The organism is Limosilactobacillus frumenti DSM 13145, from assembly GCF_001436045.1.
Lineage (GTDB): Bacteria > Bacillota > Bacilli > Lactobacillales > Lactobacillaceae > Limosilactobacillus > Limosilactobacillus frumenti.
In genome coordinates, this window is record NZ_AZER01000005.1 from 1 (window position 1) to 57671 (window position 57671).

General features: G+C 41.2%; 55 protein-coding genes, 6 tRNA genes, 2 pseudogenes, 1 riboswitch and 1 other annotated feature (1 of these 65 running past the window's edge). Of the genes and pseudogenes, 51 read left to right on the forward strand and 12 right to left on the reverse strand.

Annotated elements, in window-relative coordinates; all coding sequences use genetic code 11:
- Positions 1–61 precede the first annotated feature (61 nt).
- Together FD27_RS01090 and FD27_RS01095 are read left to right on the forward strand one after the other, a co-directional pair.
- Positions 62–134 (forward strand) — tRNA-Asn (locus FD27_RS01090).
- 151 nt (positions 135–285) lie between these two features.
- Positions 286–358: transfer RNA gene (locus tag FD27_RS01095), tRNA-Thr, on the forward strand.
- A 560-nt stretch (positions 359–918) separates the two neighbouring features.
- On the opposite strand, the gene FD27_RS01100 is transcribed toward FD27_RS01095, so the two are convergent.
- Together FD27_RS01100 and FD27_RS01105 are read right to left on the reverse strand one after the other, a co-directional pair.
- Positions 919–1767, reverse strand: a complete 849-nt coding sequence (locus FD27_RS01100) for an alpha/beta fold hydrolase (RefSeq protein WP_057748236.1) — start codon at positions 1765–1767, stop codon at positions 919–921.
- 130 nt (positions 1768–1897) lie between these two features.
- Positions 1898–2476, reverse strand: coding sequence for a TetR/AcrR family transcriptional regulator (locus tag FD27_RS01105; protein ID WP_057748239.1), 579 nt, complete (start codon positions 2474–2476; stop codon positions 1898–1900).
- A gap of 185 nt (positions 2477–2661) precedes the next feature.
- On the opposite strand from FD27_RS01105, the gene FD27_RS01110 reads away from it, so the two are divergent.
- Together FD27_RS01110 and FD27_RS08760 are read left to right on the forward strand one after the other, a co-directional pair.
- On the forward strand, positions 2662–3522 hold the full coding sequence (locus tag FD27_RS01110; protein WP_057748242.1) for an SIR2 family NAD-dependent protein deacylase: 861 nt from the start codon (positions 2662–2664) through the stop codon (positions 3520–3522).
- Entirely contained in the window at positions 3515–4834 is a 1320-nt protein-coding gene (locus FD27_RS08760; protein ID WP_162258500.1) for a cupin domain-containing protein, read from the forward strand. The genes FD27_RS01110 and FD27_RS08760 overlap by 8 nt, the downstream gene beginning before the upstream one ends.
- 114 nt (positions 4835–4948) lie before the next feature.
- Here FD27_RS08760 and FD27_RS01125 read toward each other — a convergent pair whose 3' ends face one another.
- Complete coding sequence (locus FD27_RS01125; RefSeq protein WP_057748245.1) at positions 4949–6355, reverse strand: MFS transporter; 1407 nt, start codon at positions 6353–6355, stop codon at positions 4949–4951.
- A gap of 167 nt (positions 6356–6522) precedes the next feature.
- Between FD27_RS01125 and FD27_RS01130 the strand changes: the two genes are divergently transcribed.
- The 5 genes from FD27_RS01130 (at position 6523) to FD27_RS01150 (ending at position 10649) form a co-directional block, all read left to right on the forward strand.
- Entirely contained in the window at positions 6523–7881 is a 1359-nt protein-coding gene (locus tag FD27_RS01130) for a dihydrolipoyl dehydrogenase family protein (protein WP_235802987.1), read from the forward strand.
- Between the two features lie 111 nt (positions 7882–7992).
- Positions 7993–8430, forward strand: a complete 438-nt coding sequence (locus FD27_RS01135; RefSeq protein ID WP_057748251.1) for an OsmC family protein — start codon at positions 7993–7995, stop codon at positions 8428–8430.
- Positions 8431–8443: 13 nt separating this feature from the next.
- A complete protein-coding gene (locus FD27_RS01140) occupies positions 8444–8869 on the forward strand; it encodes an OsmC family protein (protein WP_057748254.1) in 426 nt (141 codons plus the stop codon).
- A 110-nt stretch (positions 8870–8979) separates the two neighbouring features.
- Positions 8980–9103, forward strand: a riboswitch (FMN riboswitch).
- Between the two features lie 523 nt (positions 9104–9626).
- Positions 9627–10157 (forward strand): TetR/AcrR family transcriptional regulator, encoded by a 531-nt coding sequence (locus FD27_RS09020; RefSeq protein WP_202812935.1) that lies wholly within the window; start codon positions 9627–9629, stop codon positions 10155–10157.
- Between the two features lie 228 nt (positions 10158–10385).
- Positions 10386–10649 carry a hypothetical protein gene (locus tag FD27_RS01150; RefSeq protein WP_057748261.1) on the forward strand — a complete coding sequence of 88 codons (264 nt, stop codon included), beginning with the start codon at positions 10386–10388 and terminating at the stop codon, positions 10647–10649.
- A 78-nt stretch (positions 10650–10727) separates the two neighbouring features.
- Here FD27_RS01150 and FD27_RS08545 read toward each other — a convergent pair whose 3' ends face one another.
- Positions 10728–10859: a transposase gene (locus FD27_RS08545; protein WP_083482663.1), complete on the reverse strand. Its 132-nt coding sequence runs from the start codon at positions 10857–10859 to the stop codon at positions 10728–10730.
- Positions 10860–11133: 274 nt separating this feature from the next.
- On the opposite strand from FD27_RS08545, the gene FD27_RS08670 reads away from it, so the two are divergent.
- From FD27_RS08670 to FD27_RS01155, 3 genes are all read left to right on the forward strand, one after another.
- A complete protein-coding gene (locus FD27_RS08670; protein WP_157055079.1) occupies positions 11134–11280 on the forward strand; it encodes a hypothetical protein in 147 nt (48 codons plus the stop codon).
- 108 nt (positions 11281–11388) lie between these two features.
- Positions 11389–11541: a hypothetical protein gene (locus FD27_RS08675; RefSeq protein ID WP_157055080.1), complete on the forward strand. Its 153-nt coding sequence runs from the start codon at positions 11389–11391 to the stop codon at positions 11539–11541.
- Between the two features lie 518 nt (positions 11542–12059).
- A complete protein-coding gene (locus FD27_RS01155; RefSeq protein WP_057748264.1) occupies positions 12060–13019 on the forward strand; it encodes a ketopantoate reductase family protein in 960 nt (319 codons plus the stop codon).
- Positions 13020–13173: 154 nt separating this feature from the next.
- Here FD27_RS01155 and FD27_RS01160 read toward each other — a convergent pair whose 3' ends face one another.
- Complete coding sequence (locus FD27_RS01160; protein ID WP_057748267.1) at positions 13174–13662, reverse strand: flavodoxin; 489 nt, start codon at positions 13660–13662, stop codon at positions 13174–13176.
- 157 nt (positions 13663–13819) lie between these two features.
- Here FD27_RS01160 and FD27_RS01165 point away from each other — a divergent pair.
- The 20 genes and pseudogenes from FD27_RS01165 (at position 13820) to FD27_RS01255 (ending at position 33735) form a co-directional block, all read left to right on the forward strand.
- Positions 13820–13892 (forward strand) — tRNA-Asn (locus tag FD27_RS01165).
- A 273-nt stretch (positions 13893–14165) separates the two neighbouring features.
- A complete protein-coding gene (locus FD27_RS01170; RefSeq protein ID WP_057748270.1) occupies positions 14166–15662 on the forward strand; it encodes a peptide MFS transporter in 1497 nt (498 codons plus the stop codon).
- A gap of 196 nt (positions 15663–15858) precedes the next feature.
- Positions 15859–15941: transfer RNA gene (locus FD27_RS01175), tRNA-Tyr, on the forward strand.
- A gap of 11 nt (positions 15942–15952) precedes the next feature.
- Positions 15953–16024: transfer RNA gene (locus tag FD27_RS01180), tRNA-Gln, on the forward strand.
- 63 nt (positions 16025–16087) lie between these two features.
- A complete protein-coding gene (locus tag FD27_RS01185; RefSeq protein ID WP_057748275.1) occupies positions 16088–16732 on the forward strand; it encodes a hypothetical protein in 645 nt (214 codons plus the stop codon).
- A gap of 81 nt (positions 16733–16813) precedes the next feature.
- Positions 16814–18211 carry an MFS transporter gene (locus FD27_RS01190; protein WP_057748278.1) on the forward strand — a complete coding sequence of 466 codons (1398 nt, stop codon included), beginning with the start codon at positions 16814–16816 and terminating at the stop codon, positions 18209–18211.
- A gap of 74 nt (positions 18212–18285) precedes the next feature.
- Positions 18286–19530: a carboxylate--amine ligase gene (locus tag FD27_RS01195; protein WP_057748281.1), complete on the forward strand. Its 1245-nt coding sequence runs from the start codon at positions 18286–18288 to the stop codon at positions 19528–19530.
- 121 nt (positions 19531–19651) lie between these two features.
- Positions 19652–21301 carry an aspartate-alanine antiporter-like transporter gene (locus FD27_RS01200; RefSeq protein WP_057748284.1) on the forward strand — a complete coding sequence of 550 codons (1650 nt, stop codon included), beginning with the start codon at positions 19652–19654 and terminating at the stop codon, positions 21299–21301.
- Positions 21302–21329: 28 nt separating this feature from the next.
- Complete coding sequence (locus FD27_RS01205; RefSeq protein ID WP_057748288.1) at positions 21330–22043, forward strand: aspartate/glutamate racemase family protein; 714 nt, start codon at positions 21330–21332, stop codon at positions 22041–22043.
- A 136-nt stretch (positions 22044–22179) separates the two neighbouring features.
- Entirely contained in the window at positions 22180–22881 is a 702-nt protein-coding gene (locus FD27_RS01210) for a GntR family transcriptional regulator (protein WP_057748291.1), read from the forward strand.
- Between the two features lie 12 nt (positions 22882–22893).
- Positions 22894–24360 (forward strand): nicotinate phosphoribosyltransferase, encoded by a 1467-nt coding sequence (locus FD27_RS01215; protein WP_057748294.1) that lies wholly within the window; start codon positions 22894–22896, stop codon positions 24358–24360.
- A gap of 13 nt (positions 24361–24373) precedes the next feature.
- On the forward strand, positions 24374–25219 hold the full coding sequence (gene nadE / locus FD27_RS01220; protein WP_057748298.1) for an ammonia-dependent NAD(+) synthetase: 846 nt from the start codon (positions 24374–24376) through the stop codon (positions 25217–25219).
- Positions 25220–27397, forward strand: a complete 2178-nt coding sequence (locus tag FD27_RS01225) for a Tex family protein (RefSeq protein WP_057748300.1) — start codon at positions 25220–25222, stop codon at positions 27395–27397.
- A pseudogene (locus FD27_RS08550) lies at positions 27390–27860 on the forward strand (SprT family protein). The gene FD27_RS01225 and the pseudogene FD27_RS08550 overlap by 8 nt, the downstream one beginning before the upstream one ends.
- 28 nt (positions 27861–27888) lie before the next feature.
- A tRNA-Leu gene (locus FD27_RS01230) sits at positions 27889–27975 on the forward strand.
- A gap of 251 nt (positions 27976–28226) precedes the next feature.
- Positions 28227–30074 (forward strand): annotated as a pseudogene (locus FD27_RS01235) (glycoside hydrolase family 2 TIM barrel-domain containing protein); the annotation flags it as partial.
- Entirely contained in the window at positions 30058–31020 is a 963-nt protein-coding gene (locus FD27_RS01240) for a beta-galactosidase small subunit (RefSeq protein ID WP_057748306.1), read from the forward strand. The pseudogene FD27_RS01235 and the gene FD27_RS01240, both read left to right, overlap by 17 nt.
- Before the next feature lie 116 nt (positions 31021–31136).
- On the forward strand, positions 31137–32093 hold the full coding sequence (locus FD27_RS01245; protein WP_057748310.1) for an AEC family transporter: 957 nt from the start codon (positions 31137–31139) through the stop codon (positions 32091–32093).
- Between the two features lie 72 nt (positions 32094–32165).
- Positions 32166–32864, forward strand: coding sequence for a 2,3-bisphosphoglycerate-dependent phosphoglycerate mutase (locus FD27_RS01250; RefSeq protein ID WP_057748313.1), 699 nt, complete (start codon positions 32166–32168; stop codon positions 32862–32864).
- Entirely contained in the window at positions 32851–33735 is an 885-nt protein-coding gene (locus FD27_RS01255; RefSeq protein ID WP_057748317.1) for an alpha/beta hydrolase, read from the forward strand. The genes FD27_RS01250 and FD27_RS01255 overlap by 14 nt, the downstream gene beginning before the upstream one ends.
- A 60-nt stretch (positions 33736–33795) precedes the next feature.
- Here the strand turns inward: FD27_RS01255 and FD27_RS01260 are convergent, their stop codons facing one another.
- Both FD27_RS01260 and FD27_RS01265 read right to left on the reverse strand, forming a co-directional pair.
- Positions 33796–35136, reverse strand: a complete 1341-nt coding sequence (locus FD27_RS01260) for a C1 family peptidase (protein ID WP_057748320.1) — start codon at positions 35134–35136, stop codon at positions 33796–33798.
- A 94-nt stretch (positions 35137–35230) separates the two neighbouring features.
- Positions 35231–36850: a malolactic enzyme gene (locus tag FD27_RS01265; protein ID WP_057748323.1), complete on the reverse strand. Its 1620-nt coding sequence runs from the start codon at positions 36848–36850 to the stop codon at positions 35231–35233.
- Between the two features lie 124 nt (positions 36851–36974).
- Between FD27_RS01265 and FD27_RS01270 the strand changes: the two genes are divergently transcribed.
- A complete protein-coding gene (locus FD27_RS01270; RefSeq protein WP_057748326.1) occupies positions 36975–37862 on the forward strand; it encodes a LysR family transcriptional regulator in 888 nt (295 codons plus the stop codon).
- Between the two features lie 35 nt (positions 37863–37897).
- Here FD27_RS01270 and rpiA read toward each other — a convergent pair whose 3' ends face one another.
- Together rpiA and FD27_RS01280 are read right to left on the reverse strand one after the other, a co-directional pair.
- Entirely contained in the window at positions 37898–38590 is a 693-nt protein-coding gene (gene rpiA, locus FD27_RS01275) for a ribose-5-phosphate isomerase RpiA (protein ID WP_057748329.1), read from the reverse strand.
- 17 nt (positions 38591–38607) lie between these two features.
- The gene (locus FD27_RS01280; protein ID WP_057748405.1) at positions 38608–38901 is read right to left on the reverse strand and encodes a GNAT family N-acetyltransferase; all 294 of its coding nucleotides are present in this window, start codon (positions 38899–38901) and stop codon (positions 38608–38610) included.
- A gap of 97 nt (positions 38902–38998) precedes the next feature.
- Between FD27_RS01280 and FD27_RS01285 the strand changes: the two genes are divergently transcribed.
- From FD27_RS01285 to FD27_RS01300, 4 genes are all read left to right on the forward strand, one after another.
- Entirely contained in the window at positions 38999–39535 is a 537-nt protein-coding gene (locus FD27_RS01285; protein ID WP_057748332.1) for a dCTP deaminase/dUTPase family protein, read from the forward strand.
- A 181-nt stretch (positions 39536–39716) separates the two neighbouring features.
- Complete coding sequence (radA, locus tag FD27_RS01290; RefSeq protein ID WP_057748334.1) at positions 39717–41090, forward strand: DNA repair protein RadA; 1374 nt, start codon at positions 39717–39719, stop codon at positions 41088–41090.
- 7 nt (positions 41091–41097) lie between these two features.
- Positions 41098–42252, forward strand: a complete 1155-nt coding sequence (locus tag FD27_RS01295; RefSeq protein ID WP_057748337.1) for a PIN/TRAM domain-containing protein — start codon at positions 41098–41100, stop codon at positions 42250–42252.
- A 117-nt stretch (positions 42253–42369) separates the two neighbouring features.
- Complete coding sequence (locus tag FD27_RS01300; protein WP_057748339.1) at positions 42370–44031, forward strand: formate--tetrahydrofolate ligase; 1662 nt, start codon at positions 42370–42372, stop codon at positions 44029–44031.
- A gap of 199 nt (positions 44032–44230) precedes the next feature.
- Here FD27_RS01300 and FD27_RS01305 read toward each other — a convergent pair whose 3' ends face one another.
- Complete coding sequence (locus FD27_RS01305) at positions 44231–44578, reverse strand: glycine cleavage system H family protein (protein WP_057748342.1); 348 nt, start codon at positions 44576–44578, stop codon at positions 44231–44233.
- A gap of 13 nt (positions 44579–44591) precedes the next feature.
- Positions 44592–45620 (reverse strand): lipoate--protein ligase, encoded by a 1029-nt coding sequence (locus FD27_RS01310; protein WP_057748345.1) that lies wholly within the window; start codon positions 45618–45620, stop codon positions 44592–44594.
- A 383-nt stretch (positions 45621–46003) separates the two neighbouring features.
- Between FD27_RS01310 and cysS the strand changes: the two genes are divergently transcribed.
- The 9 genes from cysS (at position 46004) to rplA (ending at position 52038) form a co-directional block, all read left to right on the forward strand.
- Positions 46004–47422 carry a cysteine--tRNA ligase gene (cysS, locus tag FD27_RS01320; RefSeq protein WP_057748351.1) on the forward strand — a complete coding sequence of 473 codons (1419 nt, stop codon included), beginning with the start codon at positions 46004–46006 and terminating at the stop codon, positions 47420–47422.
- A gap of 14 nt (positions 47423–47436) precedes the next feature.
- Complete coding sequence (locus tag FD27_RS01325) at positions 47437–47850, forward strand: Mini-ribonuclease 3 (RefSeq protein WP_057748355.1); 414 nt, start codon at positions 47437–47439, stop codon at positions 47848–47850.
- On the forward strand, positions 47840–48592 hold the full coding sequence (gene rlmB, locus FD27_RS01330) for a 23S rRNA (guanosine(2251)-2'-O)-methyltransferase RlmB (RefSeq protein WP_057748359.1): 753 nt from the start codon (positions 47840–47842) through the stop codon (positions 48590–48592). The genes FD27_RS01325 and rlmB overlap by 11 nt, the downstream gene beginning before the upstream one ends.
- A 412-nt stretch (positions 48593–49004) precedes the next feature.
- Positions 49005–49598 (forward strand): sigma-70 family RNA polymerase sigma factor, encoded by a 594-nt coding sequence (locus tag FD27_RS01335; protein WP_057748362.1) that lies wholly within the window; start codon positions 49005–49007, stop codon positions 49596–49598.
- Positions 49599–49686: 88 nt separating this feature from the next.
- Positions 49687–49836, forward strand: coding sequence for a 50S ribosomal protein L33 (rpmG, locus tag FD27_RS01340; protein WP_057748365.1), 150 nt, complete (start codon positions 49687–49689; stop codon positions 49834–49836).
- A 14-nt stretch (positions 49837–49850) separates the two neighbouring features.
- Complete coding sequence (gene secE, locus FD27_RS01345; RefSeq protein WP_057748369.1) at positions 49851–50027, forward strand: preprotein translocase subunit SecE; 177 nt, start codon at positions 49851–49853, stop codon at positions 50025–50027.
- A gap of 114 nt (positions 50028–50141) precedes the next feature.
- Entirely contained in the window at positions 50142–50687 is a 546-nt protein-coding gene (gene nusG / locus FD27_RS01350; protein WP_057748371.1) for a transcription termination/antitermination protein NusG, read from the forward strand.
- A 136-nt stretch (positions 50688–50823) separates the two neighbouring features.
- On the forward strand, positions 50824–51249 hold the full coding sequence (gene rplK, locus FD27_RS01355) for a 50S ribosomal protein L11 (RefSeq protein WP_003717526.1): 426 nt from the start codon (positions 50824–50826) through the stop codon (positions 51247–51249).
- Between the two features lie 96 nt (positions 51250–51345).
- The gene (gene rplA, locus FD27_RS01360; protein WP_057748374.1) at positions 51346–52038 is read left to right on the forward strand and encodes a 50S ribosomal protein L1; all 693 of its coding nucleotides are present in this window, start codon (positions 51346–51348) and stop codon (positions 52036–52038) included.
- Positions 52039–52160: 122 nt separating this feature from the next.
- Here the strand turns inward: rplA and FD27_RS01365 are convergent, their stop codons facing one another.
- Entirely contained in the window at positions 52161–53597 is a 1437-nt protein-coding gene (locus tag FD27_RS01365; protein ID WP_057748377.1) for an amino acid permease, read from the reverse strand.
- Between the two features lie 188 nt (positions 53598–53785).
- Positions 53786–53904: a sequence feature (ribosomal protein L10 leader region), on the forward strand.
- A 31-nt stretch (positions 53905–53935) separates the two neighbouring features.
- On the opposite strand from FD27_RS01365, the gene rplJ reads away from it, so the two are divergent.
- The 5 genes from rplJ to FD27_RS01390 form a co-directional block, all read left to right on the forward strand.
- A complete protein-coding gene (gene rplJ, locus FD27_RS01370; RefSeq protein ID WP_057748380.1) occupies positions 53936–54439 on the forward strand; it encodes a 50S ribosomal protein L10 in 504 nt (167 codons plus the stop codon).
- 62 nt (positions 54440–54501) lie between these two features.
- A complete protein-coding gene (rplL, locus tag FD27_RS01375) occupies positions 54502–54867 on the forward strand; it encodes a 50S ribosomal protein L7/L12 (protein ID WP_057748383.1) in 366 nt (121 codons plus the stop codon).
- 141 nt (positions 54868–55008) lie between these two features.
- Positions 55009–56406, forward strand: coding sequence for a C69 family dipeptidase (locus FD27_RS01380; RefSeq protein ID WP_057748387.1), 1398 nt, complete (start codon positions 55009–55011; stop codon positions 56404–56406).
- 69 nt (positions 56407–56475) lie between these two features.
- Positions 56476–57363 carry a proline iminopeptidase gene (gene pepI, locus FD27_RS01385; RefSeq protein ID WP_057748395.1) on the forward strand — a complete coding sequence of 296 codons (888 nt, stop codon included), beginning with the start codon at positions 56476–56478 and terminating at the stop codon, positions 57361–57363.
- 80 nt (positions 57364–57443) lie between these two features.
- A protein-coding gene (locus FD27_RS01390) for a LysM peptidoglycan-binding domain-containing protein (protein WP_057748397.1) crosses the window boundary here: on the forward strand, positions 57444–57671 show its start. 765 nt of this gene lie beyond the right edge of the window; only the first 228 of its 993 coding nucleotides appear in the window; it begins with the start codon at positions 57444–57446; the stop codon falls past the right edge of the window.

Sequence of the window (57671 nt, forward strand, 5' to 3'; positions counted from 1 at the left end):
AACACGCCGAAAGTAGTTGGGGGATCGCTCCCTGCGAGGATAGGACGTTGCCACGCGTTATTCCGGCATAGCTCAGTTGGTAGAGCACCTGACTGTTAATCAGGTTGTCGTCAGTTCGAGTCTGACTGCCGGAGTTGGTATATAAGCTGTTAGATTATGTCTAGCAGCTTTTTTAATACCATGACTTAACTAAGTGCAATAAATAAAATTTAAAATAAGTGTTTTAACTATTGCATGATCATGATATAATCATTGTTGTTAGTTGTTCTTAAGTAACAATAATTTGCCAACTTAGCTCAGCTGGTAGAGCATCTCCCTCGTAAAGAGAAGGTCGGAGGTTCGACTCCTCTAGTTGGCATTAAGAAGTTTTATAAAATTTATTAATCCTTGATATATCAACGTTTTGCGAAGGTATATCAAGGATTATTTTTGTTTATTTAAGAATGTTATGCACACGGCTGTGCACACAGAAAAATCGTGTGCATGAGCTTACATCTGGAAAAGGCTGTATGCACTGATTTGATGGGCTTTGCGCCTATGACTATTGATACCGAATAGAATTGTAATGTAACTTAGAGTTGGAAGTGCATGATAACGGCATTTTGGTAGCCTTAAAACTCGACCAACTCACTTAAGACTACATGTTTGTTTGCCAAAATGTTTGCCATAAAAACGCAATAATTGAGTTTAATAGCCAGTTAGAACGACCCAAGTGCCGCTATAACTGGCTATTTTACGTTAAAAAAATTATCGACTTCTCGCCTTTTTCTCACGTGAACGCTTGTCGTGTTGTCTTGAACTGCGGTGAATTACTGTAACTCAATAGTATCAAGCGCTTTAGCAATGTTGGCGTGTGAAAAATGAGAAATAAGGGTAAACTTTAACAATTGAAGTCACAAAAGTTAGAACATATTATTCTTAATTATTGCCCCACTTATCTAAAATCAATTTGCCAATTTCTTGCCAATGTGATTCCAGGACAAAATGACCACCATCAAGGAGATGAACTTCTGCGTTTGGATCATCCCTCTTAAAAGCCTCAGCACCTGGATAAATAAAGCTAGGGTCATTTTTACCCCAAGCTGCAACCAGCTCTGGTTTATATTGACGCAAATATGCTTGATACTTTGGATAATTTGCAACATTGTTTTGATAATCAAAAATCAAGTCGGACTGATTTTCAGCATAATCAGGTTTGCCTGTGTAGTAGATGTCCAAAGTGTATCCATCTGGACCAATGGCACCTGGCTTTTCACCACCCAAATATTGACCTTTAATTGTTGCTGGCGCAAAAGCTGCCTTATACTTTTCACGTAATTCTTTGGTTGGATGGGCCCAATATTTTTTGCGTCCTGCCCACTTTTTACCTAAGCCTTCTTGATAAACATTACCGTTTTGACTAACGATGCCTAAGATTTGTTCGGGATGACGTACAGCAAGATTAAAGCCGATTGGTGCACCATAGTCAAAAACGTACATGAAAAACTTGTGAATATTTAATGCAGTCAAAAGATCATCAACATAATTAGTAAGATTCTCAAAGGTGTATTTGAAATCTACATGACTGGGAGAAGCTGATTGTCCAAAGCCAACATAATCTGGTGCGATGACGTGAAAGTCTTTCTCCAACAATGGTATCAGGTTTCGGAACAATGCACTGGACGTTGGGAAACCATGTAAGAGTAAGAATGTTGGCAAAGCTTTATTGCCACTTTCGCGATAAAATACCTTTAATCCATGAATGTTTATCGTATTAAACTTCATCATATGGCACCTTCCTTATATTTTAACTATATTTAAACATATTCGATAAAAACTTTGTAGTGGCTTTTACAAACAACTATATAAAATATGAACTTTGCATATTACCAAAAATAATGGTGGAAAAGTAATTTACCTATTTTAGGGCCTGATAACCATTCAAAGTAAATTTATTTAACAGCTGAACATCATGGTACCATTGGTCATTTTTCCTAAAGTGATTTGCACGGTTAACGGCAAAAGAACCGTGAAGCGTGTATAAGAATAGTGTTTCAGCATCCTCTTGTGATAGGCCCGTTTTTTTCTGAATTGCCGGAACTACTCGATCGCGCTCATGAACCATGATTCGTCCCACAATATATTCGGTTAAATCAGGGTCCAAAAGTAGTTTACGATACTTTGTGCCTGATCCTACTCTTTGGCAAGCTGGAATTAAAGATTCATTTTCCTTAAGGTAATCGACGCTAAAATTGTTAATTTTAAAGTAATCTGATGATGTAGTCATGATGGCATCGTCTAAAACAGCATTCAAAACATCATTCATTGAATCGAAGTGTAGGTAAAATGTTGAGCGGCTGATATCAGCGGTTTGACAAAGCTTTTTAATCGTTATCTTAGAATATGGGTTGTGCTGAATCAGTTCCAAAAAGCCATCCTTAATGACATTAATCGTGTATCTTGTGCGGCGGTCTTGCCGCTTCTGCTTATTTACCAAATATTTCGCTTTCCTTTCTACTAGAGCTCAACTGTTGTTTCTTCACATTTTCGTAAAAGTGTCGATAAATGGACATCTCTGAAAAAATGTTCTTCGTTTGAGCCGCGTTAATCATTATAATCAATAATATCATTTAACTACACTGTGTTCAAAAACAGACACACTATCTAGTAAGGAGGAACAAAATGAACGATCTGGAAACTGTAGTAACGCACATTAATGACGCTGATGCAATTATAATTGGGGCTGGCTCTGGGATGTCTAATGCTGCCGGAATGGATTTTTGGTATGAAGCTAGTCCACTATTCATGAAATACATGAGTGATTTTTATCAGAAGTATCACTTTGAAGGTATTTTTAAAGGATTTTATAACCGTTTTGAATCTCAAGAAGAGCGATGGGCTTATTTATTAAAAATGTTAAAAATGGTTTCAACCATTCCACCTCAAAATAGGGTATATGATTATCTAAAGACAATCATTGACAATAAGCCTTACCATATTATTACAACCAATCAAGATATGTTGTTTAAGAAGTTTTTCCCGAATGAGCATGTTAGTGAAATTCAAGGATCATGGGGTTACTTTCAAAGCAAAAATACGTCAACGGATAAGCATTTGTATCCTACCGCAAGCTTCTTAGATAATTTATTACCACAAATCGATAATAACCGGCTGCCTACTGAACTAATTCCCAAAAGCGAGGTTGACGGGACACCACTGATTCCTTGGGTCCGTGGTCCGGAATTTCTTGAAGATAAGAAATACTATGAAGAGTACGAAAAAGCAAATCAATTTCTAGGCAAGTACCGGTTAAAGAAGATACTTTTCATTGAGATTGGGGTTGGTCGGATGACACCGATGTTTATCCAGGAACCCTTCTGGGAAATGACCAACTACATGCCACAGTCATTCTATATTAATTTCAATCCTCGTGATGCCTTAACAAATCCAGCAATAAAAGATCGTTCACTGTTGATTAATAGTGATACGGCTAAGGCCTTACAAAATATTTCTGAATTAATCAAAGGAGGACAAAATGACTAACGCGATAAAAACAGCTCAACAATGGTTAAGTGATGCTGATGCCATTTTAGTAACTGCTAGTAATGGTTTTTCAATTTCAGAAGGACTAAATTTATTCGCCCATGACAGAAAATTATCAACGGTTTTGGGTGATTTAGTAGAGAAATATAATTTGCCTAATCTATTAGGAGCCCTCAACTACCATTACCCAGATGAGCTTGACAAGTGGCGTGTTTATGCTCGGATTGCGGAATACTACAACTACAATTATTATCCGGGTGAATTAATGGGTAAATTACGTCAAATCATTGGTGATAAGCCCTACTTTATTTGGACATCTAATGTTGATCATCATTTTGCACTAGCTGAATTTAGTAACCTCCTTGAAATTGAAGGAAATTGGCAAACAGGAATCTGTTCTAACCATCCTAAGGACCATTCGTTTGTTGATTTGAAGGAAACTCTTCATCAAATCTATGAAAAAGATCAGGCTGGGACTTTAACCGAGGAGGACTTGCCAACCTGCGCGGAATGTAAAGCACCTCTATCGCTAAATATCCCGGGTTCGGCATTTAATATAGATCAAAAACAGGTTAGTGGCTTTGAGAATTTTTTGACTACTTATCAAGATAGAAAGATTCTGGTCTTAGAGTTAGGAATTGGTCCGCAAAACCAAATGATTAAGGCCCCCAGTATGCAATTAATTGCTGGTAACGAACGTAGCCACTATATTACGATTAATAAGGGACAGTTAAATATTCCTAGTGTGATTGCTGATCGTTCTATTGGTTTCTCATCTACAATAGTTGATGCATTTGATGCTTTAATCACTGGCAAAGGTGAAGTTGAGACGCAGGGACCCGCTAAACCAGAACCACGGTTATCACCGGAGGAAAGCAAAAGGCAGGAGCAAATATTCAAAAATTTTTATCCCTCTTATACCGTCAACAAAGGTTATCGCCCGGGAGAACTAGTAATGTATACAACCATTGATCATGATCATCCATCACATTTACATATGGTGCAATACGGTAAAGCACTAATGTATTCATACGGTGATCCAGTTAATGTACATTGTTTTACCCAAGATGGTCGTTATCGACTAGTTAAATTAGGATTAAATAAGGCTAATGATGAGGTTCATGGCTTTTATGTCGAGCCAAACACCTTTATTGCGATGGAAAGTGTCAAAAGAGTAACCGGATTTTCTCAAGTCAGTGTTACGTTACCATCATCTTCTTCGAATGAGATTTTGATTCCAAAGAAGAAACAATTAAAAAAGATGTTTCCACAGCAACAAGCATTAATTGAACGCCTGTCGGCAGACAATTGATTTTATAAATTATAGCCCCCAGATAGTAAATTTTTGCTATCTGGGGGTTATCTTTTATTTGTAAAATAAAAGGGTAAAATGCCAAGAAAGTACGACATTTTACCTTAAATTAACTTACTTATTTTTGTAATTCTTTATGAAACGAGTAATGGTAATGATCTCGGCTATTACAGCAAATATCAATGCAAAAATGAAGGCGGTGTGTAAGCCAAACATAAATAATTGATTTTGCCCAACTGGGTATGTTGTAATGCTCTTACCCTTTCTCAAACTCATTGAACTATAAAGAATTATTGTAGATAAACTAACTCCTAATTCCATTCCAAAATTACGTGCCAATGAATTCACACTACCAGCAATTCCTAAAAATTTCTTGTCAACTGATGACATGATAACAGAATTATTTGGTGACTGGAAAAGTCCCATTCCGATACCGTAGAAGAAAGATGCAACGATAAATAGCCCTAGTGGTGAATGTAAATTAAAGTTTAGGATTAAAATCTGGGCAATTATCAAAGATGCCAGACCAATAATTGAAATCTTTTCACCGCCAAATTTATCAGCAAGTGTTCCACCGATTGGACCGAAGAAAGCGATTGTTAGTGGAATAATAGCTAATAATATACCGGCAAAGCTAGCATTATAGTTGCGGGCATTTACAAGGTAGTATGGGATTAAAATACTGAAGAAATAACCAACAATAAATGCTAGTAACGCCGAGACAACTCCCATGGTGAAATTAGCATTATTAAAAATCTTAAAATTAAGCATTGGTAACTTAACGTGACATTCGATAATAACAAAGGCTATTAACAGTGCAATTGCAATTACAAGGGTGGTTAGGATAATCGGATTAGCATAACCTTGTGTTTGTCCTTGCATTAAAGCATAGAAGAAAAAGGCAATGAATGCCGCAAAGATAGTTGTACCATACCAGTCAAGTTTTTCATTAGTGTTTTTAAGAGAATCCTTAGGTAGGGAAGTGTTGCCTACAAGAATTGCAACAATTCCAATTGGAACATTAATCCAGAAAATGTATGACCAGCTACCGGTAGTTAAAATTAAACCGCCCAAAGATGGTCCAGCAATTGAACCGAGGGCAAAGAAGGTAGCTAAAATTGCTAGAGCTCGACCTCTTTCTTTAAGAGGAAACATTTCAGTCGTTATACCAAAGTTATTGGACATTGTCATTGCAGCACCTAATGCTTGGATTGCCCTACCAAAAAGTAGAAAGCTAAAATTAATTTTGATCCCAGCAACTAGAGACCCAATTGTAAAAATCAAAGTCCCTATTTTAAAAATTTTTACTTTACCAACAATATCGCCTAACCGCCCAAAGAACATAATTAATGCTGAAATAATCATTAAGTAGATTGAAATGACCCATTCAATTGTACTAGAGGAGACATTCATTTCTCTTGCCATGATTGGCGTTGCAATATTTACAATTGAAGAATCAAGCGATGTCATAAAGGTAAATAGTGCAATTGTAAGTAGTGCAGTGATTCGTTTACTTTTCATTATTTCATTCCTTTCTTACTTTTTAAAAGCTCTTAATAAAGATAGTGCGTATGTTTACAATTGTCAACGGAATAAAAAGGACAAATTCTTAAATTTGTAGTCAATTTTAGAGCACATAATTTGAGAACACGCATAAAAAAGAATAACTTATATAAAGTAAGCGAAATATGAAAGGACATAAGATAATGAAAAAATATGACGTTATTATTATCGGCGGGGGCCCAGCAGCCATTAACTTCAGTAAAGCTGCACAACATAGTAATAAGAAAATTCTGGTTATTGAAGGGGATAAGTTTGGTGGAACGTGCCCTAATTATGGTTGCGAGCCAAAAATTTTCTTTGAAGGAGCAGTAAGAAATGTACTTGGTAGTCAGTTAATGGAATGCCGTGGTATTGAACAAGCCAGCAGAATAAATTGGGGCCAACTTATGAAGACCAAAAAGGCAATGTGGGAAAATGTGCCTGATAGCGAGGAAGAGAGTTTTGTAAAAGCTGGTGTTGATACATTGCAAGGTTATGCAAGCTTTGTTGACAACCACACTTTATTGGTTAATGAAAAAAAGTATTATGCTCCAGTCATTATTATTGCTACAGGTCAGAAACCACGTAAATTGAATTTTCCTGGAAGTGAATTTACTCATAACAGTAATGATGTTTTAGATCTTAATGAATTACCAAGCGAGGTTGCGTTTATTGGAGCAGGAATCGTTTCAATGGAACTAGCAACTATGCTTGCAGCTGCTGGTAGCCATGTAAGTATTATTGAAATTTTACCACGGCCAATGATGGCCTTTAGTGAAAAGCACGTTCAGAATACGGTTGATGATATGAGAGAACGTGGAATTAATTTCTACTTTGACCAAGGTGTAGAAAAGATCACGAAACTAGGTAATGATTACGAAATACTTACTTCGGATGGCAATGTAATTAAGAGTGATTATGTTGTTGATGCCAGTGGTCGAATTGCTAATGTTGATGAACTACATTTAGAAAATACTGATATTAAGTTATCCCCAAGGCATAGTATTATTGTAGATGATCACCTAGAAACAACAGCTAAGGGAGTATACGCTGCAGGAGATGTGATTGATAAAAAAGAACCTGCTTTAGTACCAACCGCTCATTTTGAAGCAATGTATTTAGCTGACCAAATTATGAATGAAAAGCGTAATCCAATTCGTTACCCGATTATTGGTTCTTCAGCTTTTACTTTTCCACAAATAGCTCAGGTTGGGGTAGATGTAGACAAGGCAAGAAAGGACAGCAAGTATCATGTAGTTGATATGGATCAACTATACAGCTCAGATATGGAATACGCTGGAAAAAACGATAAAAGTGCGAAGTTAAGTTTAGTATTTGATACTAATAATCAATTAGTTGGTGCTGCTGAAAGTAGTCAAAATGCTATTGATGATATTAATGGTTACATTCCACTTATTGGATTACACGTTACTCGCAAGCAACTTAATGATAATTATCAGTTAATCTTTCCAGCTGTTAACTTTAAGACTGAGATGTCAATTTAACAAGTTCACTACATATTTGGCTAAATGTGCTTAATTTTTCACTAGTCATTTGCTATTCTTAAAACTAGATATGAAAGGGCTTTCCTAGATTCTGTAAGGGGGATATGTACTATGGATAAATACAAAGTAACCGCGCGTAAGACCGCACTTCGTTTGCAAAGTGATGTTCATGCTAGAGGCTTACACACTATGATTGATGAACCGGTTAAGGCTGGGGGAAATAACACTGGAATGAATCCGATGGAACTTCTCCTTGCTACTTTAGGTGCTTCACTTCAAGAAACTGCGGCTAAATTGGCTCGTCAGCAAAATTTTACTTATGATCACTTAACGGTTAACGTTGAAGGTGATCTCGATAAACGTGGCTTTATGGGAGTGTCTGGTATACGTAGTGGCTTTCAAGAGATTAGAGTCAATTTCATAATCAATAGCAGTGAAGATGTAAAAACTTGTCAACACTTTATCAAGACAGTTGAGCAACAATCACCGATTTACGACACCCTAACAAAGGGAACCACCGTTATTCGTGATCAGGTTGTTAAGGATTAGGAGGTTGTCTAATATGTCACTAACAACATTTTCAGTTACTGTCAATAGTACAGAACAACAGCATCGTTATCAGGCTACGTCGGGTAGTAAATTCTCCATTACATTTGATGCTCCTCGTGCCCATGGTGGGACCAATACTGGCGTTACACCGATTGAAGGGTTATTAGAGGCATTAGGGGCCTGCGAATCAGTGGTAGCCGGTACTTTTCACCGTGCGCACCACTTCGACTTTAGTTCCCTCTATCTTGTCATTACAGGAACCCATAGTGATAACCGACCAGGGATTGATGAGATCCATTTCACCACGCATTTTCGTTCCCCAAGTACTAAAAGTGAAATTACTAAATTCGCTGACTTTATGGATAAGACATGTCCGGTTCATGATAATCTCACTAATGCTGTACCTATTAAAACTGTTGGGATTAAAGTCATCAAATAATATGGCGGCCAAAGCCAAAAGTATCGAATACTTATGGAAAGTTAGTTTTGATAATTGATTTGTTCTTTACAAAAAGTTAGTGAAGATTTATACTTTAAGAAAATCAAATAGGATTTCTTCGGGGCAGGGTGAAATTCCCAACCGACGGTAACAAGGAGTAACTTGGAGTCCGTGACCCGTTGATGTTGTAATCAACGGCTGAACCAGTGTAAGTCTGGATGGGAGAAGAAATAATGAATAGTATCAGTATCATACTATGATTGAGTAGATTTAAAATAGAAGCCCCGGATAGTAAGTAAGCTATCCGGGTTTAGTTTTAAAAACTATTTTACCCTAACTTGAAATGATTTCGTTGAATAGACAAGTATAAGAAATAAAAGAATGACCTGTTATAACGTCATTTTGCAGTCGTTATAGCAGGTCGTTCTTTTATACTTAAATTTCATATGAATTAATTGTCAAGCTGTTGCGTAGTCCGGTACAGCGTCGACTTTGATGAATTGGCAAAATTAGTACAGCAATAGTACGGTGAGCTTTAGATTACTACAAGCTCATTGGTGCGTATCGTGTTCTAATCTAACTATTGATGAACCGCTTGCGTCCATAAAGCTAATTAACTATTAAGGGTACAACGACTAGTTTTTGACATTGCTTGTCATTGTGCTTTTTTGTTGATTATGGTTATTCATATTATAATTATCAATGTTAACAACATTCAAAGAGAGATGGAATCTTAATGACTGATGACCTGCGGGTAATGAGAACAAAAAGAGCAATTGAAATCGCCTTTGCTAGTCTGGTAAACGAAAAGGGATTTGCCAACGTCACTGTTAAGGAGATTGCTGAAAAAGCGATTATTAATCGTCAAACCTTCTATAACTATTACCAGGATAAATATGACCTGACCGAACAATTAAACGATAATTACCTCAGTTTATTTAATAAAATTATCGCTATCCGAACTAAAAATTTAAACGAGGATCAATCACTCCCTTTGTTGAGTGATTTGTATAAGAGAAAAGAGTTTAGTGTATTATGGGAATCTCGCGATACCATTACTGCGCTATTATCAATTCAATATGACCAAAACAGTTTTACCGTCCGTCTTCAAAAATCCTTCGTTGCTCAAATTCAGAAACATTTAACGATTAAATTTACTAACCTTGATACTTCCGTTATTGGTAGCTTTTACATTGACATGATCCGTTTTATTGCCAAAAATAATACGAAACCAACTGACCAGGATTTATCAAAACTACGTCAACTACTGGCTGTTTTCGTTAAGTAATTGAAAATTAGACACTTTATTTGGTTATGTCGAATACATCGACTATTTTACTTAATGTGTATAATAAACGACATTTATTAGATTATTAACGATTGTTTCCCCATCAAGCAATCTAATATAGATGGTGTAGAGAGGTTAGTGGAAGTAGTTATGTTAGTGGAAGTAGTTATTATGTTTCCTGTTACCGTTTTCTATCTCCTCTACAGATTGAATGAAGGAGGGACTACTATGTTTCAAACTTTCTTTTGGATATTAGCCATTTGGTTCATTATTAACGTGATCTGGATGTGGTTCCAGCTTAATAATCAATCGCTGCAAAAGACGTTTGCTTGGGTAAATGTTGTTGCCGTAGTTATTGGTTTTTGGGTCTACTATGGTGTTACCCATGATGCGGGTGGAATTGCCCCATGGTTCTTAACAATGAACTGGGTTAACGTTGTTATTGCTATTATTCAGTTTTACTTTGGTTACCGAAAAAGTAACTCTTTATAATTTTCTACACTTTTTTGGTATCTTCCAACGGATATTGATGAATGTCAACACTCCTCACGTAAATGTGGGAGGTGTTTTTTACGTAAACAAACAATTAATACTTAAAAAGAAGAATTCTTGATTGGGAAACCCATAACAAGAACGCTTTAAAACTTTGATTTTTCGATTAATCCCTTCAAGGGGACCGTTGTAAAAGTTAACTTTATTAATTACCGCTTTGAGATCGTTATTTGCGTAGCGATGGTTATGTCATCTTGGTTTTAGTGGCTTGGTAATTACAAATCATTGACCTCAATCGTTGGCAGTCGCGCTTCATAATTGCCAGTGTAATATCTTGATAAGTTTGATGTACAGATTGCAATGCTGACTTTGGTTAGCGCCTTTTTTCGTTTAAATTATTTTTTTGTGTAGTCATTAATTACTCTCCGATCGTGGGTCCAATCTTGGTACCATAAAGTAAATCTTGAAAAGGGAGTAGATGGTAATGACTACTAAGAATGAAAAGAAGGAATTAGTTGTCGTTCAGCATATTTTTGATCTGGACAACCAGTATGAAACATTGTTTCATGCATCCAAGGATGTCGTTAATCGGTGGTTCGATTCTCGCACAGATATATCGGTTGCCAACTGAGTCAATGAAGCTATTTGATAATATTATATTTGGTGTGGCACACATCTTACTGAATGATAATGGTGGTTGTCAACCACAAATAGAGTTCAACAAGGAGTACAGAACAAGGTGGAAGAAGTTGCACCAACAATCACCTTTATGGGAAACGTTGGCATTGATAAGTTATATATATTAATCTTTGATATATCAACAATTTTACGAAGATATATCGAGGATTCTTTTTTTATTAAGGAATATGATACACAGAAAAAGTGGGCATGAGTTTGCCTCAATAAGAGGTTGTATACGTTCATTACTGCTTAATTTAGCCTAAAAGAACCATTGCTAAAAAGTGCTAAACAGGTTTTCTATTAACCATAAGGAACATGATAATGGCGGTGTAAATTTATGATAATTAGTTACTAGTGAAGAAATTAAAGTTAAACATTTTTAATTTTAGTCTTGCCATTTTCTAATTATCCTGTTATTATAATTCCAACAATTAAATCAGTTAACAAACGCAAGCATCAATGGAGTAAAGTTTTAGCCTTACCACAGAAAGTGTCAGATAATGAGATGGCATTAAGACTAAAACGAGAAAGATTTTTGCTGAAGAAGACGCTTTTCGAGGCGTCATGGTAGCACCCATTATCATGTGCGGCGTATCGTTCTTTGAACTGTACGTAATAAGGAGTCAATTGTGAAATTGGCTTAAATTAAGGTGGTACCACGTTAAACGTCCTTTGCTCGGTCACGAGCAGGGACGTTTTTTTTGTTAGCTAAAAAGGAGAGTGAAGGTTATGAAGTATGGAATGATTGGTGCAGGTGCGATGGGTTATCGGTATGGAGTAATGCTTCAGGAAAACGCAGGTGTACAGGTGGACTTTATTGATACCTGGAAACCTAACGTTGAAAAGGTTCGTGAACAGGGCGGCGTTTCGGTAGCACGTGACCATCATGATCGTCATATTGTGCCTATTAATATTTTCTATCCAGAGGAATATCATGGTCATCCAGATGTGTGGATCATTTTTAAAAAGCAAATGCAACTTGAAGAAGAGTTGAAACGTGATAGTGAAGCCGGACTCTTTCACGATGACCAATACGTCTTTTCTGCAATGAATGGGATGGGGCATTTTGAAAAAATCAATCAGTACTTTGCTAAAGATAAGATTATTTGTGGGACGGCAATGATAGCGACTCGTCTTGACGCACCAGCCAATGTGGACTTTATGGGTCCCGTTAATTCAGAAGTAATGCATATGGCGCGATATAATAACCAGGAGCCAGACGAAGTTACGCAAGGCATTTTCGATGATTTTAAAAAGGCTAAGCTGGGTCCAGTGTTTACTACTAACTGGCAAGGAATGTGTATGTCCAAGGTCGTCTTCAATGCAGTTTGTAATACCTTGTGTACGATGTTTGAAATGCAGATGGGACAATTTATTGAATATCCGGGTGTTCCAGAGATGGCCCGGCAACTTTTTAATGAAGCATTTGATGCGTGTGAACGAGCAGGAATTTATCTAATTGAAACTCGGGAGGAAGAAGTTGCTTCAGTTACCACAATTAGTAAGGCTTATAAGTACCATTATCCATCAATGTATCAAGACTTTTCGAAGGGACGGCCAACGGAAGTTGATTACATAAACGGTTATATTGCCAAAATCGGGCGTGAACATGATTATATTTGTCGTACTCATGAGTTTTTGGTACACGAAGTTCATATGGCAGAGCTAATGCGTAAATACCATAATTAAGTTAATAAATTGTATTAAATTAGGATATTATTTTATCGACATTCTATATTTACAAGCTGGTCATTTAGATGTTAAATTTGGTAAAACTATTATAACGATGTGCTGGATGAACAAAAAAGCTACTCACTTTCGTTGTGAGTAGCTTTTTGACCGTTTAGTTAAAATTTAATGATGAAACCCAATCTTTTAACGCTGATTGAGAGTTAAGAACATTTCCTTGTTTAAGATCAACGTCGTAATGATTTTCTTTGATAGTCCGCGCAATGTTAGATTGAGCGCGATCATATCCGGTACTGCTTGAAGTACCAAATGTTGCCAGGTGTTTGCCATTTAGATTAAGCTTGTCAATCGTATCAGCAATCAAACGTGGTGGAATTCCCCACCAGATTGGGTGGCCGATAACAACATTGTCATATCCACTAATATCTGGTAAATCGTTTTGCACAGGAACTCGCCCATCGTGTTCTTGCTTTTGTTCCACCGTTGCCCGTGTTGATTCGTCATGCCAGTTCAAGTCTTCACTGGTGTATGGTTTAACCGGGTGAATTTCAGCTATATCAGCATTGAGTAACCGTGCTACTTGTTGAGCTGCTCGCTTTGTCGTACCAGTTGCGGAAAAGTAGAGGACGATTGTCTTTGCCATATTACGAAGCCTCCTCATTAACTTACTTTCAATTAGTATTATAGTTGAAAGTTGTTACTTTAGTAAGTAATACTACCTAATGATTGAATGAGAATCGTCCAAATAAATATTGGCAACAGTAATTAGTCATGATATAATTAATTTCGTTGATAATTATTCCGGCATAGCTCAGTTGGTAGAGCACCTGACTGTTAATCAGGTTGTCGTCAGTTCGAGTCTGACTGCCGGAGTTGTTGCTACAAGTCAGCCGTTATGGCTGGCTTTTTTGTTGTGATAGAATACATAAAAATGAAAGAAAATTAATCAATTATTGCCAGATCATTTAATAAATAAAGTCTGACGCCAGGACAAAGCAGCTATAATGGTCCACTGATTTAAAAATAAATTGACGAAGTCCTTTTTCACGCCTATAATGAGGGTATTCTGAAATTTTTATGTGAGATTTACTTATTTCAAAAGCCAATCGTTCATAATAATCTTATTAAGCGGGGGAATAATACCTAATGGATAAAGAAAAGAAATTAGATACAGCCTTCTTCGGACAACCGCGGGGCTTATCGACGCTGTTCTTCACTGAAATGTGGGAACGGTTTAGTTACTACGGGATGCGTGCCATCCTTCTGTTCTACATGTACTATGCGGTAACTAAGGGTGGATTAGGAATGAACCAATCCACGGCCGCTTCAATCATGGCCATTTATGGTTCATTAGTTTACTTGGCAACTGTTGTTGGTGGGTGGCTTTCTGACCGTGTTTGGGGTTCACGGAAGACAGTGTTTATTGGTGGTGTCTTGATTATGTTCGGACACATTGCCTTGTCACTGCCATTCGGTGTGAGTGCCTTATATGTATCGATTGCCTTAATTGTTTGTGGTACCGGTATGTTAAAGCCGAACGTATCAGAAATGGTTGGTGGCCTGTACAGTGAAGAAGATAAGCGACGGGACTCTGGTTTCAGTATGTTTGTCTTCGGTATTAACTTAGGGGCTGCCGTTGCACCATGGGCAGTACCATGGGCTGCCAATGGATTTGGCTTCCACTTGTTTGGAAGTGGGATGAACTTCCACGCCGGGTTCTCACTAGCTGCTATTGGAATGTTCTTCGGATTACTCCAGTACTCGTTAGATGGACGCAAGTACTTATCTAAAGATAGCCTTTATCCTAATGACCCGATTGATAAAGAATCATTACGTCCCGTTATCATTTGGACGATTGTTGGGTTAGCGGTCTTAGTTGTTGTTCTTGGTTTATTAGCAGCAATGGGCCAATTAAACATTACCAACATCATCAACATCATTACTGTAATTGCAATTGCATTGCCAATCTACTACTTCATTATGATGTTGAACTCCAAGAAAGTTACTAAGATTGAAAAGTCACGTGTACTGGCTTACATTCCATTATTCATTGCCGCAGCTATTTTCTGGGCAATTGAAGAATCCGGTTCAGTTGTGCTGGCTTTGTTCGCTGAACAACGGACTGTTTTGCATATTGGTGGTTGGCACTTTGCCGCAGCTAACTTCCAGACCTTGAACCCATTGTTCATCATGATTTTGACACCAGTGTTTGTCGCCCTTTGGGATCACTGGAAGGGTCAGCCAAGTGCACCTGGTAAATTCTCAGCCGGTTTAGTATTTGCTGGTTTATCATATATTTTAATGGCATTGCCAGGTATGTTCTATGGAACTGCTGGTCGTGTTAGTCCATTCTGGCTAGTTGGTTCTTGGTTCATTGTGGAAATCGGTGAAATGCTTGTTTCCCCAATTGGCTTGTCTGTCACTACTAAGTTGGCACCAAAAGCCTTTAAGTCCCAGATGATGAGTATGTGGTTCTTAGCTGACTCCGCTGGTCAAGCGGTCAATGCTCAAATTGTTAAGTACTACTCAACTGCTAATGAAGTACCATACTTCTTGGCTGTTGGTCTGGTAAGTATCGTCTTCGGTGTCATCCTGGTCTTCTTTGTTAAGAAGATCCATGGATTGATGGATGGCGTTGATTAATATCAATCAAAGAGGTTGGAAAAAATTCCAGCCTCTTTTTCATTTAGTGAAAATGAAATCCAAATAATAATTAGGAATAATGAAAAATAATTTTGAGATCAAAATTTTTGCAAATTAATTTAAAAAAGGACTTGCATTTTATTATGAGATTCGATATTATAATAAACGTTGATTGTTAAGAGACATCAACCTTGATGGAGGAGTAGCGAAGTCTGGCTAAACGCGATGGACCGTAAATCCATTCCTTCGGGTTCGGTGGTTCGAATCCACTCTCCTCCACTTTTTATTATTGGGCTATAGCCAAGCGGTAAGGCAACGGTTTTTGGTACCGTCATGCGCTGGTTCGAATCCAGCTAGCCCAACTGTGAAACCGTCAACTGTTGGTTGGCGGTTTTTTGTTACCAAAAATTAGGGGAGCGAACGGTATGCCAAAGCAAGGACACTTTGCCAAATCAACACGATTAAAGCAGTTAAAACAATTTAAGGTAAAAAGACATGTGGTAGGGGAGAATATTAACGATGAACAATTCATCGACTATGTTCTGGTTCGCTTTGCTTTGACGAGCAAACGACAACTCTCTGAGTTAGCAGGAGAAACATTCCAACGGTTTATTATGGAAATATGTGCCGAACTTAACCCGGGAAATAATGATCTTAGTAAAATTGTCTCTGAAAAATTAGCTGACCTGCAAAGCCGTGTCCCGTGGCAGTTTTATCAGCAAGTCTTGGCAGATTGGGAAAAGGTCCAACGTTTTCTTCAGCGTGAGGTACCTGCTGTTCCGTTAAAGGAACGGGTACTGTTAAGTAATCCAATTAGTGAACACACACTGGAGAAGTTGGTTGCTGAATTGCTTGCCCGTCAAACTACGACGGCGATGTTTCTCAATCAAGCAGTTAATGAGCAAATCAAAAAGCAGACAGAGAAACGATTATTAAAAGTGATTATTAACCAAGGACGGGTTGATTGGACAAAAATTGCTGCACTATGGGCACCCTTCAATTTTGAACCGGCAGATAATCTGGATGCTGGAACTAAAAAGTGGCTCCATCAATTAGCAACATTAAACTGAACTTGCAATAATCAACATTGGTTCGAGCTGTGGCAAAGTGAATTGTCAGGGCTCTTTTGCATTTTAAGAAGGTTATCTGACGTGACTAACACGGGAGAAAAGAAAGCAAATATCTATGATGCGATTGTGGCTTTAGCATTATTGACGTTTATTGGTATTATGAACGAAACAGCAATGAACGTTACTTATCCAGAGTTAGCACAAACGTTTCACATTACACTGGATACTACCCAGTGGATTACTAGTGGATACTTATTGATGGTGACAATTGTAATGGGGACCACTGCTTACTTGTTACGTCAGTTTCCTGCTCGGCGATTACATCTAGTGGCAGTGATGATGTTCATTGTAGGAAGCGTGATTTGCGCCACTGCCGTCAACTTTCCAATTCTTTTGACGGGCCGCCTTATTCAGGCCATTGCGACCGGCTTCTCCACCCCAATCCTATTTCACTTAATTTTCACTCAGATTCCCACTAATGAAAAAGGGATGATGACTGGCGTTGCTGGAATGATTATCTCCTTTGCACCAGCGTTAGGACCTACTTATGGTGGCGTAGTTGTGGAGAAGCTATCATGGCGGATGATCTTTTGGATTCTGCTGCCATTTGTATTTGTCAGTCTCTACCTAGGGCAAAAATATATCCATAATCGTCCTTTTGGAAATGATAAGCCATTTTCCTATAGTGCTTTGGCTTGTTTAGCAGCGGCCTTTATCTTGATTATCGGTGGAATTAGCACGATCGGGCGTAGCAGCAACTTCCTAGGTTGCATTTTAGCAGTTATCTTGGCAGTAATTTTTTTTGCAGCATTCTTGTACCTCAACAACCATGGGAAATCACAATTGTTGGATCTTTCGATTTTTCGTCAGGTGCCAATTCGTTTATCGAACTTAACTTACTTTAACCTGCAGTTTATCAATATTGGAATCTCACTAGTAATCCCCGTTTATGCCCAATATGCATTGGGGTGCGGTTCAATGACTGCTGGCTTGATTTTACTCCCCGGATCATTTATTGGGGCTTTTATTGCTCCACTAGGGGGCCGCTGGGCCGACCAACGACGCTTTGCCGAACCAGTAGTTACGGGAGCAAGCATGGTTGCTGTGGCATCGTTATTTTTTATTATCATCCAACGTAACCTAACACCTATACTGATGACACTGTTATTTATTGTGTTGCGCGTTGGCTTTAATTTAGCTTTTTCAACGACAATTTCCAACGCCTCACTAATTGTTTCTTCGCATAATTCTTCAGATGTTAATTCTGTCTTTAATATGGTGCAACAATTTGCCGGATCTGTTGGTACCGGTTTGCTGACGGCAATTATTGCGTTGTACCAAAATCGCGGGAGCGCGTTGGTTAAGCAAACCATTATTGGTGGTCAGATTGATTATTATTTGATCCTGTTTTTAGCTATCATTACTCTAATGGCCGTTATAATTAACTTTCACTGGCAGGCTCACCATAAAAGTGCATAAAAGCGCGGAGATTGATGGTTATTATGGAGCGAGAATGATAAAATTGACCCAGTATTATTAAGGAGTGAATAATAGTGGACAAGCAAAAATTTGTTCCCTTAATTCTTGGTAGTGATTTTAATGCATACGGGATGGCTCGTTCGATGTACGAAAAATACGGGATTAAGTCCCACCTCTACGCTCGCCAACCGTTAGCACCAACCTGCTTTTCTAAGATTGTCGACCTACATTTCTTACCTAATCTGCAGGACGAAGCGGTATTTGCTAAAACGTTAATTACCGCAGCTCAAGAATTTAAGAAAGCTGGTAAAGAGGTTGTTTTGATCTCATGTGGGGATGACTATACTGAGTTAGTCTCGAAGCACCGTAAAGAATTATCTAAATATATGGACTGCCCATATGCAGATTATGATGAGGTTGCTAAATTAACCAACAAGGAACAGTTTTACCAAGTTTGCGAACAATATGGTTTGCCATACCCGAAGACTGATATTTTAAAGCCAGATACTGACTACAAGAATTATCAATCACCATTTGGCTTCCCAATCGCCTTGAAAGCAGCTGATGCAGTGCAGTGGCATAAAGGTAATTTTGCTGGCTATGAGAAAGCTTATATCATTAATGATCAGCAGCGGTTGACGGAAGTCCTGACCACTATTTATGAACATAGTCCATACAAGGGCGACCTGGTCCTTCAAGAGTTTATTCCTGGTGACGATAGTAATATGCGGACAATTAACTGCTATGTAGATCGTAACCATCAAGTTAAAATGATGTGTCTTGGTCACCCATTACTGGAAGACTGCAACCCAGCTAACGTTGGTAATTATGTTGCAATTATGCCAGCATATGATCAACAAATTTATGACAACATTAAGCGTTTCTTGGAAAGCGTTAAATTCACTGGATTTGTTAACTTCGATCTCAAATATGATCGGCGTGATAAACAGTTTAAGGTTTTTGATTTGAATCCTCGCCAGGGAAGGAGTAGCTTCTTTGTTTCGCTGAATGGTTACCAGTTGTCGTCATATCCCGTTGAGGACTATGTCTTTGACACCTTAAAGGATCAACCAACTGTTTATGCTAATAAGGATAAGAGTAAATACCAGTTGTGGCTGGGAGTTTCTCAAAAGACATTCTTGCAGTATGCCAAGGATAATGAAATTAAGCATGAAGCTGAACAGTTGATTGCGCAAAAACGGTTTGGAACAACATTCCACTATGATCGGGATATGAACCTGATGCGGTGGTTACTTGAAAAACGCATCAATAGCAATTACCAAAAGAACTTTGAAAAATACTTTGTGATGAAGAAATAACCAATTAACGGTTGGTAGGGAAGGCCTCTACCAACCGTTTTGTAATGTTTATTGAATTTCTATTCTATCAATGTAATAATGTGGCTTGATTAACTAGTTATTATTAAGAAAGAGATAATTTATGATTCATTCAATTGTTCATTTTATGGTGCATAATCAGGTGTTTACCCTGTTTATTTGCATGGCGATTGGTTTTGCCATCGGTGAATATAAAATTGCTGGTCGATTCAAAATTGGGGCTACCGTGGCAACCTTGGTCGTTACCTTAATTGTTGGTCAAATTGGGTCGTTTCCACGTGATGAAATGTTAGGTACGATCTTTTTTGCAGCCTTCATGTTCTCAATTGGTTACCAAATAGGACCGCAATTGATGGTCTCCCTGAAGCTGTTTGGCTCGCGAATTATCATTGCAGGATTATTTTGGCTCTTATCTGCACTGTTAGTTTCCTGGGCCTTATTTGCAGCATTTCACATTGGCCCTGGAATTGCCACGGGGATTATTGCGGGGTCCCTTACCCAGTCTTCAACGGTTGCTTCTTCTTTAAGTACTATCAATTCTTTGCCGGTTAGTTCAGCCGTTAAGGCTACCTATGAAGCACAATTACCAGTTGCCTATGCTTTGACTTATGTATTTGGAACACTGGGGGTTCTGATTTTCCTTCGTGATATTGCACCGAAAATTCTTGGAATTAATATTCCTAAGCGTGGTCCTCAGATGGCCCGCAAGTACCACTTCCATGCGAAGAATCCTAACCCAACTTGGCGACGAACTTATCGTCTTTTACCTGGATCGCCGTTGGTTGGTAAAACGTTGGGTGGCTTTAATAAATGGTCAGATTACCGTTTAATTGCCTTAGCCGCTTTTCATGACCGTGATATGACCGACCACCTTGAATATCAATTGCAACCAGGAGACTTACTGGTCGTAATTGGTTATGCTGTTCACTTTGATCAGATGCATGCGATTAAAGGCACTAAAGAAGTATTAACGCCAACTAACGCTCCTGCCGAGCGCAAGTTTGTTTTGGGGAAGAATTTCAAGTTTACCCAATTAGCAATTCTTCGGCAGCATGGGGTCTTTATCAATATCCAAGATCCAGATACGGGGAATGAACAGTTATTTAACCAACTGCGTCCTGGTAGTGTCATTTCATTGACTGGTAACACATCACGAACCGCGGCAATTTTAAAGAAGATGGGGCGCTGGCATACTAGCGACTTAGCGATCAACTTTTCACTTTTCTCCTTGGGAATTGCTGGTGCTTCCCTTTTAGGTGTTTTAGGAATAAAATTAAACGGTATTCCTTTGCAATTAGGTAATGGTGTCGCCGCATTGATCATGGGATTGCTATTGAGTACCTGGATTGCTCGTCACCGTGATCATGATTCAATTCCGACCTCGGTTTCGGCTTTCTTCCAGAATGTTGGGCTAACCCTGTTTGTAGGAACAGTTGGTTTGCAATCTGCCCAAGCCTTTACTGGAGCAGTTAAATCTTTGGGGATTGGTGTCCTGATCATTGGGGTGGTAGTCGCTATTGCACCGCACTTGTTAACTCTGCTTTTTGGTCGCTACGTTTTGCACATTGAGCCATTGGCATTGATTGGGGCGCTGACTGGCTCAGGGACTGTAGCAGCTGCGCTAACCGAGATTACCGCTCAGACTGGTTCTGAAGGTGGCGCCTACTTTGCTGCGGCATTGACCCCTGCTTACATTATGGGGAACATTGGCATTACCTTACTAGGGCCAATCTTCGTGGCCTTACTAACATGATTAGAAATAAAACTGAGAGGAAATTATCATGCAACAATTTTTTACAATCCTTGGTGGAATGGGAACTTTAGCAACTGAGTCATATGTCCGTTTGCTTGATCAACGAACTCCAACCCACTCTGATCAGGATTACTTAAATTACGTGGTGGTTAACCATGCTACCATTCCTGATCGCACTAGTTGGATTCTTGACCACAGCAAACCTAATCCGACAATTCCATTGATTGAAGATATCAAACAACAGAGTCAGTTAAATCCAGCATTCTTTGTTTTAATTTGCAATACTGCTCACTATTCATACAATCAACTGCAAGCAGCAACTGACATTCCAATTTTGAATATGTTGCAATCTACGGTGGATGAAATTAAGAAAATTAACCCGACTGCTAAGCGGGTCGGCCTTTTGGCGACTGACGGAACGATTACATCTGGTTTATATGATGCTTATATTACGAAAGCTGGATATGAAGAGGTTAAACCGACGCCCGAGATTCAAGCGATGACAGAAGATCTTATTTACAATGATATTAAGAAGGCCGGTCATTCAGATGGTGCTAAGTATCATGAATTAGTCCGCAAGATGATTGAAGAACAACATTGTGATATTGTCATTTTAGGTTGTACTGAACTTTCATACGCGGAAGAAATGGATCCAGAAACGAAGTATCCAGTGGCCGATTCGCAATCAATTATCGTGGATCGTTCCATTGAGCGGGCATTGCAACTTCGTCAAAAAAAGTAGTGATAAATAATATGGGGGACTAGGGAGATCTTAGGCCCCTTTTTATATTGTGAAAAATTGGTATAGGTGACCCTAAGCATGGTAAAATAATACTCGAATCACTTTTTAGATATTAGTGGTGTAAGGAGGAAGAGATATGAGCTCACCAGTATATATCCAGATCCATAATCAACTTCGTGAGAATATTGAAGATGGTAAATGGAAGGTTGGTGAAAAGATTCCGGCTGAACGAGAGTTGGCTGCCCATTTTGACGTTAGTCGAATGACTCTCCGTCAAGCAATTCAGGCACTGGTTGATGAAGGAATTCTTGAACGGCGTGTCGGTTCAGGTACATTTGTCGCTAATCGTAAAGTTCAAGAGAAAATGTCCGGCGTGACGAGTTTTACAGACTTGATGCGTTCCTTAGGAAAAACACCGTCGAGTAAAACAATTTCTTATCACTTGACGATTCCGTCTCAAACTGAAATTGAAAAATTGAAATTAAGCCATGACGAACAGGTTGTCCGGATGGAACGGGTCCGGTTAGCTAATGATGTTCCAATTTGTTTTGAAATTGCGACTGTCCCCGCTCGGCTAATTGAGAATTTCAGTAAGGAGGAAGTCACTAATTCTTTCTGGCAGACGCTAGAAAAGAAGGCTCACCTGTTTCCAGGTCATGCTGTCCAACATATTTCAGCCACTAATGCAACTGAAAGAATCGCGACTTACCTTAACGTTAAGCGGGGGGATGCACTGCTAAGAATGACGCAGCTTTCCTACTTACAAGATGGTACACCGTTTGAGTATGTTCACACCCAGTATGCTGGCTCACGATTTGAATTTGTATTAGAAAAATAGAGGTATTAAATAATGAAATATAAGTATCCAGACGACAGTTTAGCTCTGCACACCGATGCGTATGAATTGAGCATGATGCAAACGTACTGGAAACAAGGAATTGGTAATCGCCGGGCTGTTTTTGAAGCTTTCTTCCGCAAGATGCCTTTCCAAAATGGCTATGCTGTGTTTGCTGGATTAGACCATATTATCGAATATGTCAAAAACTTGCATTTTACTGATAGTGACATTGAGTACTTAAAGAGTACAAATCAGTTTGATGATGACTTTATTGAATATCTTCGCCAATTTAAATTTTCTGGTTCCATTCGTAGTTTCCAGGAAGGAGACCTCGTCTTCAACCATGAGCCAATCTTCCAAGTTGAAGCACCGATGATGGAAGCGCAACTGATTGAAACGGCGATTTTAAATATTCTTAACTTCCAAATCATGATTGCCACTAAAGCTTCCCGGATTAAATCCATTGTTGGTCAGCAACCGGTAATGGAATTTGGTAGTCGTCGGGCGCAAGAACTGGATGCTGCAATCTGGGGAACTCGGGCAGCATATATCGGCGGATTCGACGCTACTAGTAATGTTCGTGCGGGTAAGTTATTTGGAATTCCAATTTCTGGGACACATGCTCACGCGCTAGTTCAAGCTTATCGCAATGACTATGATGCCTTTAAAGCATATGCGGAAACACACCGCGACTGTGTTTTCCTCGTTGATACCTTTGATACTCTTAAAAGTGGGGTACCGAATGCTATTAAGGTGGCAAAAGAATTTGGCAATAAGATTAATTTCCAGGGAGTCCGGATCGACTCTGGCGATATGGCGTACTTATCAAAAAAAGTTCGTCAAATGTTGGATGATGCTGGATTCAAGGATGCCAAGATTTATGCTTCCAATGGCTTAGATGAAAAGACTATTCAGAACTTGCAGATGCAAGGCGCTAAAATTGATGTATGGGGGATTGGAACTAAGTTGATTACTGCTTATGACCAACCAACATTAGGCGCTGTTTATAAGCTGGTGGCTTTTGAAGATAAGAACGGCAAGATGGTTGATACAATTAAGCTGTCTAATAACGTTGCGAAGATGTCGACCCCCGGTAAAAAGCAGGTTTGGCGGATCAACGATCGTAAAGATGGCAAGAGTGAAGGTGACTATATCACCTTGGATGATGAAAATCCATGCGAAGAATCATCACTCAATATGTTCAATCCCAATTTCCCGCTCCAGCAAAAAGATGTTGATGACTTTAATGCTCGACCAATGTTGAAGGATATTTGGAAAGATGGTCAGTTCGTTTATGATGAACCAACATTAGATGAGAGTCGGCAACGGCGAGCTCGTCATTTAGATTCTTTGTGGGATGAGTATAAGCGTGATCTTAACCCTGAAGTTTATCCGGTTGATTTGTCACAAAAGTGCTATGACAACAAGTTGAATATGATTCATCGGATTCATGAATATGTAAAGACGCTTGATAATTAGGAGGCATTTTATAATGCGTAATCAACAGGCAATTATTATTAACGATCTGCGGGTAAAGCCTTTGATTGATCCTGCTACAGAAGTGCAAGAACGGGTTGATTTCATTAAAGACTTTTTGAAGTCGACCGGGATGCACACCTTAGTTTTAGGTATTTCCGGTGGACAGGATTCTAGCCTTGCTGGTCGTTTAGCGCAATTAGCGGTAGAAGCATTACGAAAGGATACCCACGATGACCACTATCAGTTTATTGCTGTTCGCTTGCCTTACGGTGAACAGGCTGATGAATCTGATGCTATGATGGCTATTAACGATTTTATCCATCCCGACAAGACTGTCCGGGTAAATATCAAGGACGCGACTGATGCGATGGTGCAAGCATTAACTGCTGCTGGGACGGAAATCAGTGATTTTAATAAGGGAAATATTAAAGCACGGCAACGAATGATTGTACAATACGCTATTGCTGGCCAATATGGCGGTGCTGTTGTTGGAACCGACCATGCGGCAGAAGCGGTTACTGGCTTTTACACTAAGTTTGGAGATGGCGGTGCTGATTTAACACCGTTATCAGGGTTGGATAAACGTCAGGGCAAGGCCTTGCTCAAATACTTATCAGCGCCTGCTCACTTGTATGAGAAGGTACCAACAGCCGACTTGGAAGATGACCGACCAATGCAGCCAGATGAAAAGGCGTTGGGAGTTTCCTACCCAGAAATTGATGATTATCTGGAAGGTAAAGAGGTCAGCCGTTCAGCAGCTGAGACGATTGAAAACTGGTATAAACGGACGCAGCATAAACGTCATCAACCGATTAGTCCACGTGACAATTGGTGGCGTTTAACAATCACGGAGGATTAGATGGATCAAAAAGCAATTGAATTAGTTAGTCAGCAAATTCCTGATTTACGACAATCGCAGGTTAAAGCAGCATTGAAGTTAATGGATGAAGGAGACACAATTCCTTTCATTGCCCGATACCGGAAAGAAGCGACCGGGACTCTGGATGAAGTTCAACTTCAGAATATTCATGATCAATACCGGCATGCAACAACCTTGCTGGATCGCCAACAAACGGTTATTAATAAAATTAAAGAAGAGGGCAAGTTAACCGCCACCCTGGAAAAAAAGATCTTAGCTGCTACTGAGTTGCAAGAAGTTGAAGACCTGTATTTGCCATATAAGCAAAAGCGGCAGACTAAGGCCCAAGTTGCGCGTCAGCATGGGTTAGCGCCGTTCGCAAATTGGTTATTATCTTATCCCGATGATGATCCTCAAAAAGCGGCACAGAAATACGTTAACGATGATGTTCCAACAGTTGAAGATGTCCTGAGTGGTGCTCATGAAATTTTGGCTGAAGCCATTAGTGAAATGTCCACTGTGCGGGGTTGGTTACGGAATTATACACGGGATCACGGGCAATTAACTACCACAGTTAAACGTAATGGTGAAGAGAAGGATGAATTGAAGACATATGAGCAGTATTATGACTTTACTAGTCCTGTCAATGAATTAAGTTCATACCAAATTCTGGCAATTAATCGGGGTGAAAAGGAAGGCGTTCTGAACGTTAAAATCACTGCTGATGAATCGACCGTTCTTAATTATTTGCGTTTTCGATTAGTACGTACAAGTAAACAAAATGCTGCTGTTAAGTTGATTGAAGATGCATATACCGATGCTTACAAACGTTTCTTAGGTCCCGCCATTGAACGGGAATTACGACGATCATTAACCGAATCAGCTGACCAGCAAGCAATTAAGGTCTTTGGTGAGAACCTTTATCATTTGTTGATGCAGGCACCAATTAAGGGGAAGGTTGTTTTAGGATTTGATCCTGCTTACCGGACCGGGTGTAAATTAGCAGTGCTTGATGAAAATGGTAAGTTCTTAACGAAGGCAGTTATTTATCCGCATAAGCCCGCGCCCGAAAAGCAACGTGTCGCTGCGGAAGGTCAATTAATTGATCTGATTGAAAAGTATCATGTTGAAATGATCGCTATTGGTAATGGAACGGCCAGCCGAGAGTCAGAACAGTTTGTGGTCAATGCTTTGAAGAAGATTAAGCGGCCCGTATATTATGTCATCGTCAATGAAGCCGGGGCCTCAGTTTATTCTGCGAGCCAGGAAGCACGTGATGAATTTCCAGACTTACACGTTGAACAACGGAGCGCAATTAGCATTGGCCGTCGTTTGCAAGATCCGTTGGCTGAATTGGTCAAAATTGACCCGCAATCAATTGGAGTCGGGCAATACCAACATGACTTGCCAAAGCAGGAACTGGCGGGTGAATTAGATGCTGTTGTTGAGCGTGCCGTCAACCGCGTTGGTGTGAACCTTAACACTGCTAGTTACCAACTATTGACACAAATCTCAGGCCTTAATAAGACCACGGCGAAAAATATTGTTAAATATCGTGATGAGCATGGTAAATATACTAATCGCCAGCAATTAAAGGCGGTACCTCGTCTAGGGCCAAAGGCGTTCCAACAATCTGTTGGTTTCTTGCGGATTGTTAACGGCGATAATCCATTGGATAACACCGATGTGCACCCAGAAAGTTACCCAATTGCCAAGAAAATCATGGACTCAGCACAAATTAGTGTGGATAATCTCGGGTCTGCTGCAGCAGAAAAGCAACTAAAGCAGTTAGATGTTAATGACTTTACAACGGCTAAGGCTGGTGTGGAAACTGTCAAGGACATTGTTGCTTCCTTGCAGAAACCAGGTCGAGATCTGCGTGACTCTATGCCCGCGCCACTGCTGCGTAAGGATGTCATGACTATTGATGACTTGAAGCCGGGGATGAAACTCCAAGGGACGGTGCGGAATGTTGTTGATTTTGGTGCCTTTGTCGATATTGGTGTTAAGCATGATGGCTTAGTGCACGTCTCCAAGATGAGTAAAGAATTCATTAAAGATCCGCGGGCAGCAGTATCTGTCGGCGATATTGTTGATGTATGGATTGAATCTGTTGATATGAAACGTCAACGGATTCAACTAACGATGATTGCACCGCAAGATGAAGCTAATGACTAACAGTGAGCTCCAAAAATTAACTGAGGAGTGATCGCTACGGTACTTTAATCGTCCATTTCAACACCAGATTTTCTTTAATTCGCGGTTACGGACAACTGGCGGTCGGTACCATTTAAACGACCACCATATTGATATCAATCCACTAATGTTAACCGAGTTTGATCAGGATAATTTGCGGCGAGTGGTTCTCCATGAATTATGCCATTATCATTTGCATCTCAGTGGGGCGGATTATCGACACTGTAGTCCAGCATTTCGTAATTTACTTGCCCAAGTTGGTGGATCGCGATACGCGCCACCGACGAGTAAGGCTCGTTGTCGCCAAACGACACTGTGGTTGTATCAATGTACCGGCTGTAAAGTTACTATTTATCGACGTCGTCGCTTTAACGTTAAGCGGTACGTTTGCCGGCAATGTGGACAACATTTCAAATTAATTAAAAAAGTACTTGTCAACGGATAATAGAGTTGCTATACTATTATTTGTTGATGCGGCTGTGGCGGAACTGGCAGACGCGTAAGATTAAGGATCTTATGGTCGATTTATGACCGTGGAGGTTCAAGTCCTCTCAGCCGCACTACTAAAAATACCCAACTGATTTAATCGGTTGGGTATTTTTTTAGATTTAAAATGATCAGAATTTATTAAGTTGAATGATAAATCCCCTTTTATGGTCATGAAAGCGCTATACTAGAATAGTACGTTGACCTAAGGAGGTTTTATTTAATGGAAGCAGATATTAAATGGCTTGATGATCCCGAAACTTTTCGGGTAAATCAATTACCGGCCCACAGTGATCACCATTATTATGGCAATTATCGTGAGTGGCAGACACACGCCAGTCGCTTTGTCCAAAGTCTGAATGGTCAATGGCAATTTAAATTTTCAGCCAATCCTCAAGAACGGCCAGTTGATTTTTATGCTGTTGATTATGATACGAGCGCGTTTGACCGCATTAAAGTACCAAGTGAGATTGAATTAAGTGATTATGCACAAAATAACTACATTAACACATTGATGCCGTGGGAAGGAAAGATTTACCGGCGTCCCGCCTATGCGCTTAGTGCGGATGATGCACAAGAAGGCTCATTTAGTGAGGGCAAGGATAATACGGTTGGTTCGTATGTTCGGCATTTTGACCTTGATCCCGCACTCCGGGGGAAGGATATTCGAATCTGCTTTGAAGGGGTCGAACGGTCCATGTACTTATGGTTGAATGGTCATTTTATTGGATATGCCGAAGATAGCTTTACACCATCTGAATTCGACCTGACTCCTTATATTCAAGATGAGGATAACGTGATTGCCGTCCGGGTATATAAGCATAGTACTGCTTCCTGGATTGAGGACCAAGACATGTTCCGTTTCTCTGGTATTTTCCGGAATGTGGAACTAAAGGCGGCTCCAGTCACTCATATTGAAGACTTAACGATCATGCCGCACGTCAATGATGACTTTCAAACGGGGACCTTTAACTTTGCAGCCCGTTTGAGTGGAGCAGCCGCTGGTTCCGTTCGTATTTTAGTCCATGACGCTGATGGTAACGTAGTGGTAGATGAAACGTTGCCAACAGATGAACACATCGAACTCAATGAAATTGCGGTCGAAAATCTACATCTATGGGATAATCACCACCCATACTTATACCAGCTACTTGTTGAGGTCCGTGATGCTGACGGGCGATTAGTTGAACTAGTACCATATCAATTTGGCTTCCGACGGATCGAGATCAGTGCTAACCACGTTGTATTGCTGAATGGACACCGCTTAATAATCAATGGTGTTAACCGTCACGAATGGGATGCCCGCGGAGGACGGTCCATTACGCTGACAGATATGGAAGATGATATTAAGACCTTCAAGGAAAACAATATTAATGCTGTCCGGACGTGCCACTATCCGGATCAGATTCCGTGGTACTACTTGTGTGACCGCAACGGGATTTACATGATGGCTGAAAATAATCTTGAATCACATGCCACCTGGCAAAAGATGGGCGCCATCGAACCGTCTTATAATGTTCCTGGTTCAGTTCCACAATGGAAGGAAGTCGTTGTTGACCGTGCGCGGACAAACTACGAAACTTTTAAGAACCATCCAGCTATTCTTTTCTGGTCGTTAGGGAATGAATCATTTGCCGGCGATAACCTGGTGGCAATGCAGCAATTTTATAAACAACATGACGCAACACGGTTAGTTCACTACGAAGGTGTTTGTCATACGCATAATTATCAAAAGCAAATTCCGAGTCTTGACCCCGAACAATATTTGTCAAAGGAAGGTTGCAAAGATTACCGTCCAGAGTTGTCAGATGTTGAATCCTGGATGTACTTACCGCCACATCAAGTGGAAGAATACCTGCAGAATAACCCTGACAAGCCATTTATGGAATGTGAATATATGCATGACATGGGTAACTCTGATGGGGGAATGGGTTCATACATCAAATTACTAGATAAGTACCCACAATATTTTGGGGGATTCATTTGGGACTTCATCGACCAAGCCTTGATTGTTCATGATCAAATTTCTGGTCAAGATGTCATGCGCTACGGTGGCGATTTTGATGATCGTCATTCTGACTATGAATTTTCCGGTGATGGACTAATGTTTGCAGATCGGACGCCAAAACCAGCAATGCAGGAGGTTAAGTACTACTATGGCTTACACAAATAAATTAAAAGTGATTTATGGGGATGGTACCCTTGGCCTTGATGGAGATGGCTTTGACTACATCTTTAGCTATGAAAAGGGCGGACTAGAATCCCTTAAGATTGATAATAAAGAGTGGCTGTATCGAGTACCAACACCAACCTTCTGGCGGGCAACTACTGATAATGATCGCGGTAGTGGTTTTAACTTGAAAGCGGCTCAATGGCTCGGGGCAGATCAGTTTGCTAAGTGTGTAGGTATTCAACTGACTGTTGACCAACACCACTTTGCTGAACTTCCCGTGGCACCAATAACTAATCAATTTGATGACCAGCAGACAGCCAGCCAAGTTGAAATTACTTATACCTTTGCAATCTTGACAGTGCCATCGACGAAGGTAACGGTAACGTATTTGATTGATGATCAGGGCCAAATCAAGGTGACCGGTCATTATTATGGTCATTCAGACTTACCAGAATTACCGGTATTCGGTATTCGAATGATTATGCCAACGAAGGCGACGGGCTTTGATTACCAGGGACTTTCAGGTGAAACTTACCCCGATCGAATGGCGGGTGGTAAGCCAGGTCAATACCATGTGGATGGCTTGCCAGTGACTAAGTATCTTGTTCCTCAGGAAATGGGAATGCATATGCGCAACCAATACTTGGTCATCCACCGTAACAGTACGCAAAACAATGCTGATCAGGTAAATACAAACTTTGACTTGCGGATTGCTGCTGATCAACAACCATTTAATTTTAGTTGTTTGCCATATACTGCAGAAGAACTTGAGAATGCAACTCATATTGAAGAACTGCCATTAGCACGACGAACGGTCTTAGTAGTTGCCGGGGCTGTCCGTGGTGTTGGGGGGATTGATAGTTGGGGCAGTGATGTTGAACCTGCTTACCACATTGATTCAGCCCAAGATATTGAATTCTCCTTTATCTTGAATGCTCATAAATAAGTAATTGGCCCTTAGCACAACTGAATGCTAAGGGCCTTTTTATGCGTAATTGTCAGCTTGGTAAAATCAGAGTAGGATAGTCTTTAGCAAAGAGAGAAGAGAAAGAAGATGGGTTTGTGCTTACGGTATTCATTTCGGCCGTTTCTGGAGTATCCATTATTTTAATAATGGTGTTAATCGGCTTTATTTTGAACGAGCGCGGTTGGTTTAACCCACAATCGCCAAGGGTTATCTCCCGCATTGTTACTGAGATTGCCCTGCCATGTTATATGGTAACGACAATTATGAAGGACTTCACGGCTGGTGAATTGAAAACACTATTACCAGATTTGCGTTATCCCGTGCTGTCAATGGTGATTTTGTTTGTCTTATCGTTTGTGGTGGCGCGGCTTATTGGAATTAAGAAGGAACACATTGGCCTCTTCTCATCGATGTTTTTCAATTCCAACACTGTCTTTATTGGTTTACCAATTAACCTGGCACTATTTGGTTCGCCGTCAATTCCATATGTACTGGTTTACTATATGGCAAATACCACATTTTTCTGGACATTAGGCGTTTGGTTGATTCAAAAAGATGGTCGTCATGAAGCCAAGATCAACATTAAACAGGCCCTTCAGAAGATCTTTTCCCCGCCACTGTTGGGATTCATCGTGGGGGTTATTCTGGTGATCCTCCACTGGCATTTACCTCAGTTCTTGATGTCCACATTGTCTTATGTTGGCGGATTAACTATTCCGCTCTCGATGATTTTTATCGGCATTGCCATTTCAAATGCAGGATTAAGTCGCGTGCGGATTAATCGAGATGCTCTTGGTATCTTGCTCGGCCGTTTCCTATTCGCTCCTTTTTTGATGACACTACTAGTATTACCTAGTCATACGATGTCACCATTAATGAAGCAGGTATTTATTCTCCAGGCAGCGATGCCAGTAATGACCAATGCTCCGGTTGTTTCCAAACTGTATTCTGCTGACGCTAATTATGCCGCCATTATGGTAACAGAAACGACTGTTTTGTCGGTAATCGTTATTCCAATATTAATGGTCATTGTGAAGACGTTTGTGCAGTAGACAATCATGGTGAAAGGTTGTTAAATTGTACACAAGTGTGTATCATTGAGACTGTTAAAGGAGTGGCTAAATATGGTGAAGTTAGTAATTGTAAGGCATGGTCAAAGCCAAGCCAATCGTGATAATATTTTTACAGGCTGGACAGACGTGCCCTTAACTGATCAAGGAGTTGAACAGGCCAAGGCGGTTGGTCATGAGCTGGCTAACTTGGGACTGCAGTTTGCTGACGCACATACTTCATACATGTCACGGGCCATTTGCACCCTGAATATTGTCTTGGATGAGACGGACCAGTTATATATTCCGGTTCACAAGACCTGGCGATTGAATGAGCGGCATTATGGGGCACTAAGCGGCCTTAATAAAGCCAAGGTTAAGGAAGAGGTCGGCGCTAAGCAATTACATGAATGGCGACGCGGTTATTCTGCATTGCCACCACAATTAAAGCAACGCCAGCATGAACGTCGCTATGATCGGCTAGGAGTTAAAATGCCGTTAAGTGAAAGTTTGGCAATGACACAGAAGCGGTTATTACCATATTGGCAAGATCAAATTGCCCCTCGCTTATTGGACGGTAAAAATCAATTGATTGTTGCTCATGGTAGTTCGTTACGGGCGTTAATTAAATACTTGGACCAAATCCCTGATGATCAGATTGACAAGGTGGAAGTACCAAATGGGAAGCCAATCTTGTATGAATTTGATGAACATTTGAATATTGTTAAAAAGACGTTTATAACAATGGATGGTGAAAAAGATGGCAATTCATGAATTAACCAATAATCCCAACCTGAGTGGTCAGGTGCGGCTGATTGATAACATTACCTATGCGGCAGTTGATGGTGAACCCATTAAAATGACAATTCTTGCCCCATGGACCCAACGCTTTCCGCAAAAATATACGACAACGCCACGACCACTGATCGTTTTTGTTCAGGGGAGTTCCTGGCGGTTGCCCCACTTGGGGGAAGAGATCCCGCAACTCGTGCAATTTGTAAAAAAAGGTTATGTTGTGGCGACTGTACAGCACCGTAACTCACTTGATGGGCACCCATTTCCAGCTTTCCTGCAGGATGTGAAGACCGCGATTCGGTTCTTACGAGCTCATGCTCAAAAGTATGCCATTGATCCTGACCGAGTAGCTTTATGGGGCACTTCATCAGGGGCGAATGCGGCAATGTTGGCCGGCCTGACTGGAGACGACCCCGCATACGAAACGGCTGATTATGCTGATCAGTCTGACCGGGTCAACGCTGTTATTTCTTGTTTTGCGCCAATGGATGTTGAGGATACTTTTGCTCAATCCCAAAACGTCCCGGGAAGTGATTTGTTACAATTTTGTCTATTTGGCTCAGACACTAGTAAATGGAATCAGGTCAAGGCGGAAATGAGTCCGTTAAAACATGTCCAGTCAGGTAAGCAGTACCCGGCCTTCCTATTATTCCATGGTGATGCGGATCAAATTGTTCCATACCATCAAATGGAAGAAATGTATAATGCTTTGACCAAAGTTGGTGCAAAGGTTGAAGCCTACCGTGTGAAGGGAGCCAACCATGAGCGCGACTTTTGGAGCCAAGCAATTTATGATACTGTTGCTGAATTTTTGGCACCAATTGAACATCCGACGGTTAAAGATAACTAAATTTAAAACACAAACAGACAACCACCACAGCGATGGTTGTCTGTTTTAATTTCTTAGTAGTTAAGCCAACGTGCCCATTGGATCCCATGGCTTCAAAACAGCGGGTGCTTCAGCTTGTGCATGGGCCTGCTTATCATTGAGGTACTTTTTATTAACCACAATTTGGTAAACGTATTGGTCCATCCATTCGTCACTCATAACAAAGTAACCCTTAGTACCAACTTTAGACCCCCAGGAGTTTTCAACTTTCCATTTGGTTGGTTTGCCGTCAACCAAGTCAACTCCGGTGATGACCATTGCATGATCCATCATACTTTGCTTGTAATCTAGCATATCAGCCTTGGACATATTGAGATCTACATTAAACAGTTGGTCAAAATCAAATGTATTGAGGGCCATAATACCGAGTTTAGTTTCGGAATATTTAATGACATCAGAACCAAACCAGACACTTTCACCAGCTTGTAATTGTTTAATGGCGAGGTCCTTCAAGTCTTGCATTGGCAGGTTGAGGTGCTTAATTTGGCGGCCGCCAACAACGTTACCCAACATATCAATGGTATAAGTTTTATAGTATTCCTTATCTGCTGTTGGGGCTTGGATGATTGAAATGTAGTCATCCAAATTCCAACCGATATACTTCTGGAAGAATTCTTGAGGAGTTAGGTTAGCTTCACGGTGGAATTTGTGATCTTTCTTTGTTCGGTATTCAAAATCAAAATGGGTAGCTGGCTCGCCAAAGGCATAAGACAGCATCCGATAAACTTCTCCCAACATAACCTTACGTTTGGCATTTAATTGATCTTCACTGGCATGCTCTTCATTAACCATTTGCCGTAAAATTACTGCATCATGACGCAACTTCGTGTTGAGCAGGTCGTTAATCCCATTGGACCGGTTAGAGTTGAATGATTCCGGCATTGCTGATTTTGGCATTACCCCGTACTTTTCGATGAGTGCACATAACATGTCCCATTGACCACCATCGGATTGGGGAGCATCCATTAACCAGGCGACTTTACGATCATCAGTTGGCAAGTTGGCGGTCTTCAGAACGTTTTCGTAGAAGTAGTTAGCTTTTTCAAATTTATCCCAGAAGAATTGATATGATTGTGATAATTCGAAGTCGTCAGGCAGGTTAAACTTTTGCTGCATCTCATGACGCATCGTGTTTAATGCAGCAAACATCCAGCACCGCCCAGACTGCTTTTGGTCGGCAACGTCCCCCGTCTTTAAATCAATTGAAAAGTGAGGATCATTGTCAGTAATGGAGTGCCAATTAAAACTAGCATTGCGGACACCATTTTTAGTGACACTATTTTCTAAGACGGCGTTTGTTTGATTATCATCATAATCATGACGGAACTTTACTAAGTCGTCAGAACTAATTTGATATGACATATGATTAGTCACGCTCCTTAACGTTATTAACTAATATTATAGTGATTACACAAAAGAAAAGCGAGACTGAGCAACTTGTTCAGCCTCGTCATTATTAATATTGTGCTTCCCACTTGGTATCAGCAACCGCCTTTTCAGCGTTATCGACACTAGCTAAGCCTTGGTCAATGGCTGATTGAGCGACAGCAACGGCGACCCGTTCCGAAAACTGAGTGATATTTTTAACGGGTGGGAGAACAGCAGCGCCGGGTTGATCGGGGTCAACTAAGCCGACCAGGGCATGAGCAGCTGCAACTAACATTTGATTATTGATCACTTTAGCTCCCGCAGCGATTGCACCGAGACCAACACCTGGATAGATTAAGGCATTATTAGCCTGCCCAATATGGAAAGTCGTTTGATCAAGTTGAATGTCAGCAACCGGAATTCCAGTCGCAATTAACGCTTTCCCGTTTGTCCATTTAAGGAGGTCACTGGCCTTCGCTTCAGCTAGTTCTGTCGGATTAGATAATGGGAAGATAATTGGTCGTGTCGTATTGGCTGTCATTTCACGGACAATTGGTTCAGTGAAGGCCCCTGGTTGGGTTGAGGTCCCAATCATTACGGTTGGCTGAACAGCATGAACGACTGCGCCTAAATTAGTTAGTCGGTCAGAATTAGGAAACTCGTCTCGTTGACGCGTAAATGGCTTTTGTTTGGCTGTTAAAGAAGGGGTATCGTCAAACAAAAGCCCCTGTTTATCAACGAGGTAGAAGTGTTGCTTAGCTTCTTCTGGCGTTAATCCTTCTCGAACCAGTTCTTCAAATAGTATCCGGACAATCCCCATCCCCGCAGTACCAGCGCCAAAGGTGAGGAATGTTTGGTCGCGTAACTTTTCCCGGGAAATATTAAGTGCGCCTAATACTCCCGCAAGGGCAATGATCCCGGTTCCTTGGATATCATCGTTGAAGGTTAAAAGACGGTTTTGGTACTTATCGAGGATTTGGGCAGCGGTGCCTCGACCAAAGTCTTCAAAGTGGAGCAGAGCCTTAGGATATACTTTCTCTACCGTGATAATAAAGTGATCGATGAAGTCAAAATACGGTTGTCCGCTGATTCGGGGATGCTGCTCACCGAGGTAGTTAGGATCTTCTAGCAAGTGGTGGTTATTAGTACCAGCATCAATCACGACTGGGAGTACTTGTTCAGGGTTAATACCCGCGGCAGCGGTATAAACCATGAGCTTACCAACGGCAATGTCAACGCCATCGACACCCCAGTCACCAATACCAAGGATTCCTTGAGAATCAGTCACAACGATCAGGCGAATGTCACGGTCGCCGCTTACGTTCAGCAAGCTCTCTTGGATGTTTTCGGGATGCTGGACAGACAGGTAAGCAGCATTCTGCGGGCGTAGGTAACGTTCGTTGTACTTTTCAATTGATTCCGCAATCACGGGATCATACACAATTGGCATCATTTCAGTAATGTGGTGCTGCATGATATAGAAGAATAAGGTCCGGTTAGTGTTGAAAATTTCCATTAAGAAATGGCGCTTTTCAATCCGACTCATCTTGCTTTGGTATAACTTGTACATGTCGTTTGCTTGTTGATCAATTGTTTTCACACGTGATGGCAAGGCGCCAATTAGCCCATAACGTCGTCTTTCTTCCATGGTGAATGCAGTCCCCTTATTTTTGAATGGGTTATTTAAGATGTTCATTGCATCAGTCATTTTACTATCTCCTTTGCTTGTTGATACCCTGAGTCTAATTGGTCTCCTAAACGATAGTCAAATATGTGGTATATTATAAATATAATTTATATATACAATGTAAGACCTATCGAACAAGCAAATTATGAAAATTAAAGAATTAGAATATTTTATGTCCCTAATAAAAAATAAGAATTTTTCTGCAACTGCTGATGAATTTCATGTCAGTCAACCGACCGTGACGATGGCAATTCAACGGTTAGAAGCCAAGTACGGGGTAAAGTTCTTCATTCGTGACCATGTTCACCGCCGTATCAAGGTGACCAAGACTGGCCAACAGTTTGCTCGCCACGTGCAAACAATTTTAAACGAGCTAGTTATTGCCCAACGAGAAATTGACAATGCCAAGCAGCAGAAAATCCATTTTGGGTTACCCGCAATTATTGGCAATTATTATTTTGCTGCACTGGCCCCTAAGTTGCTGCGGGCACATTTGTTAGAATTATTGGACGTCACTGAAGAAGGTTCTGAACACTTGCTTCAGATGGTACTGGATGGTGATCTTGATATGGCTTTTCTAGGATCGGATCATACTCCCCACAATGACCAGCTAACAATTCATGAGTTCACCAAGTTTCCATTTAAACTAATTGTGGGGAACACTAATCCGTTAGCACAACGCCACCAGATTGCTTTTAGTGACCTGCGGGGTCAAAGCTTCATTATGCCCGATACTGATTTTATTCATGTTGCTGCATTTCACCAGATGTCGCGGGCTGCCCATATTCGACCTAAAGTCATTTATCGGACCAATGATATTCACATTATTAAGCAACTAGTAGCGGAAAATGTTGGGGTCTCGTTTTTAACATCATTAGCTCTGACCCCTGATGACCACCTCACATCCTTAAAGTTCACAGACCATCAGCAGCCTTATTTCCACCTGTCCTTGGTAAAACGGCGCAATGAGCTTTTGACACCATCACAACAGCAGTTATGGGATTTATTAACGAATAAAAAAAGCAGTCATTAGCGATTTGCTAATAACTGCTGCACAAATATTAATAATTAAGGACGAGCATGTAGTAACTTTGGACCATCTTGAGTACCAACTAACACATCGTTAACTTGGTCGAGGAATAAGCCATCTTCAATCAAACCAGCCAGGTCGATCAATTCTTTATGAAGCTTGAATGGGTCAATGATTTGCTCAAGGTGCAGGTCGATGATGAAGTTTCGTTGGTGAGTGCGGAACAAGTCGGAATTATCGGCATTCATTCGCCAGGTTGGCCGGTAACCCTTCCGTGCTAGCCGTCTGAAGAGGTGATGACTACCATAAGGGGTAACTTCCACGGGCAGAGGGAACTTTCCTAAGTTATCCACCATTTTGGATTCATCAACGATCCACATTACACGGTTAGATGCGTAAGAGACAATCTTTTCCCATAGTAATGCGCCACCGCCGCCTTTAATACCTTGGAAATCAGCACTGACTTCATCGGCACCATCGATTGTGAGATCAATATGGTCAACATCATCAATTGCTTTAACGGGGATACCTAGAGATTCAGCCTGGCGGGTAGTGCGGTTAGAAGTAGTAACACATGTAATGTCAGTGATTTCTCCTGCTTGCATTTTCTTGCCGAGGGCGTCGACTAAGCAATGGACAGTCGTTCCTGTTCCTAAACCAACGATCATGTCGTCATGAATGTAGTTGACCGCTTCTTGACCGACTTGTTGCTTGAGCTCATCTTGATTCATGATGTTCCTCCTTAAAATTAAAACCGATCTTCCGGTAACAGCACGTGCTGATATTCGGGGTGGATCTTAAATTGCTGTTTGGCAAATGGACACATTAGTTTAACAGTTAACCCTTGTTGTTCAGCTAGTTGAACAAAGCGCTTGACTAACTCGGCGGCAATTCCTTGTCCCCGATAATCTGGGTGGACGAAGACCCGTTCAAGAACTACGCGCTTGGCGACACCAGTTATTTTGGGAAAAGACAGTTCGCCGACAAAGGGATTGTCATTAGTTGAAGCAACGATTCGTTGATTTTGGACTTGATATTTAATCATTGTTGCCACCCCTCTTTCAAGTAAAGAAATACCATTAATGCTGTTTCTATCATATAATAAAATGACGAACTTAAAAAGAAATGGGTGATTAACGATGAAACGTGGCTTTCAAGTCGTTTCAACGAAAGAAAATCAAGGACTGCATTTACCTCAGCGACAAACATCGCAAGCTGCCGGCTATGATTTTGAGGCCTCAGAAGATTTTGTCTTGCCTTCAATTTGGAAAGGTAATTTTCTGAAAGCATTGTGGCATCTTCATCAGGCACAGACCCTTTCTGCGGATGAATTAGCAGCTGCGGATAAGTGCTTGAAACCATACCTAGTGCCGACTGGCATTAAGGCTTACATGCAGCCAGGTGAATACCTATTATTAGCTAACCGGTCAAGTGGCCCCCTAAAGCGCCGCTTGATTTTGCCTAACGGTGTTGGTATTGTCGACGCAGATTACTACAATAACGATGCTAACGAAGGGGAAATCTTCTTCCAACTGGTTAACTATGGGTTAACTGATTACCATATTAAAAAAGGTGAGCGGATTGGCCAGGGCATTTTCATGTCCTACCTCACTGCTGATGATGAGCAAGCACCGACCGCTCAAAGGACCGGTGGGTTTGGCTCAACCAAAAAATAATATAGCAAATTCATTTTGAAAGCGAAATAACTCTATTAAATTAACTGCCAAATTGGCGATTTTTTTGCCAGTGGAACGGTCCAAAGATTGATAATTTTATAATTGGTAGGGATCACTTATTTATCAGGGTTGCATGCGCCACCACTAAAAAGCGCATCAATCAGATGAAAGGAAGGCTGAAATGGCCAGAGTAAAGACACAGTATATTTGTCAAAATTGCGGGTACAATTCACCACGATATTTAGGACGCTGCCCAAACTGTGGTGAGTGGAATACCTTTGTTGAAGAACAAGTTGAAACTGGTGCTAAGGCAACGAAACAAGCGACAACGACCTTGACTGGTTTAGTTGCTAAGCCGCAAAAAATTAGTGACATTAATAGTCATGAAATGCCTAGAGTCAAGACTAAATTAAACGAATTAAACCGAGTCCTAGGGGGCGGAATTGTTCCAGGGTCTTTGATTTTAATCGGTGGTGATCCGGGAATTGGGAAATCGACCCTATTGCTTCAAGTATCCGGACAATTAAGTGATGAACATCACCGGGTCTTGTATGTTTCTGGGGAAGAAAGTGCCACTCAAATTAAGATGCGGGCGGAACGGCTGAATGTGGCCGCAGATGACTTTTATATTTATCCTGAAACAAATATGGATAGCATTCGAAACACCATTCGGGAGTTAAAGCCTGAATACGTCGTGATTGACTCTGTACAAACAATGCAAGCCACGGATGTTTCATCGGCGATTGGCTCTGTTTCCCAGATCCGGGAAGTGACTGCCCAGTTAATGCAGATTGCCAAGAGCAACAACATCACTATCTTTGTGGTCGGGCACGTAACAAAAGGTGGTGCCCTAGCAGGGCCAAAGATTTTGGAGCACATGGTAGATACCGTGCTGTACTTTGAAGGTGACCTTCACCATACTTATCGGATTCTACGATCAGTCAAAAACCGGTTTGGGTCCACTAATGAACTGGGTATTTTTGAAATGCATACTAATGGGTTGACCGAAGTTAAAAACCCATCCGAAATCTTTTTGGAAGAACGACTCAAGGATGCTACCGGTTCAGCAGTGGTAGTATCGCTCGAAGGAACCCGGCCAATCCTCGTTGAAATTCAGGCCCTGGTTACGCCAACTGTTTACGGTAATGCCCAGCGAACTGCTACCGGTTTAAGCCGAAACCGTGTATCATTAATAATGGCCGTTTTGGAGAAACGTGCTAACTTAATGCTGCAAAACCAAGATGCTTATTTAAAGGCGGCTGGTGGTGTTAAACTGGACGAACCTGCCATTGATTTAGCAATTGCTGTCAGCATCGCTTCTAGTTATCGTGACAAAGGGACCCGTCCATCGGATGCTTTTGTTGGCGAAGTTGGTTTAACAGGAGAAATCCGCCGAGTGAACCGCATCGAACAGCGGGTCGCCGAAGCACAGAAACTCGGTTTTGAGCGGATCTTTGTTCCCAAAAATAACTTAAAGGGATGGCAAGCACCATCCGGGATTGAAGTAATTGGGGTGGCAACGTTACGTCAAGCATTGCGGTTGGCATTAGGATAAAAATTTAATGAAAGGAGGAACCAATGTGGATTTACGAAAACGAATTGTACGCTTGATTTATGTAATTGTTGGTGCGGCAATCGGTTTTTATTACTTACCCCTGGTTTGGGACATCATGGGGTGGCATTTAAATAATGCTCTCCTTGTCTTTATTGACCTTTTTATTGGTGCAATTATTTTTTGGTTACTTTCATTATTATTGGCCGGGCCAACAATTCAACTAATTACCCGCATTGAAAAAGAACTGACCAAGCAAGGGCCGGTATACTTGTTTTTTGGGACTTTATTAACGGCCATCGGTCTGGCATTAGCGATCCTGGTTTCGATTCCCTTATGGCGGACATCGATTCCGGTAATTAACAATATTTTGCCAATTTTACTGATGGTAGTGTTCTCGTACTTTGGATACCGGATCGGGACGACGCGGTTAGATGAATGGAAGAACCTGCTTGCTAGTCGCCGTGGCCGCCGAAATGATGATAATGAAGTCATTACTGAACAGGATGCCAATTACCACCATTACAAAATTTTGGATACTAATATCCTGATAGACGGGCGAATTTATGATTTAGTCAAAACTGGCTTCTTGGAAGGAACGTTGCTGGTACCTAACTTTGTTTTATATGAACTGCAGTACATTGCTGATTCTGGTGAAAGTATTAAACGGGTCCGCGGACGTCGCGGATTGGATATTTTGAACAAACTGCGGGAAGAAAAAATTGTCCCAATCGAAATGTACGATGGTGACTTTGAAGATATCCCGGAAGTGGACTCAAAGTTAATTGCGTTAGCTAAGAAGGTTCACGGCGTAATCGTGACGAATGATTATAATCTTAATAAAGTCATCCAGTTCCAAAATGTCCAGGTCCTCAACATTAATAACCTGGCCAAGTCGCTGCGACCGCGTGTTATCCCTGGGGAAAAGCTGTCAGTCATCGTTGTTAAAAATGGTACTGAGCGGCAACAGGGGGTAGCTTATCTTGATGATGGTACAATGGTTGTTGTCGAAGATGGTCGTTTCTTTATGAACAAACGAATTGAAGTGGAAGTTACTAGTGCTTTGCAAACCGATGCTGGGCGCATGATCTTTGCACGTCCATTACATTCACAAAAAGGCATTGATGGACATTCAGATGATAGTCAATCGACAAAGAAAAAATGATTTTAAGCGGAGCATCTTTACTTTTGCTTAATAATTCGTTATGCTAGATATCGATGGTAATTCTTAACATTATCGATATCTTTTTTTATTTCGTTCGTGTTTAGAAAGGGGCGGTTATTGATGACCGATATTGAAATTGCTGATCAAGCGACAATGAAACCCATTCAAGAGATTGCAAAATCTATTGGCCTGAGTGACAATCAGATTGAACAATATGGTAAGTACAAGGCAAAGATTAGTTTGCCGGTTAACGAACAGGCAGATAAGAAGCATAAGTTAATCTTAGTAACTTCCATTAACCCAACTCCAGCTGGTGAAGGTAAGTCCACAGTCTTGGTTGGATTAGGGGATGCGTTAAATCAACTACACCACCAAACGATTATTGCCATGCGGGAACCTTCCATGGGTCCGGTATTTGGTATTAAGGGTGGAGCAACTGGTGGTGGCTATAGTCAGGTCATCCCCATGGAAGACATTAACCTCCACTTTACTGGTGACCTCCATGCTCTCACTAGTGCCAACAATACTTTAGCTGCTTTAATTGATAACTATGTGATGAGGGATAACGCTTTAAATCTCGATCCCCGGCGAATCATTTGGAAGCGGGTCGAAGATGTCAATGATCGCGCATTACGGAATGTAATCACTGGCCTTGGTGGAGTCATGCAGGGTGTTCCTCGTCAAACTGGTTTTGACATTACCGCTGCTTCCGAATTGATGGCGATCTTATGTTTGTCCGCCGACTTAATGGACCTTAAAAAACGGATTGGCCAAATTGTCGTCGGCTACACGTATGATCGGCAGCCCGTAACTGTTCATCAGTTAGGCTTTGAAGATGCAATTACTATTCTTCTTAAAGATGCTATTAAGCCAAACCTCGTTCAAACACTGGACCATACTCCTGCTATCATTCATGGTGGTCCATTTGCCAATATTGCGCATGGATGCAACAGTGTTTTAGCTACCCAAACCGCAATGAAGCTGGCAGATTATACCGTTACCGAAGCTGGTTTTGGTGCCGATCTGGGTGCAGAAAAGTTCTTAGATATCAAGCGACCAGTTCTCGGTAAGACACCTGATGCCATTGTAATTGTTGCTACTGTGCGGGCACTGGAATACAATGGTGGCGCGGCTTTAGCTGACTTGAAAAATGAACAATTACCCGCATTAAAGAAGGGGCTAGCCAACCTAAACCGCCACATTCACAACATGCAAAACTACGGTTTACCAGTGGTAGTTGCAATTAACCATTTTGTTAACGATACGGCAGCTGAAGTACAAACAATTGAAAATAATTGTAAGTCTCTTGGCGTGAACGTTGTTGTTGCAGATAGCTGGGCAAAGGGTGGTCAAGGTACTCAAGACCTCGCTAAGGAAGTTGTCCGGTTGGCAGATCAATCAAGTACCTTCCAGCCTTTGTATTCGGCTGACGATTCGATTGAAGACAAGGTTAATAAGATTGCTAAGCACATTTATGGTGCGGGAGAGGTTGCTTTTAGCAAGAAAGCACGTAAGCAACTGAAGCAATTCGCTGAATTTGGTTGGGATAAATTGCCCGTTTGTGTCGCTAAAACTCAGTATTCATTTACTGACGACCAAACGCAATTAGGCGCCCCTGAAGGATTCACCTTCCACATTCGGGAGTTTGTTCCTAAGTTGGGAGCGGGCTTTATCGTCGCCTTATCTGGTAATATGATGACGATGCCTGGGTTATCAAAACATCCGGCAGCAGCGAAGATGACGATTGACAAAGATGGTAAGATTACTGGATTATTTTAAAATTAAGAACGGTCTGGTTCGCGTTAATAGCGAGAACCAGACCGTTTGCCTTATTTCGAATAATTTTGAGTATCTTGCAAGTAGTGGTGGGCGTGATTAATCTTTGCTATTCAGTATTTGTGCTGTAGTATTTTTAAAAAGTAAACGGACGTATTGATAGCGCCATCAACGGCTAAATCAACACGCCCGTTTTAATTATTTAGATTTCTACTGTTACTAATACAGGATCTTTCTGACCACTTAACAGCGATGGATCATCTTGAAATTCAGACCGCACATTGATGATCTTGCCAGCAAATGGGGAGTTGAAAGTTTCAACGGCTTTTCCACCTTCGATATCAATAATCTGGTCATCCTTTTGGACTTGATCGTCAACTTGGGGAGTATCTAAGAAAGTGATATCACCCAACTCGTCAATGATCTTGGAGTCTAAACCAATCTTGACAGTGTCATGATCTTTTTGCCACCACAGGCCGTTTTCCTCATGATGGATTTGAGGCTTAATTCCGAAAAGGTTTTTGAACCAGTTAACAAAACTTTGCCACATAGTAATTCCTCCTTTAATCAGCGGAAAGGATTAATTGTGCTAATTGACTTGGATCAGCATGACCAAGGTTGGCATCCAAATCCGCTTTAGTTAATGCTTCTTCAATACTTGTTGCATCCATTTTAACACCAACCAGGGCTTGTTCGACCTTGTGCGGATCGCCAGCAGTGAAGAAATCACCATAGATCTTGTCTTCAGTGATTTGATTGTCCTTGACATTAAAGTTAAAGGCAATTGTCCCCACTGGGTAGTGTTTAGAAACGTAGTGCTTATAACCAGGGTTCTTACCATAATTCCATTCGTCAGTCCGGTATTTGGAGTCTAACCGTTGATCAATAATTGACCAGTCGTGATCAGTTAAGTGGTATGTTTCAACATCATCCATGGAGTCGACACCAAACATATGGCAAAGCAGGTAATTCTTGAAGTCCTCAGTGGTCCAATCTTGGTACTTTTCTGGGAGGTAAGGTTTGATGTTGGTTACCCGCGCATCAACTGACTTGACTCCCTTTGAAGCAAGCTTATCTTTTTCAGGGGTCAGCACTTCATTGGCTGCTTCCATGTTCAGGTCAAACATGATCGTCCCTCCAGCAGCGTAGGCATCATTAGCCTTGACAATGGCCATTCCAGAGAACTTCTTCCCATCAATTGCCATATCGTTTCGACCACGGACTTCTGCGGACTTAATACCTAAGTCATGCAGGGCATCAACAATTGGATCACCAATACGGTGGAAGTCGCCGAAGTGACCATCATCACCAATAATAATATTTTCAAAGACCAGGTTACCGTAATCGTGGTAAACAGCACCACCACCACTAGAACGACGAACCAACTCAATATTGTGTTTCTTCAAATATGGCAGGTCAATTTCAGCATAAGCGTTTTGGTTAACCCCGATGATAACGGCTGGTTGGTTGATATAACAAATGAGACCATGACCCTTTAGTCGTAAGTCGTTAATCAGGTAATTATCTAAAGATTGGTTAACAATTGCATCGTAGACTGGTTTGCCATTACGACTTGTATCAATAAAAAACATAAATACCACTCCTTGATCATTAAAACGGAATACGCTTACATTTTACCCCTAAATTGTGAACTAAGGTAGTAATCAGCCCTGAAAAAAGACAAAAGAAAAACAGCTATTACTTGAGGACGTAATAGCTGCTGAAATATGAAGATATTGGGGAGAATCTTCAAAATATTATTTTTGGTTACTATTGGGAGGAGTAATTGAAAAATAATAGGTTTCATTCTGTAGCAAGCTTCCTTGCTACAATTTATATACTAACAGGAGAATGTGAAGAAAGTGTGACCATCCTATTAAAAATGTTTTCTGTCCGTCAACCAAATTGCGGCTGCCTTAGTGCTTAGATATGGTAGTATATTACTTGAATATAAAGATGAAAGGAAGCAGACAACATGCTAACGATCTACAATACATTGACTCGCAAGCAAGAAGAATTTAAACCATTACATCCAGGGGTAGTTAACATGTATGTCTGTGGACCGACTGTCTACAACTATATCCACATCGGTAATGCCCGCAGCGCAATCGCTTTTGATACTGTGCGCCGGTACCTGGAGTTTAAGGGGTACAAGGTTAATTATGTTTCTAACTTTACTGATGTTGATGACAAAATGATAAAGGCTGCCCATGAACAAGGAATCACGGTTCCGCAACTGGCTGATAAATATATCAAGGCTTTTATGGAAGATACTAAGGCAATTAATATCGAACCAGCAACTCTCCATCCCCGTGCTACCGAAAACATTCCTGATATTATTAAATTTATTCAGGGACTGGTTGATAAGGGATATGCTTACGCTAAAGATGGGGATGTTTATTATCGTGCCCGTAAGTTCAAACACTACGGCCAGTTGTCCGGCCAATCTATTGACGACCTAGAAGTTGGTGCTAGTCAACACGTGAGCGCTGACGAGGTTGATAAGAAGGAAGATCCAATGGATTTTGCCCTCTGGAAGGCGGCTAAACCTGGTGAGATTAACTGGGATTCACCATGGGGAAAAGGTCGCCCTGGTTGGCATATTGAGTGCTCGGTCATGTCAACTAAATACCTGGCAAAGACCATCGATATTCATGCTGGTGGTCAAGACCTAGAGTTCCCACACCATGAAAACGAAATTGCCCAGAGTGAAGCGGAGACCGGTCAAAAGTTTGTCCGTTATTGGATGCACAATGGCTTTGTAACGATTGGTAAGGATAACGAGAAGATGAGTAAGTCTCTTCACAATTTCATTACCGTCCATGACATTATTAAAAAGGTTGATCCACAAGTGCTGCGGTTCTTTATGGCAACTACCCAGTACCGGCGGCCAATTCAATATAGCCAGGATAACCTCGTTGATGCGCAGAATAATTTGGAACATATTCAAACGGCTTTCGATAATTTGGAATACCGGCGGCAAGATGCCGTAGCAGGTAATGATCAAACCGTTGAAGATCATCTCGATGACTTTAAGCAGCAGTTTATTAAAGCGATGGATGATGATATTAACGTTCAGAACGGTATCACCGTTGTTTACGAACTCGTCAAGTATGCGAACGTTTATGCACAGTCATCTAAGGTCCACGAAGGTGCAATCGTGGCAATTCAAAAAGAATTACAAACCCTTCTCAGTATTTTTGGCATTGATTTAAAGGCGAGCGGGTCTCAAAAATTGGATGATCAACGTGTCCAAGCATTGATCGATGAACGGAATCAAGCACGGCAAGATAAGAACTTTGCTCGAGCAGACGAAATTCGTGACCAGCTTAAGACAGAGGGAATCATCTTAGAAGACACGCCACAAGGAACGCGTTTCAAGCGAACTAAGTAAATGGAAGGAATAGAATGGAAAAAGTAGATTATCAGCAAGTAAATGGTATTGCCCTCGCTTACCTGGGGGATGCAGTATACGAAGTCTTCATTCGGCAACACTTATTAAGTCGTGGCCTGACCAAGCCTACCAAGCTACAACGATTAGCAACCCATTATGTTTCGGCAAAGGCCCAAGCGGCCCTTATTGATTTAATGAAGCAGGACGAATTGTTAACCGATAAGGAATGGCAATACTTTAAGCGCGGGCGGAATGCTAATAGTCATACCCATGCTAAGCATACTTCAGTTTTGACTTACCGCATTTCAACGGGCTTTGAAGCGATGATGGGATACCTGCAATTGTCAGGACAACAAGACCGTTTGGCAGAATTAGCTGAGTGGTGTATTCAACAAGTGGAAGCGGGGCGGACAAAGCATGAACAATGAACATAGTGATTTTATCATTGGTCGTCATCCAGCAGTGATGGCACTGAAGTCAGACCAAGAAATTAATAAAGTTTTCATTCAAGCTGGTCTAAAATCGGATGCCATTGCGGAAATTATAAAATTGGCAAAGGAAAAACGTCTAGTGATTTCCAACGTGCCAAAGACTAAGCTAGATCAAATGACTGACCACCAAAACCACCAGGGGGTTGCTTTGGCAGTGGCGGCATATCAATATGCGACCATTGATGACCTTTTTGCCAATGCTGAACGTCAAGGGGAAGATCCGTTTTTCCTCATTTTGGATGAACTAGAAGATCCCCATAATCTCGGCTCAATTATTCGGACAGCCGATGCTGCTGGTGTTCACGGAATTATTATTCCACGACGGCGGGCGGTTGGACTAACCTCAGTAGTGGCTAAGACATCAACGGGGGCTCTCGAACATGTCCCCGTGGCCCGGGTAACCAACCTGGTGCAAACCGCTAAGGAACTTCAAGATCGTGGCGTTTGGCTGTTTGGTACTGATATGAAAGGCAAGGACTACCGGCAATGGGACGCTCACGGAGCAGTGGCCCTAGTGATTGGTAATGAGGGAAAGGGAATTTCATCCTTATTAAAGAAAACATGTGATGAAATGCTGACGATCCCAATGATTGGCCACGTTCAAAGTTTGAACGCCAGTGTTGCAGCGGGATTGTTAATCTACCAAGGCTTTAATTCTCGTCACCCATTAACCGATTAGTTGTTAAGAAAATTCATCAACAACGTGATACTTTTAACAAAGGGACCACTCTTTTTTTGGAGTGGTCTCTTTCTTTAAAACCTTGTATTACCAACACTTTACTATGCTTAGTGTTCTTAGAAGGTCGATAATGTTCGATTATAACGTTCGATCTGAAGTTCACTAGATCACAAAAATATGATCTTGGAAAGCCAGTAATTTGCTAAAGTACTATATGGCGACAGTCACCAAAATTTGTCTCATCATTTTGATTGGGCCCAGGATGCGACAAATTTTCCTGACGGTGAGAAAGGAGAGCTCACCGTACGGGCAATCACCTGCTATTGAAAATGTGTCGGTAGCTGTGCGATTGCGATAACTGCAATCAGAGGGGTGTGTCGGAGCCAAATCTAAGGAGAAAGGTGGTTTAGCGATGAAATTCGTTGAACCAAAAACACCAACGGATCACCAAGATCTGTTGATCGTCCAAAGATTGTTGCTTCAAGCACAATTGGGAGATGAAGAGAGCTTTACTAAGTTGTTTGTCAGATATGAACCATTAATTAGAAAGGTCTGGCGTCAACATTATGGAGCAGAGATTGAATATGCGGATTGGAAGCAAGAAGCGTTTATTATTCTATTTAGGGTCTTGGAGATGTATCCACAATTAGACTGCCATCAGTTTGGGAGCTATTATAAACGCAGCTTGATCCACCGGCATTTAGACCTATGCCGGAATCGTCAAGCCAATAAGCGTATTCCGCAGAATTCATTGTTTGACTTAAGCGATTATTTAGAAGAGCTAGCAATTCATACCGCAAATGATACAGTCGAAGAGATTAGCTATTGCCATTTTTGTTTGCAAGAATTGATTCGGGCTAGTTCATCATTTGAACGTGAAGTATTGATGTTACTGAATAGTGGCCAGACTACGGATCAAGTTAGCACACAATTAAACTGTAGCCGTCGCAAGGTGGAGTCAGCAGTCAATCGTTTGCGTCTTAAAACACTTCAAATCATGGATTAAAATAGTTTCAAGGCAAAAATAGTCAAGCGACCGTTTTTGCTTTTTTTGTGCGTTCATGCTAATCTATCATGTGTGTGGAGGTGATTGTATGTCCCAAAAGAAAGTTGCATTGGAATGTACGAAGTGCGGTGCGCATAATTACACGATTACCGCTAATCCTCAACGTCAAGAACGATTAGAAATTAAAAAGTTTTGTAAACACTGTGGCGGGTACACTCTTCACCGAGAAACCCGTTAGGCTTGGAGGAAATTATGCATCTGTTCCGTTTTATTAAAAGCGTTAATCATGAAATGCATTTAGTAGTATGGCCAACTGCCCGCGAAAATAGACGGGATACTACGATTGTTATTTCACTGACGATCTTCTTCGTCTTATTCTTTGCATTATTTGACTGGATTATTCAAATGCTAATGAAGTTGTTTGTCTAACTAGTAGTCAAATAGAAAACGATTTGTTATACTATCACTGATGAGCTTCGTGGATTACGCGAGCTTTTTTATTTTGGCAAAATTTTGATCGATTTGAATTAAGGAGGATTCATCGTGGAATCAAATGAAAAGCGCTGGTATGTGCTGCACACATATTCTGGCTATGAAAACCGGGTTAAGAGTAACTTGGAATCACGAGCACAGTCAATGGGAATGCAAGACTACATCTTCCAAGTAGTTGTTCCCGAAGAAGAAGTTCGCCAGGTTAAGGATGGTCAAGCAAAGGACATCGTTGAAAAGACTTTCCCTGGTTATGTGCTGGTTCAAATGGTAATGACCGACCAATCCTGGTACATTGCCCGGAACACCCCCGGCGTTACTGGTTTCTTAGGTTCCCACGGTGGTGGTTCTAAGCCAACACCACTTCTTCCTGAGGAAGTAGATCGGATCATGAAGCGGATGGGAGTTAAGACCGTTCAACATGATATCAACGTTAATGTTGGAGACAGTGTTAAGGTTATTGCTGGACCATTCGCTAACTTAACTGGTAAAGTGACCGAAGTTGACCACGAAAAGATGAAACTGAAGGTCAATGTTGAAATGTTTGGTCGGGAGACATCGGCTGAACTCGGCTTCGATCAAATTGACACGGTTGAATAAGCCGCTTCATCAACTTCACCCTTGAAAATCAGGGAAGAGTATGGTATTTTATTTGGGTATGCTATTCACATACTGTGGGAGAGGTAAATTTACTGCCTCATCATGACCACAACACGGACTAAGGAGGTTTTGTCTCGTGGCAAAGAAAGTAGCTAACGTTGTCAAGTTGCAAATTCCTGCGGGTGCTGCTACACCAGCTCCACCAGTAGGTCCTGCACTTGGTCAAGCAGGTATTAACATTATGGGCTTCACTAAGGAATTTAACGCTCGGACTGCAGACCAAAAGGGTATGTTGATTCCAGTTGTTATTACCGTTTATGAAGACCGTTCATTCGACTTCATTACTAAGACGCCGCCTGCTGCTGTCTTACTGAAGAAGGCCGCTGGTGTTGAACATGGTTCCGGTGAACCTAACACTAACAAGGTTGCTTCTGTAACCAAGGCACAAGTTAAGGAAATCGCCGAAACTAAGATGCAAGATCTAAACGCTGCTGATGTTGAAGCAGCAATGCGCATGATCGAAGGTACTGCACGGAGCATGGGCTTCACTGTTGAAGACTAATTGCTAACTGGCAGACCGGATATACTATCAAAGTAGTATGTCCCCGTGGGAGGTATTAACTCCGTTAGACCACATTTGCAAGGAGGAAAACACAAGATGGCTAAAAATCGTGGTAAGAAATACCAAGATGCGCTTAAAAAGGTTGACAGCAAGAAGCAATATGCTGTGAACGACGCAGTTCAATTAGTAAAAGATATTGATTTCGCTAACTTTGACTCAACTGTTGAAGTTGCATTTAAGTTAAACGTTGACACCAAGCAAGCTGATCAACAATTACGTGGTGCTGTAGTTCTGCCAAACGGAACTGGTAAGAAGCAAACTGTTATTGTTTTTGCTAAGGGTGAAAACGCAAAGGCTGCTCAAGAAGCAGGTGCCGACTTTGTTGGTGACACTGACTTGGCAGAAAAGATTCAAGATGGCTGGTTAGACTTTGATGTTGCCATTGCCACTCCTGACATGATGCCAGTTGTTGGTCGTTTGGGTCGTATTCTTGGACCTAAGGGCTTAATGCCAAACCCTAAGACTGGTACTGTTACGATGGACGTTGCAAAGGCTGTTTCCGATGCTAAGTCTGGTCAAGTAACTTACCGGACTGACCGGGATGGTAACGTTGCCGTGCCATTTGGTAAGGTATCATTCGACACTGATAAGTTAGTTGAAAACTTGAAGACTATTGAAGATATCGTTGTTAAGTCCCGTCCAGCTTCTGTTCGTGGTACTTACGTTCAACATGCTTCAATTGCTTCTACTTTCGGACCAAGTGTTACTCTTGATTTGGAAAGCTTCTAAGCAACTAAATCTTAATTATAAAAATCCAGGATCTTTTGATAAGGTCCTGGATTTTTTGGTTTAAAAATAAAGAGACCCTCATGTTTCCTGAAGGAATTACGAGGATCTCAGTATTAATTACTTTATTTTAATTTCATTTCCGTAAGTGGAACCAGGTGTGAATGACAAATCCATTTGTATCCCAGATATACGATGATAAAGAGGGGGACACTCATGTAAGTGATGAGAATGTTCGACCAATCAAGCTTAATAAAAGCATCAATATTTTGACCAGCAATAACAAGGACACAGAGAATGAATGCAAAAATTGGGCCAAACGGGAATAATCCAGCGTGGTAATTGAGTTCATCCAGTATGTGACCTTGTTTAATAAATCCGCGTCGGAAGCGGTAGTGGGCAATGGCAATGCCGAGCCATTCCATAAACCCTCCTAAACTGGATGCGGAAATAAGATAGTTATAAACATTTGGACCAATAAACTGGAGTGCCCAGAGAGCCAAGCTTAGAAATGACATGGCTAAGAAACTAATAATTGGGACACCACGATGGTTGATTCGGCGGAGCCGTTTCCATAGGAAGCCATCCATCGATTGTGAGTAGGTAATTCTGGTAATGGCGTACAGCCATGAGTTGGCAGATGAGAGTACCGCAATTAAGATAACAAAATTCATGATACCGGCGGCATATCGCAAGCCGGCATACTGAAAAATGAGGGTAAACGGACTCTTGATGATATCGGTAACATCTGAACTCAGCAGGTTCTTATTAGTATAAGGAAGAATACATGCAATTACGAAAATTGTACAGATATAAAATAGCAGAATGCGCCAAAAGGTCGCATGAATTGCCGTGGGGACACTATGTTTTGGATCAGCTGATTCACCCGCAGCAATGCCGACCATTTCGGTGCCCTGGAATGAGAACCCAGAAACAACGAATGCTGAGATGATACCTGGGACTCCATGGACAAACGGTGCCTGTTTGTAGGTGAAGTTCTTAAGGCCAATCGCTGAATGCCCACCAAGCCAGCCTAAGATGACGGCAATGCCGACGATAACAAAAATAATGACAGCAGCAACTTTTAAGAGTGCTAACCAAAATTCCGTTTCACCATATGTCCGGACTGAAAAATAGTTGATGGTAAAAATAATGATAAATGCTACAATACTAAAAATCCACGACGGAACGTGTGGAAACCAAAAGTTCATCACGATTCCAACTGTTGATAATTCGAGGGCCACCGTAATTGCGCCACAGAACCAATAATTCCAACCCATCGCAAAGCCAAGGGCCGGGTCGACATAGCGGGTAGCATATTCGGTAAACGAACCGCTCCGGGGATTATAGGTAGCCATTTCAGCAAGACTAGTCATGAGAAAGTACACCATAATTCCCATAATAAAGTAAGCAATTAAACTACCACCAGGTCCAGCGGTAGTAATAGCGGAACCGGATGCAATGAAAAGCCCGGTTCCAATTGTGCCACCTAACGCAATCATTGATAGGTGACGGGTTTGTAAAGTGTGGTGAATATGACCATTTGATTGATCAGTGTTCATTTCAACCCTTCCTTCCATTGACAATGCTTACTATTTTATAGTATTTTGCTGGCTAAGTTAAATAAAATGAATATTTGATTCACAATCGAATGGTCATTATTTTGAGTATCCTTAACTTAATGTAATTAGGAATAATAATGATGATAGGCCTTTACAAGAATGGATGGCTTATGGTAAACTATCAAAGTTGATTAAATATGACTCTGCCTAAGACTCAGGTGGCGAAAGCCTTAATCCAATGCCTGCCGAGGAAGAAATGAAAGTTCCTTCTCTATGTCTGCGGTCATAGGGATTTTTTTATAAATCCAATCAAACAACATTGCAGGAGGTGAAAATTCATGAGTGAAGCAGCTATTGCTAAGAAGGCAGAAATCGTTAAGCAAACTGTTGATTTGATTAACGCTGCTGAATCAGCTATTGTTGTTGATTATCGTGGCTTAACTGTTGCCGAAGTAACTGACTTACGTAAGCAACTCCGTGATGCCGGTGTTCAAATGTCCGTTATCAAGAACAAGATTCTTGACCGGGCCGTTGAAGGTACTGACTACGAAGACTTGAAGAGCACTTTTGTTGGCCCAACCGCTGTTGCCTTCTCAAACGAAGACCCAATTGCTCCAGCAAAGATCTTGAAGAAGTTCGCTGATGACCACGACGCTCTTGAAATCAAGGGTGGCTTCATCGAAAAGGAAATCAAGTCTCTCGATGAAATCAACGTATACGCTACTATGCCAAGTCGCGAAGATCTGTTGTCAATGCTTGCATCTGCACTGCAAGATCCAATGCGGAAGATTGCACGTGCTGTCAAGGCAGTTGCCGACAAGGGCGAAGACGAAGCCGCATAATAGTAGTATTACCATTTACTATCAATACAAAATTAATTACCTAAATATTGGAGGAAATAAACATGGCTTTTGATAAGGACGCTATCATTGCTTCATTAAAGGAAGCATCAATCTCTGACCTTAACGACTTGGTTAAGGCTATTGAAGACGAATTTGACGTTTCTGCTGCTGCTCCAGTTGCAGCTGCAGGTGCTGCTGGTGGCGACGCTGCTGCTAAGGACAGCTTCACTGTTGAATTAACTGAAGCTGGTTCTGCTAAGGTTAAGGTTATCAAGGCTGTTAAGGACATCACTGGTGTTGGCCTTAAGGATGCTAAGGACCTTGTTGACGGTGCTCCTTCCACTATCAAGGAAGACGTTAAGGAAGACGAAGCTAACGACATCAAGGAAAAGCTTGAAGCCGCTGGTGCTACTGTTACCCTTAAGTAGTCATAAATTATACCCAAATGGTTACCTTTTGAGGTGGCCATTTTTTATTTTTAAAAATAAGTTATTTGGTGATTTTATTGAAAACGTCTACAATAAAAATAGACACATTTTTACTAAGTGCTTAAAAAGGAGATAATTTGAATGGCTTGTACAACAATCTTGGTTGGTAAAAAGGCAACTGCCGATGGTTCAACAATTGTCGCTCGGAATGAAGATTTCGGTCACGCCTTCAATCCGAAGCGATTTATTGTGGTGACTCCTGATAAACAACCACGTCATTACCAATCAGTAACGTCTAAAATCAAAATTGATTTGCCAGATGATCCACTCCGTTATACTGCGGTTCCAGAAACGGCTCCTATGCAGAAGAAGATGGGAATTTGGGGCGAAGCAGGTATTAACGCTGCTAATATAACTATGTCTGCCACGGAAACGAGTACTACAAATTCACGTATTTTAGGAATTGACCCCCTCGTTAAAAAGGGAATCGGTGAAGAAGATCTTGTTACGATCGTTTTGCCATATATTCATTCCGCTCGAGAAGGAGTTCAACTGTTGGGTTCCTATCTCGAGAAATATGGGACTTATGAATCTAACGGCGTGGCTTTCTCTGATAAGGATGAAGTTTGGTACATGGAGACAATTGGTGGTCATCATTGGGCTGCTAAGCGTGTTCCTGACGATTGTTACGTTGCGGCACCAAACTGGTTCAGTATTACCGATTTTGAATTCCAGTCCGATGACACCATGGCGTCGACTGATTTGGAAGACATGATTAAGCAACATAACTTGAACATTGATCATAGTCAGCACTACAATTTCCGACATATTTTTGGTAGTCACCAGGATTCTGACTATCGTTATAATGTGCCACGGGAATGGTACATTCAAAAACTGTTTAATCCAAGTGATGTTGAAGCGCCGGATAATCCAAACTTACCATTTGCGCGGCAACCGGAACAACAATTAACGATTGAAGATATTAAGTATGCACTGAGCTCACGGTATCAACGGACACCATACGATCCGTACGATAAGCGGGGAAGTGAAGCAGATCGGCACGCCTTTCGGCCAATTGGGCTCCAACGGAATTCTGAAGTTCACCTTCTCCAAATACGGAATAATGTCCCTGAATCAGTGGCCGGGATCTGCTGGTTAGCATTTGGGCCGAACGCCTTTAATGCGATTGTTCCATTCTACACGAATGTTGAGGACACCCCAGCACTGTATCGGGATACGAAGGAGCACTTCAATATTAATAATATGTACTGGGTCACCCACTTGTTAGCAACGATCATTGATGATCATCCAAATCGCTACCAGGCAAGTCTGGAAGATATGAAACAAAAGACGGTAGCCGCTGGTCGCCATGTTTTACTGATGACCGATCCTGCAGCGGATCAACTGAAAGGGGATCAACTTCATCAGAAATTACAAGAAGCCAACGAGACTACTGCTCAGCAGGCATACAAGTTAGCGATGAAGTGCCTAGGTGAACTGGTTGAAACTGGTTCTCTGCAAATTCGGCTCAACTTCTAATAATATAATGATGGACTTTCTAGAAGCTATTCTGGTAAGCCCATTACTGGGTTTAAAGGAGGCATTGCAATGGTAATGGTCAAAGAAGGATATTTGCCGTTTGGTAAGTGGCGGACCTATTATCGGATCGTGGGTCAACCAAGCGACGCTGTACCGCTCGTGTTACTACATGGTGGTCCGGGATCGAGTCACAACTACTTTGAAGTACTTGATGAACTAGCACTGAAAAGTCATCGTCAACTTATTATGTATGATCAGTTAGGCTGTGGAAACTCATCAATCCCTGACCAGCATCCAGAACTTTATAATGCCCAGACATGGGTGCATGAATTGGTCAATTTACGTGAACAGCTCCATTTAGATAAGATGCACTTACTAGGTCAATCTTGGGGTGGAATGTTAGCGATCATTTACTTGTGTGATTATCATCCTACAGGGATTCAGTCAGTAATCTTATCTAGCACGCTTTCTTCAGCCAGTCTGTGGTCTAGTGAACTACATCGCTTAATTAAATTTCTGCCCCAGGGAGAACAGAAAGCCATTAACGATGCGGAAGCAAACGATGATTTTAGTAGCCCCACTTACCAAGCAGCCAATCACCACTTTATGGAATTACACGCCGCTAAAGTAAATGCCAATTCGCCAGAGCCACTAAGACGGCCAGTACATGGTGGCGATAAAGCCTACTTAACTGCATGGGGACCAAACGAATATTGTCCTAATGGTAACTTGCATGACTATGAATATACTGACCAGCTAGTTCACTTAACGACGCCGGCTCTGATCATTGATGGTACTAATGACCTATGTACGCCCTTAGTTGCCAAAACGATGGCTGACCGCCTCACAAATGCGGAATGGCATCTTTTCCAAGGGGCCCGGCACATGGTATTTGCAGAACAAACGGCGAAGTATGAGCAATTGGTAACGAATTGGTTAAATCGGCACGATGATTGAAAAGGTTTGTTGAAGGTCATTTCACATAGCGTTAAACTTAATAAGCGTAAGACATATGAACTATTTTTGGGAGGATAATTATGAAGCTTAACAATAAGAAGCGGTTAATGGCAGTGATGATGACTGCTGTACTGGCGAGCCCAGTTGTCGCAAGTTCTTTTGCCTTAGCCGATAATGCTACCGGTTCCCCTGAAGAACAGGCAGATATTACTAACTGGATTGCTAATACCCCACAGCAAATTTCAAACAACATGGCAATGCAGCATATTGACACTAATAACCTGAACGGGACCCGTTATGTCATCCAG

Excerpts from the sequence above, each read along its gene's own strand:
- FD27_RS01100 (WP_057748236.1), bottom strand. The coding sequence starts at position 1,767 with ATGATGAAGTTTAATACGATAAACATTCATGGATTAAAGGTATTTTAT.
- FD27_RS01110 (WP_057748242.1), top strand. The coding sequence starts at position 2,662 with ATGAACGATCTGGAAACTGTAGTAACGCACATTAATGACGCTGATGCA.
- FD27_RS08760 (WP_162258500.1), top strand. The coding sequence starts at position 3,515 with ATGACTAACGCGATAAAAACAGCTCAACAATGGTTAAGTGATGCTGAT.
- FD27_RS01125 (WP_057748245.1), bottom strand. The coding sequence starts at position 6,355 with ATGAAAAGTAAACGAATCACTGCACTACTTACAATTGCACTATTTACC.
- FD27_RS01130 (WP_235802987.1), top strand. The coding sequence starts at position 6,523 with ATGAAAGGACATAAGATAATGAAAAAATATGACGTTATTATTATCGGC.
- FD27_RS01135 (WP_057748251.1), top strand. The coding sequence starts at position 7,993 with ATGGATAAATACAAAGTAACCGCGCGTAAGACCGCACTTCGTTTGCAA.
- FD27_RS01140 (WP_057748254.1), top strand. The coding sequence starts at position 8,444 with ATGTCACTAACAACATTTTCAGTTACTGTCAATAGTACAGAACAACAG.
- FD27_RS09020 (WP_202812935.1), top strand. The coding sequence starts at position 9,627 with ATGAGAACAAAAAGAGCAATTGAAATCGCCTTTGCTAGTCTGGTAAAC.
- FD27_RS01150 (WP_057748261.1), top strand. The coding sequence starts at position 10,386 with ATGTTTCAAACTTTCTTTTGGATATTAGCCATTTGGTTCATTATTAAC.
- FD27_RS08670 (WP_157055079.1), top strand. The coding sequence starts at position 11,134 with ATGACTACTAAGAATGAAAAGAAGGAATTAGTTGTCGTTCAGCATATT.
- FD27_RS01155 (WP_057748264.1), top strand. The coding sequence starts at position 12,060 with ATGAAGTATGGAATGATTGGTGCAGGTGCGATGGGTTATCGGTATGGA.
- FD27_RS01160 (WP_057748267.1), bottom strand. The coding sequence starts at position 13,662 with ATGGCAAAGACAATCGTCCTCTACTTTTCCGCAACTGGTACGACAAAG.
- FD27_RS01170 (WP_057748270.1), top strand. The coding sequence starts at position 14,166 with ATGGATAAAGAAAAGAAATTAGATACAGCCTTCTTCGGACAACCGCGG.
- FD27_RS01185 (WP_057748275.1), top strand. The coding sequence starts at position 16,088 with ATGCCAAAGCAAGGACACTTTGCCAAATCAACACGATTAAAGCAGTTA.
- FD27_RS01200 (WP_057748284.1), top strand. The coding sequence starts at position 19,652 with ATGATTCATTCAATTGTTCATTTTATGGTGCATAATCAGGTGTTTACC.
- FD27_RS01205 (WP_057748288.1), top strand. The coding sequence starts at position 21,330 with ATGCAACAATTTTTTACAATCCTTGGTGGAATGGGAACTTTAGCAACT.
- FD27_RS01210 (WP_057748291.1), top strand. The coding sequence starts at position 22,180 with ATGAGCTCACCAGTATATATCCAGATCCATAATCAACTTCGTGAGAAT.
- FD27_RS01215 (WP_057748294.1), top strand. The coding sequence starts at position 22,894 with ATGAAATATAAGTATCCAGACGACAGTTTAGCTCTGCACACCGATGCG.
- nadE (WP_057748298.1), top strand. The coding sequence starts at position 24,374 with ATGCGTAATCAACAGGCAATTATTATTAACGATCTGCGGGTAAAGCCT.
- FD27_RS01225 (WP_057748300.1), top strand. The coding sequence starts at position 25,220 with ATGGATCAAAAAGCAATTGAATTAGTTAGTCAGCAAATTCCTGATTTA.
- FD27_RS01240 (WP_057748306.1), top strand. The coding sequence starts at position 30,058 with ATGGCTTACACAAATAAATTAAAAGTGATTTATGGGGATGGTACCCTT.
- FD27_RS01250 (WP_057748313.1), top strand. The coding sequence starts at position 32,166 with ATGGTGAAGTTAGTAATTGTAAGGCATGGTCAAAGCCAAGCCAATCGT.
- FD27_RS01255 (WP_057748317.1), top strand. The coding sequence starts at position 32,851 with ATGGCAATTCATGAATTAACCAATAATCCCAACCTGAGTGGTCAGGTG.
- FD27_RS01260 (WP_057748320.1), bottom strand. The coding sequence starts at position 35,136 with ATGTCATATCAAATTAGTTCTGACGACTTAGTAAAGTTCCGTCATGAT.
- FD27_RS01265 (WP_057748323.1), bottom strand. The coding sequence starts at position 36,850 with ATGACTGATGCAATGAACATCTTAAATAACCCATTCAAAAATAAGGGG.
- FD27_RS01270 (WP_057748326.1), top strand. The coding sequence starts at position 36,975 with ATGAAAATTAAAGAATTAGAATATTTTATGTCCCTAATAAAAAATAAG.
- rpiA (WP_057748329.1), bottom strand. The coding sequence starts at position 38,590 with ATGAATCAAGATGAGCTCAAGCAACAAGTCGGTCAAGAAGCGGTCAAC.
- FD27_RS01285 (WP_057748332.1), top strand. The coding sequence starts at position 38,999 with ATGAAACGTGGCTTTCAAGTCGTTTCAACGAAAGAAAATCAAGGACTG.
- radA (WP_057748334.1), top strand. The coding sequence starts at position 39,717 with ATGGCCAGAGTAAAGACACAGTATATTTGTCAAAATTGCGGGTACAAT.
- FD27_RS01295 (WP_057748337.1), top strand. The coding sequence starts at position 41,098 with ATGAAAGGAGGAACCAATGTGGATTTACGAAAACGAATTGTACGCTTG.
- FD27_RS01305 (WP_057748342.1), bottom strand. The coding sequence starts at position 44,578 with ATGTGGCAAAGTTTTGTTAACTGGTTCAAAAACCTTTTCGGAATTAAG.
- FD27_RS01310 (WP_057748345.1), bottom strand. The coding sequence starts at position 45,620 with ATGTTTTTTATTGATACAAGTCGTAATGGCAAACCAGTCTACGATGCA.
- cysS (WP_057748351.1), top strand. The coding sequence starts at position 46,004 with ATGCTAACGATCTACAATACATTGACTCGCAAGCAAGAAGAATTTAAA.
- FD27_RS01325 (WP_057748355.1), top strand. The coding sequence starts at position 47,437 with ATGGAAAAAGTAGATTATCAGCAAGTAAATGGTATTGCCCTCGCTTAC.
- rlmB (WP_057748359.1), top strand. The coding sequence starts at position 47,840 with ATGAACAATGAACATAGTGATTTTATCATTGGTCGTCATCCAGCAGTG.
- FD27_RS01335 (WP_057748362.1), top strand. The coding sequence starts at position 49,005 with ATGAAATTCGTTGAACCAAAAACACCAACGGATCACCAAGATCTGTTG.
- rpmG (WP_057748365.1), top strand. The coding sequence starts at position 49,687 with ATGTCCCAAAAGAAAGTTGCATTGGAATGTACGAAGTGCGGTGCGCAT.
- secE (WP_057748369.1), top strand. The coding sequence starts at position 49,851 with ATGCATCTGTTCCGTTTTATTAAAAGCGTTAATCATGAAATGCATTTA.
- rplA (WP_057748374.1), top strand. The coding sequence starts at position 51,346 with ATGGCTAAAAATCGTGGTAAGAAATACCAAGATGCGCTTAAAAAGGTT.
- FD27_RS01365 (WP_057748377.1), bottom strand. The coding sequence starts at position 53,597 with ATGAACACTGATCAATCAAATGGTCATATTCACCACACTTTACAAACC.
- rplJ (WP_057748380.1), top strand. The coding sequence starts at position 53,936 with ATGAGTGAAGCAGCTATTGCTAAGAAGGCAGAAATCGTTAAGCAAACT.
- rplL (WP_057748383.1), top strand. The coding sequence starts at position 54,502 with ATGGCTTTTGATAAGGACGCTATCATTGCTTCATTAAAGGAAGCATCA.
- FD27_RS01380 (WP_057748387.1), top strand. The coding sequence starts at position 55,009 with ATGGCTTGTACAACAATCTTGGTTGGTAAAAAGGCAACTGCCGATGGT.
- pepI (WP_057748395.1), top strand. The coding sequence starts at position 56,476 with ATGGTAATGGTCAAAGAAGGATATTTGCCGTTTGGTAAGTGGCGGACC.